55 protein-coding genes and 4 tRNA genes (1 of these 59 cut by a window edge) are annotated in these 57,671 nt (G+C 35.4%); 32 read left to right on the top strand and 27 right to left on the bottom strand.

Going from position 1 to position 57,671, the window contains the following annotated elements; translation table 11 throughout:
- Nucleotides 1-285 precede the first annotated feature (285 nt).
- Complete coding sequence (locus A9G12_RS05675) at nt 286-714, bottom strand: universal stress protein (protein ID WP_065564892.1); 429 nt, start codon at nt 712-714, stop codon at nt 286-288.
- A 248-nt stretch (nt 715-962) separates the two neighbouring features.
- On the opposite strand from A9G12_RS05675, the gene A9G12_RS05670 reads away from it, so the two are divergent.
- Both A9G12_RS05670 and A9G12_RS05665 read left to right on the top strand, forming a co-directional pair.
- Nucleotides 963-1,373 (top strand): GNAT family N-acetyltransferase, encoded by a 411-nt coding sequence (locus tag A9G12_RS05670; RefSeq protein ID WP_065564891.1) that lies wholly within the window; start codon nt 963-965, stop codon nt 1,371-1,373.
- On the top strand, nt 1,370-1,951 hold the full coding sequence (locus tag A9G12_RS05665) for a Maf family protein (RefSeq protein WP_065564890.1): 582 nt from the start codon (nt 1,370-1,372) through the stop codon (nt 1,949-1,951). The genes A9G12_RS05670 and A9G12_RS05665 overlap by 4 nt, the downstream gene beginning before the upstream one ends.
- A 17-nt stretch (nt 1,952-1,968) precedes the next feature.
- On the opposite strand, the gene A9G12_RS05660 is transcribed toward A9G12_RS05665, so the two are convergent.
- The 10 genes from A9G12_RS05660 to A9G12_RS05615 form a co-directional block, all read right to left on the bottom strand.
- Nucleotides 1,969-2,634 (bottom strand): ABC transporter ATP-binding protein, encoded by a 666-nt coding sequence (locus tag A9G12_RS05660; RefSeq protein ID WP_065564889.1) that lies wholly within the window; start codon nt 2,632-2,634, stop codon nt 1,969-1,971.
- The gene (locus A9G12_RS05655) at nt 2,634-3,845 is read right to left on the bottom strand and encodes an ABC transporter permease (RefSeq protein ID WP_065564888.1); all 1,212 of its coding nucleotides are present in this window, start codon (nt 3,843-3,845) and stop codon (nt 2,634-2,636) included. Before A9G12_RS05655 ends, A9G12_RS05660 begins: the two co-directional genes overlap by 1 nt.
- Nucleotides 3,846-3,864: 19 nt before the next feature.
- A complete protein-coding gene (locus A9G12_RS05650; protein ID WP_065564887.1) occupies nt 3,865-4,344 on the bottom strand; it encodes a DUF4418 family protein in 480 nt (159 codons plus the stop codon).
- Nucleotides 4,345-4,366: 22 nt separating this feature from the next.
- Nucleotides 4,367-5,026 carry an ABC transporter ATP-binding protein gene (locus A9G12_RS05645; RefSeq protein WP_065564886.1) on the bottom strand — a complete coding sequence of 220 codons (660 nt, stop codon included), beginning with the start codon at nt 5,024-5,026 and terminating at the stop codon, nt 4,367-4,369.
- 10 nt (nt 5,027-5,036) lie between these two features.
- Nucleotides 5,037-6,182: an ABC transporter permease gene (locus A9G12_RS05640; RefSeq protein WP_065564885.1), complete on the bottom strand. Its 1,146-nt coding sequence runs from the start codon at nt 6,180-6,182 to the stop codon at nt 5,037-5,039.
- 14 nt (nt 6,183-6,196) lie between these two features.
- A complete protein-coding gene (locus tag A9G12_RS05635; RefSeq protein ID WP_065564884.1) occupies nt 6,197-7,483 on the bottom strand; it encodes an ABC transporter permease in 1,287 nt (428 codons plus the stop codon).
- 23 nt (nt 7,484-7,506) lie between these two features.
- Entirely contained in the window at nt 7,507-8,757 is a 1,251-nt protein-coding gene (locus A9G12_RS05630) for a Fe-S-containing protein (protein WP_065564883.1), read from the bottom strand.
- Nucleotides 8,758-8,839: 82 nt separating this feature from the next.
- On the bottom strand, nt 8,840-9,406 hold the full coding sequence (locus A9G12_RS05625) for an iron transporter (protein ID WP_065564882.1): 567 nt from the start codon (nt 9,404-9,406) through the stop codon (nt 8,840-8,842).
- 132 nt (nt 9,407-9,538) lie between these two features.
- Nucleotides 9,539-10,735, bottom strand: coding sequence for an FTR1 family iron permease (locus tag A9G12_RS05620; RefSeq protein ID WP_218056583.1), 1,197 nt, complete (start codon nt 10,733-10,735; stop codon nt 9,539-9,541).
- An 11-nt stretch (nt 10,736-10,746) separates the two neighbouring features.
- Nucleotides 10,747-11,385, bottom strand: coding sequence for a nitroreductase family protein (locus tag A9G12_RS05615; protein ID WP_065564881.1), 639 nt, complete (start codon nt 11,383-11,385; stop codon nt 10,747-10,749).
- 250 nt (nt 11,386-11,635) lie between these two features.
- Between A9G12_RS05615 and A9G12_RS05610 the strand changes: the two genes are divergently transcribed.
- The 9 genes from A9G12_RS05610 to A9G12_RS05570 all read left to right on the top strand — a co-directional run bounded on the left by A9G12_RS05610 (nt 11,636) and on the right by A9G12_RS05570 (nt 18,982).
- Nucleotides 11,636-12,043: a hypothetical protein gene (locus A9G12_RS05610; RefSeq protein ID WP_141674110.1), complete on the top strand. Its 408-nt coding sequence runs from the start codon at nt 11,636-11,638 to the stop codon at nt 12,041-12,043.
- 77 nt (nt 12,044-12,120) lie between these two features.
- Entirely contained in the window at nt 12,121-13,047 is a 927-nt protein-coding gene (locus A9G12_RS05605) for a TIGR01212 family radical SAM protein (protein ID WP_065565011.1), read from the top strand.
- Between the two features lie 9 nt (nt 13,048-13,056).
- The gene (locus A9G12_RS05600; protein ID WP_065564879.1) at nt 13,057-13,446 is read left to right on the top strand and encodes a nuclear transport factor 2 family protein; all 390 of its coding nucleotides are present in this window, start codon (nt 13,057-13,059) and stop codon (nt 13,444-13,446) included.
- Between the two features lie 247 nt (nt 13,447-13,693).
- Nucleotides 13,694-14,818, top strand: a complete 1,125-nt coding sequence (locus A9G12_RS05595) for a glycosyltransferase family 4 protein (RefSeq protein WP_065564878.1) — start codon at nt 13,694-13,696, stop codon at nt 14,816-14,818.
- Nucleotides 14,811-15,614 (top strand): lipopolysaccharide core heptose(I) kinase RfaP, encoded by an 804-nt coding sequence (gene rfaP / locus A9G12_RS05590; protein ID WP_065564877.1) that lies wholly within the window; start codon nt 14,811-14,813, stop codon nt 15,612-15,614. Before A9G12_RS05595 ends, rfaP begins: the two co-directional genes overlap by 8 nt.
- Nucleotides 15,615-15,629: 15 nt before the next feature.
- Complete coding sequence (locus tag A9G12_RS05585) at nt 15,630-17,258, top strand: DUF2813 domain-containing protein (RefSeq protein ID WP_065564876.1); 1,629 nt, start codon at nt 15,630-15,632, stop codon at nt 17,256-17,258.
- A gap of 138 nt (nt 17,259-17,396) precedes the next feature.
- Nucleotides 17,397-17,846, top strand: coding sequence for a hypothetical protein (locus A9G12_RS05580; RefSeq protein ID WP_065564875.1), 450 nt, complete (start codon nt 17,397-17,399; stop codon nt 17,844-17,846).
- 123 nt (nt 17,847-17,969) lie between these two features.
- Entirely contained in the window at nt 17,970-18,335 is a 366-nt protein-coding gene (locus tag A9G12_RS05575; RefSeq protein ID WP_065564874.1) for a hypothetical protein, read from the top strand.
- 23 nt (nt 18,336-18,358) lie between these two features.
- Nucleotides 18,359-18,982: a GyrI-like domain-containing protein gene (locus tag A9G12_RS05570; RefSeq protein ID WP_065564873.1), complete on the top strand. Its 624-nt coding sequence runs from the start codon at nt 18,359-18,361 to the stop codon at nt 18,980-18,982.
- Nucleotides 18,983-19,130: 148 nt separating this feature from the next.
- Here the strand turns inward: A9G12_RS05570 and ettA are convergent, their stop codons facing one another.
- Nucleotides 19,131-20,798, bottom strand: a complete 1,668-nt coding sequence (gene ettA / locus A9G12_RS05565; protein WP_065564872.1) for an energy-dependent translational throttle protein EttA — start codon at nt 20,796-20,798, stop codon at nt 19,131-19,133.
- A gap of 334 nt (nt 20,799-21,132) precedes the next feature.
- On the bottom strand, nt 21,133-21,777 hold the full coding sequence (gene nfsB, locus A9G12_RS05560) for an oxygen-insensitive NAD(P)H nitroreductase (RefSeq protein ID WP_065564871.1): 645 nt from the start codon (nt 21,775-21,777) through the stop codon (nt 21,133-21,135).
- Nucleotides 21,778-22,097: 320 nt separating this feature from the next.
- On the opposite strand from nfsB, the gene A9G12_RS05555 reads away from it, so the two are divergent.
- The 8 genes from A9G12_RS05555 to A9G12_RS05520 all read left to right on the top strand — a co-directional run bounded on the left by A9G12_RS05555 (nt 22,098) and on the right by A9G12_RS05520 (nt 31,423).
- Nucleotides 22,098-23,180 (top strand): Gfo/Idh/MocA family protein, encoded by a 1,083-nt coding sequence (locus A9G12_RS05555; RefSeq protein WP_065564870.1) that lies wholly within the window; start codon nt 22,098-22,100, stop codon nt 23,178-23,180.
- Between the two features lie 9 nt (nt 23,181-23,189).
- Nucleotides 23,190-24,071: a sugar phosphate isomerase/epimerase family protein gene (locus A9G12_RS05550; RefSeq protein ID WP_065564869.1), complete on the top strand. Its 882-nt coding sequence runs from the start codon at nt 23,190-23,192 to the stop codon at nt 24,069-24,071.
- 23 nt (nt 24,072-24,094) lie between these two features.
- Entirely contained in the window at nt 24,095-25,402 is a 1,308-nt protein-coding gene (locus A9G12_RS05545; protein ID WP_065564868.1) for an MFS transporter, read from the top strand.
- A gap of 458 nt (nt 25,403-25,860) precedes the next feature.
- The gene (gene leuA / locus A9G12_RS05540; protein ID WP_065564867.1) at nt 25,861-27,408 is read left to right on the top strand and encodes a 2-isopropylmalate synthase; all 1,548 of its coding nucleotides are present in this window, start codon (nt 25,861-25,863) and stop codon (nt 27,406-27,408) included.
- A gap of 60 nt (nt 27,409-27,468) precedes the next feature.
- Nucleotides 27,469-28,548 carry a 3-isopropylmalate dehydrogenase gene (gene leuB, locus A9G12_RS05535; RefSeq protein ID WP_065564866.1) on the top strand — a complete coding sequence of 360 codons (1,080 nt, stop codon included), beginning with the start codon at nt 27,469-27,471 and terminating at the stop codon, nt 28,546-28,548.
- A 50-nt stretch (nt 28,549-28,598) separates the two neighbouring features.
- Nucleotides 28,599-29,999, top strand: coding sequence for a 3-isopropylmalate dehydratase large subunit (leuC, locus tag A9G12_RS05530; RefSeq protein ID WP_065564865.1), 1,401 nt, complete (start codon nt 28,599-28,601; stop codon nt 29,997-29,999).
- An 11-nt stretch (nt 30,000-30,010) separates the two neighbouring features.
- On the top strand, nt 30,011-30,613 hold the full coding sequence (gene leuD / locus A9G12_RS05525) for a 3-isopropylmalate dehydratase small subunit (RefSeq protein ID WP_065556569.1): 603 nt from the start codon (nt 30,011-30,013) through the stop codon (nt 30,611-30,613).
- A gap of 45 nt (nt 30,614-30,658) precedes the next feature.
- Nucleotides 30,659-31,423: a class I SAM-dependent methyltransferase gene (locus A9G12_RS05520; protein ID WP_065564864.1), complete on the top strand. Its 765-nt coding sequence runs from the start codon at nt 30,659-30,661 to the stop codon at nt 31,421-31,423.
- A gap of 41 nt (nt 31,424-31,464) precedes the next feature.
- Here A9G12_RS05520 and A9G12_RS05515 read toward each other — a convergent pair whose 3' ends face one another.
- The 5 genes from A9G12_RS05515 to yccX all read right to left on the bottom strand — a co-directional run bounded on the left by A9G12_RS05515 (nt 31,465) and on the right by yccX (nt 35,117).
- On the bottom strand, nt 31,465-32,880 hold the full coding sequence (locus A9G12_RS05515) for an RNA polymerase factor sigma-54 (protein ID WP_065565010.1): 1,416 nt from the start codon (nt 32,878-32,880) through the stop codon (nt 31,465-31,467).
- The gene (gene lptB, locus A9G12_RS05510) at nt 32,880-33,605 is read right to left on the bottom strand and encodes an LPS export ABC transporter ATP-binding protein (RefSeq protein ID WP_065556567.1); all 726 of its coding nucleotides are present in this window, start codon (nt 33,603-33,605) and stop codon (nt 32,880-32,882) included. The genes A9G12_RS05515 and lptB overlap by 1 nt, the downstream gene beginning before the upstream one ends.
- Nucleotide 33,606: 1 nt before the next feature.
- Nucleotides 33,607-34,164, bottom strand: coding sequence for a lipopolysaccharide transport periplasmic protein LptA (gene lptA, locus A9G12_RS05505; protein WP_081299672.1), 558 nt, complete (start codon nt 34,162-34,164; stop codon nt 33,607-33,609).
- A gap of 3 nt (nt 34,165-34,167) precedes the next feature.
- Complete coding sequence (lptC, locus tag A9G12_RS05500; protein ID WP_065564863.1) at nt 34,168-34,734, bottom strand: LPS export ABC transporter periplasmic protein LptC; 567 nt, start codon at nt 34,732-34,734, stop codon at nt 34,168-34,170.
- A gap of 104 nt (nt 34,735-34,838) precedes the next feature.
- Nucleotides 34,839-35,117: an acylphosphatase gene (yccX, locus tag A9G12_RS05495; protein ID WP_065564862.1), complete on the bottom strand. Its 279-nt coding sequence runs from the start codon at nt 35,115-35,117 to the stop codon at nt 34,839-34,841.
- A gap of 163 nt (nt 35,118-35,280) precedes the next feature.
- Between yccX and A9G12_RS05490 the strand changes: the two genes are divergently transcribed.
- A complete protein-coding gene (locus tag A9G12_RS05490; RefSeq protein WP_065564861.1) occupies nt 35,281-35,874 on the top strand; it encodes a CHAP domain-containing protein in 594 nt (197 codons plus the stop codon).
- Between the two features lie 11 nt (nt 35,875-35,885).
- On the opposite strand, the gene A9G12_RS05485 is transcribed toward A9G12_RS05490, so the two are convergent.
- The 4 genes from A9G12_RS05485 to manD all read right to left on the bottom strand — a co-directional run bounded on the left by A9G12_RS05485 (nt 35,886) and on the right by manD (nt 40,829).
- Entirely contained in the window at nt 35,886-36,569 is a 684-nt protein-coding gene (locus tag A9G12_RS05485) for a GntR family transcriptional regulator (RefSeq protein WP_065564860.1), read from the bottom strand.
- Between the two features lie 186 nt (nt 36,570-36,755).
- Complete coding sequence (locus A9G12_RS05480; protein WP_065564859.1) at nt 36,756-38,237, bottom strand: mannitol dehydrogenase family protein; 1,482 nt, start codon at nt 38,235-38,237, stop codon at nt 36,756-36,758.
- Nucleotides 38,238-38,244: 7 nt separating this feature from the next.
- Nucleotides 38,245-39,579 carry an MFS transporter gene (locus tag A9G12_RS05475; protein WP_065564858.1) on the bottom strand — a complete coding sequence of 445 codons (1,335 nt, stop codon included), beginning with the start codon at nt 39,577-39,579 and terminating at the stop codon, nt 38,245-38,247.
- A gap of 35 nt (nt 39,580-39,614) precedes the next feature.
- On the bottom strand, nt 39,615-40,829 hold the full coding sequence (manD, locus tag A9G12_RS05470) for a D-mannonate dehydratase ManD (protein ID WP_065564857.1): 1,215 nt from the start codon (nt 40,827-40,829) through the stop codon (nt 39,615-39,617).
- Between the two features lie 287 nt (nt 40,830-41,116).
- On the opposite strand from manD, the gene A9G12_RS05465 reads away from it, so the two are divergent.
- Both A9G12_RS05465 and pabB read left to right on the top strand, forming a co-directional pair.
- Nucleotides 41,117-41,692 carry an anthranilate synthase component II gene (locus tag A9G12_RS05465; RefSeq protein WP_065565008.1) on the top strand — a complete coding sequence of 192 codons (576 nt, stop codon included), beginning with the start codon at nt 41,117-41,119 and terminating at the stop codon, nt 41,690-41,692.
- A 1-nt stretch (nt 41,693) separates the two neighbouring features.
- Entirely contained in the window at nt 41,694-43,439 is a 1,746-nt protein-coding gene (gene pabB / locus A9G12_RS05460) for an aminodeoxychorismate synthase component I (RefSeq protein ID WP_065564856.1), read from the top strand.
- Between the two features lie 44 nt (nt 43,440-43,483).
- On the opposite strand, the gene A9G12_RS05455 is transcribed toward pabB, so the two are convergent.
- Genes A9G12_RS05455 through A9G12_RS05445 form a run of 3 tightly spaced genes read right to left on the bottom strand, consistent with a single transcriptional unit; the run spans nt 43,484 to nt 46,972 of the window.
- Nucleotides 43,484-44,074, bottom strand: a complete 591-nt coding sequence (locus A9G12_RS05455) for an ABC-type transport auxiliary lipoprotein family protein (protein WP_065564855.1) — start codon at nt 44,072-44,074, stop codon at nt 43,484-43,486.
- Nucleotides 44,075-44,077: 3 nt separating this feature from the next.
- On the bottom strand, nt 44,078-45,712 hold the full coding sequence (pqiB, locus tag A9G12_RS05450; RefSeq protein WP_065564854.1) for an intermembrane transport protein PqiB: 1,635 nt from the start codon (nt 45,710-45,712) through the stop codon (nt 44,078-44,080).
- 15 nt (nt 45,713-45,727) lie between these two features.
- Nucleotides 45,728-46,972, bottom strand: a complete 1,245-nt coding sequence (locus A9G12_RS05445; RefSeq protein WP_065564853.1) for a PqiA/YebS family transporter subunit — start codon at nt 46,970-46,972, stop codon at nt 45,728-45,730.
- Between the two features lie 500 nt (nt 46,973-47,472).
- On the opposite strand from A9G12_RS05445, the gene recA reads away from it, so the two are divergent.
- From recA to rarD, 10 genes are all read left to right on the top strand, one after another.
- Complete coding sequence (gene recA, locus A9G12_RS05440) at nt 47,473-48,525, top strand: recombinase RecA (protein WP_065564852.1); 1,053 nt, start codon at nt 47,473-47,475, stop codon at nt 48,523-48,525.
- A gap of 2 nt (nt 48,526-48,527) precedes the next feature.
- Nucleotides 48,528-49,028, top strand: coding sequence for a regulatory protein RecX (locus A9G12_RS05435; protein ID WP_065564851.1), 501 nt, complete (start codon nt 48,528-48,530; stop codon nt 49,026-49,028).
- Nucleotides 49,029-49,231: 203 nt separating this feature from the next.
- Complete coding sequence (gene alaS / locus A9G12_RS05430) at nt 49,232-51,865, top strand: alanine--tRNA ligase (RefSeq protein ID WP_065564850.1); 2,634 nt, start codon at nt 49,232-49,234, stop codon at nt 51,863-51,865.
- A gap of 129 nt (nt 51,866-51,994) precedes the next feature.
- A complete protein-coding gene (gene csrA, locus A9G12_RS05425) occupies nt 51,995-52,195 on the top strand; it encodes a carbon storage regulator CsrA (RefSeq protein ID WP_065564849.1) in 201 nt (66 codons plus the stop codon).
- Between the two features lie 123 nt (nt 52,196-52,318).
- A tRNA-Ser gene (locus tag A9G12_RS05420) sits at nt 52,319-52,411 on the top strand.
- Nucleotides 52,412-52,427: 16 nt separating this feature from the next.
- Nucleotides 52,428-52,504, top strand: a tRNA-Arg gene (locus A9G12_RS05415).
- Nucleotides 52,505-52,524: 20 nt separating this feature from the next.
- Nucleotides 52,525-52,601 (top strand) — tRNA-Arg (locus tag A9G12_RS05410).
- A 21-nt stretch (nt 52,602-52,622) separates the two neighbouring features.
- Nucleotides 52,623-52,699: transfer RNA gene (locus A9G12_RS05405), tRNA-Arg, on the top strand.
- A 152-nt stretch (nt 52,700-52,851) separates the two neighbouring features.
- Nucleotides 52,852-54,144 (top strand): serine--tRNA ligase, encoded by a 1,293-nt coding sequence (gene serS / locus A9G12_RS05400; protein WP_065564848.1) that lies wholly within the window; start codon nt 52,852-52,854, stop codon nt 54,142-54,144.
- A 73-nt stretch (nt 54,145-54,217) separates the two neighbouring features.
- Nucleotides 54,218-55,114: an EamA family transporter RarD gene (gene rarD / locus A9G12_RS05395; RefSeq protein WP_065564847.1), complete on the top strand. Its 897-nt coding sequence runs from the start codon at nt 54,218-54,220 to the stop codon at nt 55,112-55,114.
- Between the two features lie 48 nt (nt 55,115-55,162).
- Here the strand turns inward: rarD and pflA are convergent, their stop codons facing one another.
- Both pflA and pflB read right to left on the bottom strand, forming a co-directional pair.
- Nucleotides 55,163-55,957 carry a pyruvate formate lyase 1-activating protein gene (gene pflA / locus A9G12_RS05390; RefSeq protein WP_081299680.1) on the bottom strand — a complete coding sequence of 265 codons (795 nt, stop codon included), beginning with the start codon at nt 55,955-55,957 and terminating at the stop codon, nt 55,163-55,165.
- 271 nt (nt 55,958-56,228) lie between these two features.
- Nucleotides 56,229-57,671 carry the 3' portion of a formate C-acetyltransferase gene (gene pflB / locus A9G12_RS05385; protein WP_065564846.1) on the bottom strand. Its footprint extends 840 nt past the window's final position, so only the last 1,443 of its 2,283 coding nucleotides appear in the window; the start codon falls outside the window, past its right edge; it ends in the stop codon at nt 56,229-56,231.

The following is a 57,671-nucleotide window of genomic DNA, read 5'->3' as shown; positions in this document are numbered from 1 at the left end:
GAAAATTTTGACTGATTTCTAAACCGCCTATACGGCGGTGAACATAATGCGAATCGGCTAACCTCTGAAAAAGGATTTCTAAACCGCCTATACGGCGGTGAACCTAGATTCGTATATACTATAAACGTTGTTTGGCAAAAGGCAAACAGAGATTTTTGATTGGCAAACCCTTTTTTTAACACTATCAATAATTAATTGATTTTATTAGACTTTAAAACCAAGCATAAAAAAGGGTTAAGATGACCGTGTTTGGTTTACAACAAATCACGGTCTTGGCATTGGAATCTAGCGTACGACTAAAACTGAGGTTTTAGCACCACGCACTACTCCTGCAGCATTTGAGCCTAAAAGATGGGTTGAAATATTCGGACGACGCGAACCGATAATAATGAGATCTGGTTCAATCTCGTTGGCTATAGTAAGAATTTCATCGCGTGGATTACCAAAGGCAATAGCAAAGGATAATTTTTCACGCGGTAAGTTAACTGAATCAACGAGTTTATGTAGCCATTGTTCAGTTTGTACCGTAGCTTGATCTTTAAATTCATCAAATCCAAATGAATAAGCATTAACAATGGCAGAAGCAACTGGTAACGTATGGAAAAAAACCACTTCTGCATTCGACAATTTGGCCAGACATTCTAAGTGGGGAATAACTTTTTTAGTTAACTCTTCTTCTAAAATATCGACAGGAACTAAAATCTTCTTATACATAATGACCCCCTAGTTAAATTGAAACCCTACCTTTTGGATAAACCAAAAAAGCAATAACTATTACTATCATACGGATTTTTGTGCAATTATCTAATGCTTTTTCTATATAAATAAATTAAACCACTGCTTTTGCTGATAAAAGTTACAATATAGGAATTATTGCAACATAAGATCCTTTTGATTATCATTGGATTATCAATCCTTATCGTTTTCTGAGCTAAAATTGCAAGTTAGCATGGAGCCAAAAGATGCAAAAAATCGTTTATCGTAGTGATCATAAACCTAGTTTAAGCCAAGCCATCAGTTTGTATAGCAACTGTAGTTTAGGCGCACGCCGTCCGATTACTGACAGCAAACGTTTTCAAGCTATGTTAGATAATGCTAACTTAATGATTACCGCTTGGGATGATCAGCAACTTATTGGCATTGCCCGTTGTTTGACTGACTTTGTGTATATCACTTATTTAGCTGATTTGGCGGTGGATGAGCGTTACCAACATCAAGGTATTGGTAAACAGTTAATTAGAGAGATTCAAAAACACACCGCAAGCAATTGTAAAATAACCTTATTAGCTGCACCGCAAGCGGTCGATTATTACCCACTTCTTGGTTTTCAAGCACATCCTTCTGCTTGGACTTTAAATGAGTTATTACAATGAAAATTATTTTAGCTTCAACATCACTATCACGTAAAAAAATACTGCACAAATTAGCCATTCCATTCGAATGCGTTGCTCCCGTTTGTGATGAAACCCCTTTATCTGGTGAAAGTGCCGAACAATTGGTGCTACGTCTATCTAAAATAAAAGCACAATCATTAGTTGAATGTTACCCAAATAGTTTGATTATTGGCTCAGATCAAGTGGGCGTGTTGGACGATAAAATCGTAGGTAAACCGCATACTGTTGCCAATGCTCGCAAACAGTTACAAAACAGTAGTGGTAAGGCTTTTTATTTCTATACTGGCATGACGGTAATTAATACCAATACAACACAATCCGTTACTCTGTGTGAACCCTTTAAAGTAACCTTTCGGCAGCTAACCGATGCTGAAATTGATGCTTACATCGCGAAAGAACAGCCCTTACAGTGTGCCGGTAGTTTTAAATGTGATGAGTTAGGTATTACTTTATTTGACAAACTAGAAGGCGATGACATTAACTCACTGGTGGGTTTGCCATTGCTAAAACTGAATAAAATCATGATACAAATGGGCTGTAATCCTCTACTGATGTAGATAGTGGCACGTTCTGCTTAAGTTAACAGTTTGCCTGCTGACATTTTCAGCACTTTTTGGCTATAACTAGCAACATCGTTGTCATGCGTTACAATCAGTAAGGCAGTGCCTTGCTGGTTGATCTCGGTTAACAGTTGCATAATTTCTGCTGAACTTTCATCATCGAGATCGCTAGTTGGTTCATCAGCAATAATAAGTTGCGGTTTACAAATGAGCGCCCGTAAAATGGCAACACGGCGCATTTCACCACCTGACATATTAGCTGGGAAAGCCTCTTGCAAATAACTTATGTTGGCTTTTTCTAATAAACTTTGGGCATAACTCAAGCAAGTTTGCGGTTCACGTTTAGTCAAATAAAAGGGTAAGCGAATATTATCAATAGCATTTAAGTTAGGTAATAAACTGCTGCCTTGTGGAATATAACCAATATGTTGATTACGAAATGCCGAAACTTGTTGATCATTAAGTTCAAACAAGTTGGTATCATTAATAATAATTTTACCTTGGGTTGGTGTAAGCAATCCGGCAATCATATTAAGTAAGGTGGTTTTACCACTGCCTGACTTACCCATTATGCAAACAAAATCATCACTTGCCAGGGTAAAACTAACATTATTGACCGCAGCAAAAGTTTGTTGACCTCGAGTATAGTCTTTGCGTAAATTTTTTATGTCCAGTAACATTATTCACCTTCTCTAAGTGTGCTATAAGTATCAAATTTGGTCATCGATAGCGCCGAATAGATACTTGAAAGTGGGCCAATAACTAGAGTAAGTACAAAGACCACAACCGCATAAAATATAGCATCAAATAATGAAATATTGACGCACGGTAAGCCAATTGATTGGCAAATTAGCAAACTAAAGGCATACAGCAAGATTGCCGCAATTAAGATCCCAGCTATACCACCTAAGGCGCTAATAATCAGTGATTCACGCAATAACATTTTAACTAAAGTAAGTCGTGAGGCACCAAGTATGCGTAGTAAGCTAATTTCGCGTTTGCGTTCATTAAGCATGGAAGAGAAAATAATAAAGATCACAATAATGGCCAACACCCAAAAAATGGCCGACAAGCTATAGACAATGGTTGAAAAACTATTTAACCATTTAGAGATATTGCTTATCATGCCTTTAGTCATAACAAAGTCTATATTATAGTCCATAGCATATTTAGGCATTATTTGATTAACAATATCTTTAGGTTGATAGTCAGTATTTACTTTAATAAACACCGAAGAAACATAATTGGCGAAGTGATCAACATCACCTTCAACCAATTTAGCCTCTTGCATTAAGGTTCTTGCCGCTTGTAAGGTCATAAAAACAGAGGTATCGAAACCCATTCCGGTGCTATCCATTTTAGCGGCAATTTTAAATGAATGGTTGAAGAACTTAATTTCATCACCCACTTGCGATGAGATTTTAGCACCTACTACCACTTCATTATCGGTAAGTGGCGTTGACAGTTGCGATTGTAACCATGGCTTAATCACAAAATCGCTGTGCTGATCAAAGCCAATTAATTGAACTTTAGTACTGCAACAGCCAGCATTTAATGAAGCAATAAATAGTTGCGGAGAAATAGCATCAATGCCTTGAATATCTTTGATTTTATCAATTAAGTCAACTTTAAGGTAAAAACTACTTGGCTCTCCACGCAATAATGCAACTTCGAGATTTTTTTCATAACCGTGGGGAACAATAAGAATATCAGCACCCAAACGATCTGCCATGCCGGAAATCCCTAAACTCAAATTCTTCATCAATACGCTACCACCAAATAAGGTGGCCGAAAATAGCATGATGATAATAATCAAACAACAACTACGGAATGGGCGACGCTGCACATTTCGCCAAGCTAAGTTTGCAATAGTGATAGTTTTTTCCTGCATTTTTAAACCTTGTTACCTACTATCTAAAATTAAGTTTTTTAGAGGCTTTGTTCAAATAAAGGGTATTAATAATTGCCACCACCAATAATAAAGCCGATAACAAAATTAATGCTGGTTTAGTACCCATATTACATAGCATCATAGCTCCCGGGCAAACACCAATTAAAATAGTTGGAATGGCTGTGGTAAAAAATGAAATACAAGCAAGCGCCATGCTTAATCCCATGCGTACAAACACCGTACGTGAAAATAATATCAATAACCCAATAGCTATCACTACAATACCAATACCGACTTCGGCTCTGGCTGTCCAAAAACATTTCATAATGGTACCAGAGGGACTATGTGCCATTTCATGATTCATCATATTGTTGGCCATATCAGTCGGCATAGAAGCAACTTCTGGCGGTGGGCAGACTGGCACTATATACAAAGGCACTAAAATCAGTAACGCCCCGATAATAATAAAAAGTAATGATGAAATTAGACGATTTTTCATAAATTTAAAGCCCTCGTATTGGTTAATTGGTTATAAATTGAGCTACTTTACCATGTTCTAAGACGACGGTATTTTGGGCATGCCTAGAAACTTCTGGTGAGTGAGTCACCACAATAATAGTACTACCTTCTTCATGAAGTTGATGCAATAAATTCATGACCATTTCTTCATTAGTTTCATCTAAATTACCGGTTGGCTCATCCGCGAGGATTAACTTAGGATAATTTATCAGAGCTCTGGCAATACATACACGTTGCTGTTCACCACCAGAAAGCTGGCGCGGTAAATGTTTGGCTCGCGCAGCTAAACCAACTCGCTCCAATGCTTGCATCGCCTCTTTTTCATCCACCATACTGTGATAGTATTGCGCGACCATTACGTTTTCTAAAGCTGTTAAATAAGAAACCAGATGAAACTGTTGGAAAATTAAGCCAATTTTATCGCGACGGATTTCTGTTAGTTCTGATAAAGAAAGTTGGGTGATATCTTGCCCATCAAGGATGACCGATCCTAATGATGGTTTATCCATACAACCAATGATATTCATTAAGGTACTTTTACCACTTCCCGATGGTCCCATAATGGACAACCATTTACCTTCTTCAACAGTTAAATTCACTTCAGAAAGTGCATGCAGAGAACCATAAATTTTAGAGACATTTTTTACTTCAAGTATATTCATTTGTCATATCCTATTCACCGCGCAAGACTAACGCTGGTTCTACTTCAACCGCCCGTTTGACTGGAATTAAACAAGCAATAACTGTTACTATAGCTGAAACAACAATCGTAATTGGGATTAAATAAAATTCAATACTAATTGAACGGCCAAAAACATTGGTACTAATCACTTGCGCAAATACTATTCCACAAAAAGCACCAACAGTCCCACCAATAATGCCTAACACTAATCCTTCAGCTAAAAACTCTTTAGCAATACTTTTATTATTTGCGCCGATAGCTTTTTTAAGACCAATTTCTTTACGACGTTCCATAACTACCGTCATCATGGTAGTAGCGACACAAATCATTGTTAACACTAGTACCACCAAAGTAACTAAATAGAGCAGTGATGATAGCTTGCCTAATACCGATGTTTCAGATTGGGTAACCCATTTAATCAAATGCGGTTCAATAGTGGTCAATTGGTTACTGATTGTGTCAATATATTGTTTTAATTCTGCTTCTGAGGCTGTAATACTCACTTCCACTACTTCGGCTTGATCCTTTTCTTCCAGTAATTGTTCTAAATCATGCAGGTTAATAAAAATAAAGTTATCTTCTGCACGACCGGTTTTGACAATCCCAGTGATGGTCATCTCTTCTTCAAAGCGTGAATCTTGTTTAGATTTACCTGAAATGGTCACTTTACTACCAATATTTAACATCGCAAAACTAGCAATATCAGTACCGATCATAATTTCATGAGGATTTTGTGGCAGTGAACCATCAATTTGCCAGAATGGACTGGTTTTAATTACCTGATTAAAATCGGTACCCACAATGGTGTATGGGTGCTGATTACTACGAATAGTATCATAACGAAATGGTGTAACCCCTAACACTTTATCGCGCGGTAATAGACTAACCGCCTTTTGTACTTCTGCCATATCCATAGTTGGTTGATTATTAGTTGGCATAAATAACAGATTGGCGCCGTAAGAACGGAATTCCTGCCCCATTTGCCGCGGAATATCATAACAAAGCGTAACCATACCAAGTAATACTGTGGCACCAATGGCTACACCAAGTAAGGCTACAGCGATACGCGAACGCCGGCGGATCAGTGAACTAAGTACCGTTTTAATAATAAATCGTTGATTTTTATTTATGATCATATTTGCCTTCCCTGTTAGCGACCATGCAACACTTCAGTAGGGCGTAAAAACATCATCATCCGTAGTGCTGGCAAACTTCCTAACAGCGTAATTGTAACTACCATAATAATTACCAATGGAATAATTACCATTTTGGGTTGGATAAATGAACCAAATACTGTATGCCCAATAATCTGAGCAAAACCCAAACCAAGGAAATAACCAAAAATTCCTCCCACAAAGGCGATCACTAATATTTCAGTTAATATTAATAATGCGACGGAGGTATTGGTTGCCCCTAACGCTTTTAATAAACCAATTTCGGTACTACGTTCAATAACATTAGCGGTAACTAAATTCGAAATGGCCAACGCCGAACAGATTAGCGAAAGAATAGTTAATAACAACATTAACAATTGCGTTTTTTGTAAGATAGAACCCTCTGATTCAGCCACTTGCATAATCGCTTTTACATGTACATCTGGCATAAGTTCTTCTAACTGATAAGCAATCGAACTAATGTAAGCAGTACAATACCATGTGTCCCACTCGGTTCTGGATAAACTATTTGGATCTTGAGCCGCTTTACGCGCTAAGTCATTTTCAGGCGTGGTTAAGGCACTGACTTCAACCCTTTCCACCAACCCTGGTTTATCTGCTAATTGCTGTGCTACTGGCAAAGCAACAAATAATTGTAAGTCTTCAGCGCCACCACTATGAAAAATATTATTTACCTTTAAGGTGATAGGACTATGAGTTTGTGGTGAAGTTAAGGTAATACTGTCGCCCAACTGTAAATGCCACTGTTTAGCAACTGTCTCACCGACCATTACACCTTGTAAATTGTCATCGGTCATGGTATTGCCCTCAATGGTCCACCATGACTTCATCGCCAACATACCGGTATCCACTTCATCACCAGTTGGAATGTTTAAATGTTTATTAAACCAAGTACCTACTACCGTAATTGGTTTGTCATTAAAAGTGGCTTGAGTAGTAAGATAAGGCGCAAAATCCACAATATTGTATGCCCAGAATATCATCTTAATTTTGACCAGATCATCTTCTTTAATAAACTGCATCGCTTGTTGTTTGTCATTATTATCCAGCTGATACATTTCATTTACCAAAGCAGTACCTTTGGGCACAATGTTTAAATTCGCCCCGTAGGCTTTTAACTCTTGATTAACCTTGTCACCTACATCAAACATGACATTTAACATGGCTGTAGCTAATGACACCCCTAACGCGACCGTAACAGCAATTAAAAATAGCTTCTTTTTTTGCCGTATTAACACGCTTAGTAACATTCTACGAAACATAATATCTCACTTTGATTACATGATTATTTGAAACGATTTTTTTCAGCTTCAAGATGAGCAGGCCTGATCACCATATTGCCGTCAATAATTTCAAATTTAAGCGGTACCGGATTGCAACCACCAGGAAAGCCGATAGTGGCAATATTCATCACGACATCACACAAAATACAAACTACTTGATTACCCCGTTGATAATAACCTGTAGCACCACAGATATCGCAAGCATCAAGACCAACACCATAAGCATTTTCGCTCTTTTTAATAATAATAAACCGAACTACTGTGCCATCTGATGCTTCAAAGCCATAACGGTGTAAATTACCATCATTAATCTTCTCTAACGGGATCACAATTAAGCCATCAGCATTGGGCGTAATCGGTTCTGCAGGAGTAAGCTCCACTCCTTTTTCAAATATATAGCGTGCGCGCGTTACCGTATAAGCAGTAATTGCCACACCAGCTAAAACCATTAATGATGCCCTTCTATCACTACGTAATTGTGCTTTCATTTTACGGATTTGGGCAGGATTACTACCGACTAATGAGGTAGTTTTCGATTTAATATATAAGACTATTGCCAAAAACAGCACAATCACCATAAAAATAAAGATGAAGAAGTTAACATGCCCAAGCACAAAAATAACTAAATCCATCATCCACGCTTGTGGTGAAATAAATCGCCTGACAATTAAAATCTGCAGAATATTAATGGCATTTTCAATAGTGAAAATAGCCAATGAAAGTGTAGCGATACAACAAACAAACTTATCGGATAAGCGCGCACAGATCCAATAAATAAACAGACCGATCAATAAGATGACCACTAATGCAAATAAATAACCCACCCATTTAAACAGGAAGTCATTATTAAAAATTGAGTCCATACCCACCGCAAATTCGAATGGATACAGCATTAAATTCGGTAAACACTGAGCAACTACCAAGCCAAAACTGACGGTAGCCAATAAAATAAACACTGCCTTCCAAAAGGTATTAGGAAAAGTTTTTAGCATCCAAATGCTAATTAATAAAGGAATGGCAATAATTGTCCAAGGGATGATCACTCCAAGGTCATAAAATTCACGCACCGCAAAACCAGTATTGCGTTTTAAAATTGCATAAACTAGTGCTGCTATAAAGCCTAATATCAAACCCGTTAGTGCTATTTTTTTGTTATTCGATGCACTTAACTTGCTAATTACTGCACCTAATAATGCAACAATAATAATAGGTATAAAAGTATTGTCAGTAATTTTGATAAGATATTGAAGCATAATGATTGACCAGTTGTTGCAATATATTATTGGCGAGTTAATCCTCGCCAATATTTATAATTTAAGATTTTAAATCTTATGATTACCAAGCACGTGGAACATAATTAAAGTCCCAAGAAACAGTAATTGGTTTAGTCCAGAAACGACCTTCTACGCCTGTTTCTTTATCAACATGCAATAAATAGCCTTGTTTTTCTGGGTTTTCAATGGTAAAGGTAACTTTATATTTACCGGCACCATCAAGCTTAATATTGTTACCATAGTGAGGACCATCAGATGCATTCATTGGCATGAAGTTACCTTCGATGGCTTTCTTACTACCTTCTTTTAGAATATGATATTTAACTGTTAAATAAGGTACGAACTCACCAACACCATAACCTAAATTATTGCCGTCAGCAGCTGAAATATCTGCTTCAATATGCATATCTGATTTTGATGCAGGTAAACCGCCCATGCCAGCTGGTTCCATATCAACAGGTTGGAAGTAAACCGCACCAATGTGTAATGGACCTACAGTTACTTCATCACCAATCGGGAATTCTTCAAAACCTTTTTCTTCCCCAGGTGCCGGAGCAGGAGCAGCATAAGCAAATGAAGATAATGCTAATATTGATGAAATCCCTGCTGTTAATACTAATTTTTTCATTGAAAACTCCTTTACTTTTTTAGTTAACTATTTAAGACTTTTTTATAATTACTACTTTTTTACTAGTAAATTAGTTTTTAGATGTTAACTGTAAAAAATCAGGCAACATCTTAACTAAATTTAAACTATTTTTTAACTACTTTTTTTACCATGTTTTACTTTTAAATACACCACCGAAATTACCACAATTAGCACCATAAACAATTGCGGAATTAAAGTTTCAACTGTTGGGTAAATACCTAAAATATCAACTGAATGTACAAAATCAACTGGGGTAACCGGAATAATATCTGCTTCTTGTAACTCTTTAACACCACCACCAGCAAAGGCAATCGCCATAATATACATTAATGCACTGGTACCAATAAAGAATGGTTTAATTGGTAATTTCATAGTACCAAAACGGATCAGAATAAAAATTATCGCCAATACCACACAGCCTATACCTAAGCCATACCACACCATATCCATATGCTCTTTAGCCTCAGCCAGCATTGCTTGATAGAATAAGATGGTTTCAGCACCTTCACGGAACACGGCTAAAAAGGCAGCAAAACCTAAAGCAAAACTACTTCCTGATGACACTGCGCTTTGCACTTTGCCTTCGACATAGTTTTTCCATGCCTCAGCCTCGGCTTTGGAAAACATCCAGTTACTAACAAAAAACAGTACCACAGTGGCAAGCAACATTGCCCCACCTTCCAACATTTCTTGATTAGCGCCACTGATATCGAAAAGAGTATGTAGTGCAATCGCCATTAAAACACTAGCAAATATTGCCACTAAGGAACTCAAATAAACCATTTTTACCATTGGCATATTGCCTGAACGCACTAAGTATGCCGAAATTGCCGCAATAACTAAAATAGCTTCTAAACCTTCCCGGAAAATAATGATGAATGAAGCTAATAACACACTCCAACCACTTTCCTTTTTACCATCTAATTCGTTAGCATCTTCATGCAGCATTTTTAAAATAGTATCGATTTCAGCACGAACTACTTTATTTGGTGCGCCTTGAGTCATTAGGCGTTTTATTTTGGCAAATTGGTATTCGGTATCTGTACCACGTTTACCCGAAATATAGGACATTACTGCCCGTTCAACACCATGTTTTTCATAAAAACCAAAATAAGCATAATTAACTTTTTCTTTTGCTTTATCACTGTCTTTCATGAAGTAGATATCATAGGATTCATTTAAGATCGCATCCATTTCATCAATTACTGAATTCCAGCTGTCGTATTTTTTTGTCTCTGCATAGCTAGATGAGGTAAATGCCATTAAACTGGCAATTAACAAAAATGCTATAGTTAAAAATCGTTTCACAACTTTACCTCTCACTTACCTAGTAAAATTAAGCCAATTGGCTGACTGTTTTCAGGTAATTTCAGCTCTTGGGCGATTATTTCAGGTTTAATTGAATGGATATACCTAACACTTAATTTTGAAGCTGCGGCAACCAGATAAATATTTTGACTCATGGCACCAACTGCTATTTGGCTAAAATTATTCGCTTGATCTGGAGGAAGATCGGCTAATGCCTTAGTATCGGGAACAAAGATTAATGAATAAGCAGCGCGTTTAGTAAACGCCTGCATAGCAATATCACCACGAATATCTTTATCGCTGATTTCACGTAAATAATGGCCTTCCCATTCATAAATATAGACACCCTTTTCACCAGCCACATAAATACGGACATAAGGTGACCTGCCGTTAGCCATTGGAATAGTCCAACCCGTTTTACCGCGATTTAGTCCACTAGCAGCCCATAGTACATTGGAAAGCTCATCATCAGAAATTTTACCAACAGGAAAGCCTCCACCAGGTGTGGATGCGCGTTTTTTCAAACTTTCGAATAAACTCATTCCATCTTTAGTTTGCGGTGTCGGTAACGAAATATCGGCATAACAAAAAGAAATTGCAAAAAGTGAAACAAAACAAATAACAACTAATTTCCGTATAATGCACAGCATAGTTTACCTCTGACATTTTTGTAAGAATGAGCTTATCTTATTGCTAATGATCGCAATTATCAATATCAAATAATAATAATTATCATTTGTTGCGCAATAAGGAAGCAGAGCTATTTCTATTCCTCAGAAATTTAATCAATATAAATAGTTTGTTAGCTAATAAATCAATGTTAACTTTTTTTAGATGATGGACATAATTAATTTTTAATGGTTATAATCTATCCAAATTTACCCGAAACAATATTTTCACATGATGAATATTATTCGACTGACTGTTTTGTTAATTATTTTTCCTTTTTCACTCTTTGCTTCTGCATCTTATGTGGATAGTTGTCTATTAACAGGAACGTTATTAGAGGATCCTGTTATCATGATTAAATCAATGAATCGTGTCGATAATAATGGGGAGATTATGGCTAATTCAGCATATGAAGTGAGTGATTTTGAATTGAAAATTTGGATTACTGACACAAAAATAGCAGGACGAGCAGACAGTGGTTGTCAATTGCCCGACAATAAACCATATGAGCTATTAATTACCTTAGCCAACGCTTATGACTTAACTGAAGCGAAAAAAGGTGACCAGATTAAATTATTACATATTATTAAAAATACCAGCCATACGCCAACCACTGAAAAATATATTTTACAAAAATAGGCTTCCTGTAAAATGCGTTGCTTGAAGCAAATCAACACCCTGGCGTACAATACCCTAAATTCTTTTACTGGTTTATTATGCAACTTCATTTAGTCGTCAATACTTTTGGTGCAGATCTACAACGCCGTTATGGCGAAAAAATTTATAAACTGACCTTACATGGTGGTTTTAGTTGCCCCAATCGTGATGGCACCATTGGTGTGGGTGGTTGCACATTTTGTAATGTTGCGTCTATTATAGATGAGTCCATACAAGTTAAATCGATTGCAGATCAGCTGACTTCGCAATCCCAGCAAATGAAAAAATCTAAACGTTATCTTGCCTACTTTCAAGCTTATACCAGTACCTATGCCGAAGTTGAAATCCTTAAAAATATGTATGAAGAGGCATTAAACAGTGCCGATATAGTCGGACTATGTGTTGGCACGCGTCCGGATTGTGTACCCAATGAAGCCCTTGATCTATTAGCATCTTATCAAGAAAAAGGGTATGAAGTGTGGCTAGAACTCGGTTTACAAACTGCACTTGATAAAACATTGCATGCGATTAACCGCGGACACACCTTTATTGATTATCAGCAAACGGTACAAAAAGCTCGTCAGCTGGGGATTAAAGTTTGCACACATTTAATTATTGGTCTGCCGAAAGAATCCAAGCAAGATAATCTGTTTACATTAGAACAAGTATTAAATTGTGGTGTGGATGGTTTAAAACTGCATCCGTTGCATATTGTCGAAGGTAGCATTATGGCCAAAGCGTGGCGTGCTGGCCGTCTTGATGTATTGTCATTAGATGAGTATGTGGATATTGCGGGTGATATTATTCGCCAAACCCCCGCCAATATTTTATATCATCGCATTTCGGCCAATGCCAGAAAACCGACCTTATTAGCGCCTGATTGGTGTGAAAACCATTGGCAATCCATGAATGCAGTCGATCACAACTTACGCCAATTTGGTGTACAAGGTAGCGCCATCGGCGATAATTATTGTTTTAAAGCATAGGAGAATTTAATGGATAATATTCAGATAGTTAAACACGCACTAAGTGATTTACTGACATCGGATCTTGATATTAATGAATTAATCGTAAAATATTTTTCAACTGATTATCAACAAACCGTAGATGGTAAAACCCTAGGCTTTAATGAGTTTGTTGCTCATATGCAATTATTACGTAGTGTGGTCAAACAATTTGCTGTCACCATAGATGCAATAAGTCAATCAGGGGATCAGGTTCACAGCCATCATTTTGTTAAAGTCACAAAAACAGACAATAGTGTCAGCGAATTTGAGGTTTTTGCTTTATTTAAAATCGCTAATCAAAAAATCGTCACTTGCAATGAGTTAACGCGCCAATTACAGGGTAATAGTGAAGACAAAGATCTTGGCGCCAGACATTGATTATGGCCAAATATAATTAAGGTTATAAACAATTATCTTAATAATTATAGACAATTTATTAATTACCAATAATTAAAACAGCATTATAACGGCATAGACTCCGCAACAGTTTTTACACCATTGCTGTTATCTGATCTACAAACATTTATTGATGGTGAGCGTTCACTTGGTTCACTCCTAAAATCAAACTTTGCGCAACAATAACGACTAAGTATATAATATCCCTTTATTACTTGAGGCAATCTGCATGCAACTGGCTTTTTGTATTTATAAATATTTTCCTTTTGGTGGTTTGCAACGCGATTTTTTGCAAATTGCTAATGCTTGCCATGCTCATGGTCATAAGATTCGCGTTTATGTGATGAATTGGCAAGGCACCAAGCCTTCGCAAATGGATATTATTTTAGTGCCGAAAAAAGGACTATCTAATCATAGTCGAAATGAATTCTATTACCATTGGGTTAAAGCTCACTTACAAGCTAATCCGGTTGACTGCGTAGTGGGTTTTAACAAAATGCCAGAATTGGATGTGTATTTTGCTGGTGATACTTGTTTTGCCGAAAAAGTCTCACATAAGAGTTTTTTATATAAATTAACCAAACGTTGCAAGCACTATTTAGCCTTTGAAGATGCGGTATTTAATCCACAACATCACACGCAAATTATGGTATTAACTAAGCAACAAATTTCTGATTTTGAACACTTTTATCACACTCCAAAAAATCGATTTAATCTATTGCCACCAGGTATTGCAATGGATCGCAAATTTAATCCGGAATCATTAATTAAACGCCAACAATTCAGGCAAGCGAATCAAATCAAAGCGGACGCTTTTGTTATGCTGCAAATCGGTTCCGACTTTAAACGTAAAGGGGTTGATCGCTCATTAACTGCCATTGCCGCTTTACCAAGCGAATTAAAGCAGAAAGTCATTTATCTGGTCGTGGGGCAAGATAAACCCGAAACTTATCAAAAACTAGCTAAACAGCTCGGCATTGCTCATCAAGTGCGTTTTTATTCTGGTCGCAATGATATCCCTGATTTTTTATTTGCTGCTGATTTATTATTACATCCCGCCCGACAAGAAGCTGCAGGCATGGTATTAATTGAAGGATTAGTAGCGGGAGTACCGGTGATTGTGTCGGGAATTTCCGGATATGCTTATCATATTGATGATGCTAAAGCGGGTATAGTATTAACTGAACCTTATTCGCAATCAGAGTTAAATCAAGTACTACAAAATGCTATGACCAATAGCGAACAGTATCAAATTTGGCATGAAAATGCCATTCACTATGGCAATAGTGCCGATTTATACCATTTAGCTGATCGTGCAGCTGACATTATTTTAGGTTGTCGTCCTTATGAATGAAATAGAACTTAAATCACCTTTTGACCAACTATGGCAAAATAAAGATCCTTTTTCTGAGGTTGAACTAATATCCGGTGACGTCTATCGTGAGGTAAAACAGCGCAAAACCTTAAATTTCCACCTTGAAGGCGAATCTTATTTTATTAAGATCCATCGCGGCACTACCATCAAAGAGATCGTTAAAAATCTGATTTCATTGCGCCTGCCGGTGTTAGATGCGAAACAAGAGTGGCAAGCGATTCATCGCCTAGAACAAGCTGGTATTAATACTATGGATGGGCGCGCATTCGGTCGTAAAGGGTTGAATCCACTGACTCGACATTCCTTTATTATTACCAAAGATCTAAATCCGACTATTAGTTTAGAAGATTTTACTAAACCATGGTTAACCAATCCTCCTAGTTATCACCTGAAACGTTCACTGATTGTCTATCTTGCTAAAATGACCGCTAACATGCATGGCGCTGGAGTAAACCACCGTGATTGTTATCTGTGTCACTTCTTATTGGATATTCCTCTGTTTGAAAACAAGCAACAGATAAAACTATCAGTTATTGATTTACATCGCGCGCAAACGCGTGCTAAAGTGCCAACACGTTGGCGTGATAAAGACTTAATTGGTCTGTATTTTTCATCAACTAAAATAGGATTAACTAATCGCGATATTTGGTTATTCTTAAAAAACTATTTCAATAAGCCATTAAAAGACATTTTGCGTGACGAACATAAATTAATCAGCAGCACGCAACAAAAAGCGGAGCGAATTGCGCAACGGACTCAAAAGTATCAGCTTTAACCATAAGGAAATGCCATGTTTATTGAACAAATAGAGATTATAGGCTTTAGAGGTATAAACCAATTATCATTACAACTTAATGCTAAAGCTAGTGTACTTATTGGTGAAAATCGTTGGGGGCGTTCAAGTTTAATCAGTGCCTTAAAACTGTTATCGCTGGATAATAAATTTTATCAATTTGTTGAAACCGATTTTTATCATGACCAGTTCCAAAATTATGGCAATAAAATCAGCATTAAAATCACTTATTGTGAAGCTAACCCCAATGAGCTCAGTAACCAAGCGTATCAACCATTATTAGCCGTAGCTTATCCGCTTGGAGCTGATAAATTACGCCGAATTAGTTATCAAATTACCGCTGCAAACCAGAATGGCAATATCATTACTCAGCATCAGTTAGTCGATGATCTTGGTAACGCTTGTGCCATTGAAAATCATAAATTGTTAATTGCCAATTTAATCAACCTAAATCCGGTAATGACACTTAAAAATTCGATTAATCCTGAAAATACACCCAACACCAATCAACCCTTATCCGAATACTATATCGAGCAGCTTTCCAATCAATTAAAAGAAAATTCAGCTCAGTTAAGCCAAAATGAACTGCACCGCGGATTGCAAGCAGCTCAAGCATTGTTAGAATATTACTTTGTTGATCATGAACACCGCTTTCACTACAAACAAATTGCCAAAAAAAATAGTCCTCGAAGTGAAGATTGGGATTCCTTAGAAAGGATTAATAATGTACTCGATAAACTCGATAATGATTATTTACGCACTGCTTTATTAGGTATTTTTGGCTCGATTGTTAGTGCCAAAGGTGATAATCCATTATCACAGAGTTCAGTGCCAATTTTAATTTTAGAAGAACCCGAAAGCCAGCTTCATCCGATTATCTTATCGGTCGGTTTTCGTTTGCTTAAACATTTTCCAACCCAAAAAATTATTACTTCAAATTCGAGTGATCTCGTCTCACTATTCCCATTAGACAGTATTTATCGTTTAATTCGATTGCAGGATCAAATCGTGGCCAAATATATTGCCCCGCACTCACTCAGTACTGGTGATAGCCGACGCATTTTGTTCCATGTACTTTATCGCCGACCACTGGCGCTGTTTGCCCGTTGTTGGCTATTGGTTGAAGGGGAAACGGAAGTATGGCTACTGCGCGAACTGGCTGAGCAAAGTGGTTACCACTTAAGTTCTGAAGGCATACAACTACTGGAGTTTGCCCAATGTGGTTTAAAACCGCTGATAAAATATGCCAATAAGATGGGGATTCATTGGTATGTGATTACCGATGGTGATATGGCTGGCAAAAAATATGCCGAAACCGTGCAAGCACTTTGCCCTGAAAATAATAATCCTGATAATTACTTAACCGTGTTACCAGCTCGTGACATTGAAAACTTTTTGTTTAAACATGGATTCAGCCATGTATATAAATTAGTGGCTTATAATACTGTGCAGCATATTGATATGTCAGTACCTAAAATTATTCAAAAAGCTATTCACAAAAGCTCAAAACCAGATTTGGCGATTGCGGTATGTGACGATGCTAAATCACGAGGCATAAACGCGATTCCGCGTTTACTAACAGACACTTTTGCCAAAATTGTTAAAATCTCCAAAGATTTGTATTAATGAAAGCGTGTTCATGAGTGATCGTAAAGCAATTAAATTAATAAAAAAATCAAACAACCACCTTTTGGTGGTTTTTTGATTGTCCAAATTAGCTAAATAACATACTATTACTTAAAATCATATATCAAAGGATATAGCATGAAGAAGATAGCATTAATTGGTTTAGTTAGCCTTGCTTTATATGGCTGTGGTAATGATAAAGTGACAAAAGAGTATCTCGTAGGTGATTGGGAGTGTAAGGGTATTCGTTTCAAATCAATTATGGAAGATGGTAAATTTTCTGATTATATGGATGATGGTAATATTGATTATAAATGGTCACTAAAATTAGTTAATAATCAATTGAATATGTTTAATACAAAATCTAACAAATGGGAAGATATAAATAAATTTATCGATACATATACAGGTGAAGTAGTTTTTGAAGATCTGGATGGAGCTAAAATGCAATTTAAGGGAACTGTAGAGAAGATTTCAGAGGATGAATTTAATATGGAATATGAAATGATCGTAAACCAAAATGATATCAAACATAATTATTTAGATATGAAGGTAAAAGCGAAAAAAACTTGCACTCGTATAAACTAGCTGTTGCCTGATTTATATACTAAAGTATAGGAATTTTTATAAAATCACCTTTTGGTGGTTTTTTATTGCTTCCCTTTAATTAATTTCTTACTATTACCTAAAAGCATATAAAAAGGAAATGGCATGAAAAAGGTTTTATTTTGTATATTGATGGTACCGTTTTTCGTTTTTGCTGATTATAAACTAAAAACCAAAGATAAATCAGCTGAAATAAAGATTAATGCAGCTGTAATGGCTACCACTTATTGCCATGAACGTCATACTTTGGGGAGATTTTTATTTGAGTTGAATAAAAAAGGAGATCCGAAAAATTTTATACCCAAAATTAGGGAGCAATTGGGTGATGAATTAACTGATTCTATTCTAAATTATGCGAAAAATGAAAAAAAACCTGTGAAACAAAATCAATTTTTAAATGAACGCTACGCGGAATGTGTAGATCAAACGATAGCTACAGTTACAAGCGAACTACAAAAATCAGAAAATTAAATTGTATATAGGATTAGTTGTATGTGAAAATTTTATTTTTTGAATTAATGGGGGCTTTAACTGGCTCTGGTGACGACAAAGGGTGTTTTATGGATGAAATTAATATGCATGAAGGATTAGATTATAAGATAAAGGAAGGGATACCAACAATCGGTAATATGCCAACGCAAAAAGTTGTTTCTATTAATGTCGTTGGAGATCCAAATACAGAAACTAGCAAACTTATGAAGCCGTTATATACAGCCGCATATGGAGTGAGGAAAATATACAAAGCAAACGGGAGTGTTTTTAAAGTAGATAAACTAAGAGGTCGTTGGCCACAGATTAACATGACAAAAAATAAAAGTGATTGGATCGGGACTTATGCACTACCGTTACCAAATGATGTTGCTAAGCTACCTGATAGCGATCAAGATATAAATAATTTAAGACTAGAAGAATGGGAATATGGAAAAGTTGCCTATATTCTGCATGTTGGATCTTATACAAATGAAGACAAAACAATAAAAATTTTATTGGACTATATCACTTCAAATGGAATGAAAATAATTAAAAATAGTCACGAGGAAATATATTTATCAGATCCGACAAAAACTGATAAAGACAAATTAAAGACAATTATTTTGTACCGTATTGACCCAGTGTAAATTTCATATTGGCTATTTATTTTTTATTGCATCACATAACAACCCGCCTAAGCGGGTTTTTTAGTACTCTTAAAAAATAATCACATGATATTAATAAAAACAATATGGGTATCCGCCGAATAATATCGGCGGCAATTGATGAAGATAACTATTTGGTGATTCGTTTATATTTAGCGCGTTTTGGCTCTAAGGCTTCGGCACCAAGCGTACGTTTTTTCCATTCTTCATATTCGGTGAAATTACCTTCAAAGAATTCAACATGCCCTTCATCTTGGTAATCTAAAATATGAGTCGCTATACGGTCAAGGAACCAGCGGTCATGTGAAATCACTAACGCACAGCCCGGAAACTCTAACAAGGCGTTTTCTAGTGCACGTAAGGTTTCAACATCTAAATCATTAGTTGGTTCGTCGAGTAACAATACGTTGCCACCAACTTGTAATAATTTAGCTAAATGCACCCGTCCACGTTCACCGCCAGACAGTTCACCCACACGTTTTTGTTGATCGACACCTTTAAAGTTAAAGCGTCCAACATAAGCTCGGCTTGGGATTTCAAAATTACCGATACGCATAATATCTTGACCATTGGAGATTTCGTCCCAAACAGTCTTGCTATCATCCATACTGTCACGGAACTGATCAACTGACGCTAATTGTACGGTATCACCTAAAATAATCGTGCCTGAATCGGGTTGCTCTTTACCGGATAACATTCTAAATAAGGTCGATTTACCGGCACCATTGGGACCAATAATCCCAACAATTGCGCCTTTGGGAATACTAAACGAAAGATTGTCAATCAGTACTCGGTCACCATAGGATTTAGTGAGGTTACTCACTTCAATCACTTTATCACCCAAACGTTGCCCTGGTGGAATAAACAGTTCGTTAGTTTCATTACGTTTTTGGTAATCGTTGCTATTTAACTCTTCAAAACGCGCTAAACGAGCTTTGCTCTTCGCTTGGCGACCTTTCGGATTTTGACGCACCCATTCGAGTTCTTTTTCAATCGATTTACGCCGTGCAGATTCGGTTGCCGCTTCTTGTGCTAAACGCTGATCTTTTTGCTCTAACCAAGATGAATAGTTACCTTCCCAAGGAATACCTTCACCACGGTCAAGTTCTAAAATCCAACCCGCGACATTATCTAAAAAGTAACGGTCATGGGTTACGGCGACAACGGTGCCTTCATAATCATGTAAAAAACGTTCCAACCATGCTACCGATTCTGCATCTAAATGGTTAGTCGGTTCATCGATCAATAACATATCTGGTTTTTCAAGCAATAATTGACAAATTGCTACACGACGGCGTTCACCACCAGAGAGTGTTTCAATTTTGGCATCCCAATCTGGTAAACGTAATGCATCCGCGGCCCGTTCCAGTTGATTGTCTAAGTTATGGGCATCTTGCGCTTGAATAATGGCTTCAAGTTCAGCTTGCTCTTTGGCTAACTTATCAAAATCAGCATCAGGATCGGCATAAGCAGCATAAACCTCATCTAAACGCGCAAGTGCTTGTTTTGCACCACCTACCGCTTGTTCAACCGCTTCACGCACAGTCTGTTTAGGATCAAGTTTAGGTTCTTGAGGTAAATAACCAATTTTAATATCAGGCTGTGGTCGAGCTTCACCTTCAATCTCAGTGTCCACACCTGCCATTATGCGTAATAAAGTGGATTTACCTGCACCATTTAAACCCAGCACCCCAATCTTGGCACCGGGGAAAAAACTCAAAGAAATATCTTTTAAAATATAGCGTTTAGGAGGAACAATCTTCCCAACTCTATTCATGGTATAAACATATTGCGCCATAAAAACCTTACTCGTTTTTTTGTTAACCAATAGCAAATCAGTAATGATTTGCTATATTTATTGATGGGCTATATTGTAGCGATTCTGAGAGATGGGTCTAGGGTTATTTGAAATAATATCACGATAATGTGATAACTAAGGGTTGCTTTAAAGAATAAATATGCGGATCATGCAGATTTGCCATATAAACTTATACAAAGTCAAAATCATTTAACCCATAAAGTAACAGTTTTATAAAGTGTGAAGATTAAGGTTAGCAACTAAACTTCTGAATATAACCTGAATGTTAAAACTATACTTAAAAAGGTTAATTGCTAACTATGGTTCGGTAATATTATAAAAAAGTAAAAATCTGTTCTTTAGGAAGGCGTGATTTTGGTCGGTGCGCATTACCATCATTTTCTGCTCGATAACCTAATGTCGCTACCACGATACTTTTTAGCCCCTTTTGTTTAAGACCTAAAATCTCATCCATTTTCGCTGAGTCATAACCTTCAACCGCAGTAGAATCAACACCAATTGCCGCAGCGGCAAACAATAATTGCCCTAATGCTATGTAGGCTTGTTTACTTTCCCAACAAAGTTGCGCTTCAGGCGTTGAACTATTGAGCTTGACAAAATAACGTCTACCTTCATCTTGGGCTTTTTTAAGATCTACCGAAGGTAAGCGACCATCTTTATCTTCCTGATTAAGGAGATTAACTAAATGGGCATCATCTAAAGAGGTTTTAACACAAAAGACGATAGTATGGGAAGAATCCGCAACTCGTGGGTGATTAAACTCAGCAATTGCCGGTAAGATCTTATTTTTGGCTGTTTCATTATCAATCACAAAAAAATGCCAAGGCTGTGAATTAACTGATGAGGGACTATTTCTTAACACGGTTAACAGTTGTTCGATTTTATCAGCTGGAATTTTTTTAGTTTTATCATAATGCTTGGTGGTATAACGTTGCTGTGAAATTTCGACAATATTCATGATTATGTCTCCGTTAATAGTAGATGTTCATTATAATTCGAAAAATGCATCACTCAACTTATTATTACAATAAGAAGCAATAATTAATATTTTAATAACATCTTAAAATAAGATTAACTCTATAAATACATTCAATTAAATATTACACAACAATACTTAGCTTTTAACTAAAATTGTTATCTATTAAAAAATTATTTGGTTAATTTTTAAAAATGTGACCGGTATCAAATAATTTAAAATTAAATTAATCAATAATAAGCACCTAAATTAAAGGTAATATTATTTTGAAAAGTTACTGGTAACAATGGGGTTGTATAACTATGGGAAAATTAAAAACAGCACTTGTAGGTTGTGGCAAAGTAGGACATTTTCATGCTAAGGCCTTTGTGAATTTAGCACAATCAAAATTCACGGCAGTATGTGATTATAACTTAGAACGAGCGCAAGATTTTGCAAAACAATATGGCGTTAAAGCTTACGATAATGTTGAACAAATGGTCGCGAACGAAGGGATTGAGATGTTAAGTGTTTGTACTCCTCACCCAATTCATGCATCCGTTGCAATAGCTGCCTCAAAAATGGGATGTCATGTGCTTATTGAAAAACCTTTAGCTTCTAACTTGGCTGATTGTAGGTCAATTTTAGCAGCTGCCAAAGAAGGAAATGCCAAAATAGGAACTGTTTGTCAACGTCGTTTTTATAGACCCTGCTTACGAATTAAAAAAGCAATTGATGAAGGTAAAATTGGACGTCCTATCATCGGAACAGTGACAATGCTTGGGTGGAGAGATAAAGCCTATTATGAAAGTGACCCTTGGCGTGGAACTTGGCAAGGTGAAGGTGGAGGCGTTTTAGTTAATCAAGCTCCACATCAACTCGATCTACTGTTGTGGTATATGGGTGAAGTTGAAGAAGTTTATGGGGTATGGCGTAATTTAAATCATCCTTATATTGAAGTTGAAGATACTGCTGTAGCTATTATCAAATTTAAAAATGGTGGTATTGGTAATGTATTAGTTAGTAATTCACAAAATCCAGCCTTATTTGGTAAGGTGCATGTTCATGGTGATAACGGTGCTTCTGTAGGTGTACAAACTGATGGTGGAGCAATGTTTATTGCCGGAGTTTCATCTATTACTGAACCACCATACAATGATTTATGGACCGTAACTGGAGAACAAGAACAGCTAGATATCTGGAAAAAAGAAGATTGTGATTTTTTTAACAGTGTTGATTCTATGTATTATTACCACCAATTACAAATTGAAGATTTTTTGAATTCAGTTATTCATAATACCCCTCCCCTCATCGATGGGAATGCCGGATTAAAAACAGTTGAACTTATTGAGGCAATTTATCGAAGTACTCATGACAATAAAGTTATCAAATTTCCATTAGATTAGGAGTTTATTGTGCAAATTGGATATAACCAAGCAAATGGAATGAATTGTTCGACTCTAGCCAATGATTTAATCCTATGCGAAAAATATGGTTTTGATTTTATTGAATTAAGATTAGATATGTTACATGATTATCTACAAGATCATAGCATTAATGAGTTAAAACAGTTTTTCCAACAAAGCAAAATTAAACCTCATGCATTAAATGCACTCTATACTATTGCTAATCTTTTTGATGGTAGCAATAGTGTTCAAGAACAGGAATTAATCAAAGAATTTCTTTGGGGGTGTGAGGTAGCCAAAGCAATTGGTTCAGAATATTTTATTATCGTCCCTCCTTTACAACGAAATCCTGATGGAGGTCCTTTTATAGGTTCTTGGCAAGATAATTTCAAAAATTGTGTAAGGATCTTAACTCATTTGTCTGACTTGGCTATGCCTCATGGTATTAAACTGTGTTTTGAATTAGTAGGATTTGACCGTAGTTCAGTTAGAACCGTTGAACAAGCATGGAATATTGTTAAAACAGTAAATAGGGATAATGTGGGCTTAGTTTTTGACTCATTTAACCTATATTTATATCACCGTTTAAATGACTTTTCAGTCATGCAACAAGTGCCAGTCAATAAAGTCTTCGCTGTACATATTAATAATGGTGACGACGCTCCGGATGAACAATTATCTCAATCTTTAAGACGCTTTTGTGACATGGGGGTAGTTAATCTAGGTAATTTCTTAACTACTTTAAAAGAAATGGGATATAACGGCATAGTTTCGATTGAAACTTTCAGACCTGAATATTGGGAAAAATCCCCTGAATGGGTTATTTCTCAAGCATATAAAACAACTAAACAAATTATGACTCAATATGAGTGTTTACCTGACAAGCATTAAATAAACTTAAACAAGGAAAAAAAATGAAAGCAACAAAATCTCGATATTTTGTATTAGTGTTGTTGTTTATTGTGACAGCAATTAACTACATGGATAGAGCAAATTTATCAGTAGCAGGCACTAGTATCCAAAGTGAATTTTCATTATCACCATCACAATTAGGGCTATTATTTTCAATGTTTACTTGGGCTTATGTTATAAGTCAGATACCTGTAGGTTATGTTCTTGATCGCATCGGAGTTCGTAAACTATATGGGTACGCTATTGTATTATGGAGTATTTTCACCCTATTAATGGGATTAGCCTCACATCATTTATTTACCACAGCCATAGCTTCATTTGTATTTTTATTGTTATGTCGTGCATTGATAGGTGTAGCTGAAGCACCTTCTTTTCCAGCTAATACTAAAATTATTTCTACATGGTTCCCTAGCCAAGAACGTGCAAGTGCTACCGCACTCTATGCTTGTGCTCAATATATTGGGCTTGCTGGTTTAACCCCTGTTCTTGCTTTTGTAGTTGCTAATTACGGTTGGGAAATGTCATTTTATGTATGTGGTATCGTTGGTATTATTTTTGGTATTTACTGGTTAATACGTTACAGAGACCCATTAGACAGTTCAAAAACCAATCAACTTGAAATTGAATACATCAAACAAGGTGGTGGACTTGGTCAAGGCAAAAAACAACAAGAAAAAGTTGAATGGAAAGAAATTAGCTATGTATTAAAACAACGTAATTTTTTAGGATTGTGTATTGCACAATTCGCATTAAATTCAACACTTTATTTCTTTTTAACTTGGTTTATTGTTTATTTAGAAAAAGGATTGCATTTATCTATTTCTAAAGCTGGTATTGGTGCAATGTTCCCTTATATTATGGCAATGATTGGACTTTTATGTAGTGGTTTTGTCAGTGATGCATTAATGAAAAAAGGTAAAAGTAGAACTTTTGCTCGTAAATTACCATCAATTTTAGGTCTTGGTTTTGCCGGAATTATGTGTTTAGCGAACTTCTTTGAAGATTATCCTGCGATTGCAATAGGGATACTATCTATCGCTTTCTTTGCTAATGCATTTGCTAATATTGGTTGGGTATTATTAAGCGATATTGTACCAGCAAAAGTTATGGGAACAGTTGGTGGATTTTTCAATATTGCTGGAAATTGTGCTGGTATTGTAACACCTATAATCATGGGTATTATTTTACAATATACCAATAGTTTCGCGTATGCCATGTGCTACATTTCAGCCATTTCGTTGATTGGAGCACTTTCACATATCTTTATTATTAAAAAATTAGAAACCATTAAACTTCCAGAAACAAATTAAATAACAATGAACTAATTTTTTAATAATTATTTAATGGAGATGGAGAGTTATTGATAATTTATGGTGATTTTATTCTCTTAGTGATTAGAGGGGATAAATCATCATAATAAACTTACTTCCCTCCATTGAAACTGGTTTAATAATTACCTTCTTGAATGATATTGGATTAATCAGTATTTATTCTTTAAATAATCATTGACACAACTAATATCATTTGGTAAAAATATCATCAAATTGTTTTATAATTATTCGAATCCGAGAATTTCATGTTGATTAAATTATTTACTCTCCGCCTCAGTCTTCTCCTCGCATCTTTTTGCGCGGATAGCTTGTATGTGGAGTAAAGTGATAATTTATAAAACAACTCGACAAATTAACAAGAACCCGCGCTAAAGTGCGGGTTTTTTGTTTTTGCTACATGAAATACCGTGAAAGCGCCAATATAAAAAGGAATAACAATGAGCGATCAAGTCATAATTTTTGACACCACGTTACGTGATGGCGAACAGGCATTGCAGGCAAGTTTGAGTGTCAAAGAAAAGTTACAAATAGCTTTAGCATTAGAAAGAATGCGCGTTGATGTTATGGAAGTCGGTTTTCCAATTTCTTCTCCGGGTGATTTTGAGTCAGTACAAACCATTGCCAAAACCGTAAAAGATAGTCGGGTTTGTGCGCTGTCCCGTTGTATCGATAAAGATATTGATGTTGCCGCTGAAGCATTAAAGGTTGCCGATCAATTCCGTATCCATACTTTTATGGCCACTTCTAATTTACATGTTAAAGATAAATTGAAAATGACATTTGAGGATGTGGTTGAGAGAGCAATTCATTGTGTTAAACGGGCGCGTAATTATACCGATGATGTTGAATTCTCTTGCGAAGATGCTGGTCGTACTCCAATCGATCATTTATGTCAAATAGTAGAAGCGGCAATCAAAGCTGGCGCTACCACAATCAATATTCCTGATACTGTCGGTTATACTGTTCCTTATCAATTTGGTGGTATTATCCGTACTTTATTTGAACGAGTGCCAAATATTGATAAAGCCATTATTTCGGTGCATTGTCATGATGACTTAGGAATGTCAGTAGCAAATTCAATTAGTGCCATCCAAGAAGGCGCAAGACAAGTTGAAGGCGCAATGAACGGATTGGGTGAACGCGCAGGCAATACTGCTTTAGAAGAAGTGATCATGGCCATCAAAGTCCGCCAAAATATTTTAAATGTCCACACCAATATTAATCATCAAGAAATTTACCGTACCAGCCAAATTGTTAGCCAAATTACCAATATGCCAATTCCAGCTAATAAAGCGGTTATTGGTAGTAATGCCTTTGCTCACTCATCGGGTATTCACCAAGATGGAGTATTAAAAAACCGCGAAACATACGAAATCATGACGCCAGAATCAATTGGCTTAAATCAAATTCAATTAAATTTAACTTCACGTTCTGGGCGAGCGGCGGTTAAACATCGTTTAGAAGAGTTAGGTTATCATGACAACGATTATAATTTAGATCAAGTGTATGAAGCATTTTTAGAATTAGCTGATAAAAAAGGGCAAGTGTTTGATTATGATTTAGAAGCGCTAATTTTTATCAATCAATTAAAAGATGAAAAAGATCACTATGTTTTAGATTATTTTAATGTGCAGTCGGGATCTACTGTGGTATCAACCGCCTCAGTGAGCTTATTAATTGGCGATCAAAAGTTCTCGGATGCCGCAACCGGCAACGGACCAGTTGATGCGGTTTATCAAGCCATAAATCGTATTACTGGTGAGCCAATCGCCATTGTAAAATATCAATTAGCGGCTAAAGGACAAGGTGAAAATGCTTTAGGACAAGTGGATATTGTTGCTGAATATAAAGGCCGTAAATTCCATGGTGTTGGCTTAGCCACAGATATTGTCCACTCATCGGCTCTAGCTTTGATTAATGTCTTAAATAATGTGTATAGAGCGAATTTGGTCTCTCAAGAAAAGCAAAAATTACATCATGAATAATAGTGTTGCATTAATTTAATAATACAATACTTAAAATAATTAAATTGTTAAGGAATGAATATGTCACAAAATTATCATATTGCAGTACTTCCCGGTGATGGCATCGGTCCTGAGGTGATGAAACAAGCCTATAAAGTACTGGAAGTTATCCGCCAAAAATATAATCTTGCTATCACCACCAGTGAATATGATGTCGGTGGGGCTGCTATAGATATTCATGGTTGCCCATTACCCAAAGAAACATTGGAAGGTTGTGAGAAAGCCGATGCTATTTTATTTGGTTCGGTCGGTGGCCCTAAATGGACTAATTTACCACCCGATCAACAACCAGAACGCGGTGCATTATTACCATTACGCAAACACTTTAAATTGTTTGCTAATATGCGCCCTGCCCGCTTATATCAAGGTTTAGAAGATCTGTGCCCATTACGTGCAGATATTGCCGCACGCGGATTTGACATTTTGTGTATGCGTGAATTAACCGGCGGCATTTATTTTGGTTTACCTAAAGGTCGTGAAGGTAGTGGTGCTCAAGAACGTGCTTTTGATACTGAAGTGTATTACCGTTTTGAAATCGAACGTATTGCCAAAATGGGATTTGAAGCCGCGCGTTTACGTCGCAAAAAAGTCACCTCAATTGATAAAGCTAACGTGTTACAAACTTCAATATTATGGCGTGAAGTAGTAACAGAAGTAGCAAAAAACTATCCAGATGTTACTCTTGAGCATATGTATATTGATAATGCCACCATGCAGTTAGTTAAAGATCCTTCGCAATTCGACGTTGTTTTATGTTCTAATCTATTTGGTGATATCCTATCTGATGAGTGTGCCATGATTACCGGTTCAATGGGCATGTTGCCATCGGCTAGTTTAAATGAGCAAGGGTTTGGTTTATATGAACCAGCTGGTGGTAGTGCGCCTGATATTGCCGGTAAAAATATAGCTAACCCTGCCGCACAGATTTTGTCATTAGCATTATTAGTGCGTTATAGTCTAAAGCGCGATGATATTGCCTCTGCAATTGAAACAGCGGTAAATAAAGCATTAGAAAAGGGTTATCGTACTATCGATCTTGCCCAAAATGGAAAATCAATTTCAACTGATGAAATGGGTGATATTATTTGTAAATTAATTTAGTAGTGTTGATAGTCTTGACCATTTAGTAAAAAAATAGAAAGGAACCTGCAATGTCAAAAACACTGTATCAAAAATTATATGATGCGCATGTCGTTTATGAAGCACCTAACGAAACGCCCATTTTATATATTGATCGCCATTTAGTTCATGAAGTGACGTCGCCACAAGCTTTTGATGGTTTGCGAGCCATGAATCGCCGAGTGCGTCAACCCAATAAAACATTTGCAACCATGGATCATAATACTTCAACTAAAAGTAATGATTTAAGCGCTTGTAGCGAAATGGCACGTATTCAATTAACTGAACTAGCTAAAAACGCGAAAGAATTTGGGGTGTCATTATATGGTTTACAAAGCCCATTACGAGGTATTGTTCATGTGGTTGGGCCAGAGCAAGGCATGACTTTACCAGGCATGACCATTGTCTGCGGTGATTCACATACCGCTACCCATGGTGCTTTTGGTGCTTTAGCGTTTGGTATCGGTACTTCTGAAGTTGAACATGTACTTGCGACCCAAACTTTGAAACAAGGCCGTGCCAAAACTATGAAAATTGAAGTCATAGGAGAAGTAGCAGACGGCATTACTGCTAAAGATATTATTTTGGCCATTATTGGCAAAACGACCAGTGCTGGTGGTACTGGATATGTGGTTGAATTTTGTGGTGAGGCAATTCGTTCATTATCAATGGAAGGCCGAATGACCCTATGCAATATGGCAATCGAAATGGGAGCTAAAGCGGGTATCATTGCACCTGACGAAGTCACCTTCGAATATTTAAAAGATCGTCAATTTTCACCAAAAGGTAAAGATTTTGAAGATGCAGTAGCCTACTGGAAGACTTTGAAAACTGATGAAGGAGCCCATTTTGATGCAGTAGTTACTTTGCAAGGTAAAGATATTGCCCCACAAGTAACTTGGGGTACCAATCCAGGGCAAGTAACTGCAATTGATTCTGCTGTACCAAATCCTAATGATTTTACTGATATAATTCAACAACATTCTGCCGAACGTGCATTAACTTATATGGGGTTGAGTGCTGGTACCAAAATGACTGATATTAAAATCAATAAGGTATTTATAGGTTCTTGTACTAACTCAAGAATTGAAGATTTACGTGCTGCGGCTAGAGTAGCTAAAGGGCGTAAAGTAGCCGAAGGTGTACAAGCTTTAGTTGTTCCTGGATCAGGGCCAGTAAGATTACAAGCTGAAGCGGAAGGTTTAGATAAAATTTTTACTGATGCAGGTTTTGAATGGCGATTGCCGGGCTGCTCTATGTGTTTGGCTATGAATGATGATAAATTGGCACCAGGCGATCGCTGTGCATCAACTAGTAACCGAAATTTTGAAGGTCGGCAAGGTCGTGATGCCAGAACCCATTTAGTGAGTCCTGCCATGGCTGCCGCGGCGGCTATTACTGGTCATTTTACTGATATTCGCAAACCATTTTAAGGAGACAAGTCATGGCTAAATTTACAAAACACACCGGATTAGTCGTTCCTTTAGATGCGGCTAATGTTGATACCGATGCCATTATTCCTAAACAATTTTTGCAAAAAGTCACACGGACTGGTTTTGGTAAGCATGCGTTTCATGAATGGCGTTTTCTGGATGATGCAGGTGAAAAACCTAATCCTGAATTTGTGCTAAATAAACCTCGTTATAAAGGGGCTAGCATTTTATTAGCGCGTGAAAATTTTGGTTGTGGTTCATCACGTGAACATGCACCTTGGGCTTTAACTGATTATGGTTTTAAAACCATTATTGGTTCCAGCTTCGCCGATATTTTTTATAATAATTCTTTCAATAATCAATTGTTATTAGTTAACTTATCGGAAGAAGATGTGGATGAGCTTTTTAAGATAGTTGAAGCTAATGAAGGCATCGAATTTACTATTGATCTGGAAAATGAAGTCGTTATTGCCGGAGATAAGCAATATTCATTTAAAATTGATTCGTTCAAACGTCATTGTTTATTGAATGGTTTAGATAATATTGGGTTAACCTTACAGCATGAAGATGCCATTAGTGCTTTTGAACAGAAAATTCCCAAGTTTTTAGCTTAATTTTAATTTAGGGTGCTTAACTGCACCCAACCACAGGATATATGAATGACCTCACATCACGATAATGTTAAACAGCAATTTGGTGAACAAGCTAATGCTTATTTAACCAGTAAAGTCCACGCGCAAGGCCCCGATCTGGAATATTTATCCAAGTTACTAGCCGATTATCCTAATGCTGAGTTATTGGATATGGGGTGTGGTGCTGGACACGTTAGTTTTATTGCTGCTAACTATGTTAAAAGTGTCACTGCCTATGACCTTGCTGATGAAATGTTGTCAGTTGTTGCCAAAACAGCTCAAGAACGCGGATTACTAAATATAAACACTAAGCAAGGTTATGCTGAACAGCAGCCTTTTGCTGATAATCAATTTGATATTGTTGCTAGCCGTTATTCTGCTCATCATTGGCATGATGTTGGGCAAAGTTTACGCGAACTACATCGAGTCTGCAAAACAAACGGCAAATTAATTATTATGGATGTGGTTTCACCGGGGCATCCCGTTTTAGATATTTGGTTACAAACTGTTGAAGCATTAAGAGATACTTCACATGTGCGTGATTATACTCCGGGAGAATGGTTGACCTTTTTAAGCGAAGCGGGTTTTACTATCGATAATCTGGAACGTCACCGATTAACTCTCTCTTTCGATACCTGGGTTAAACGCATGCGAACACCAGATGTTTTAGTCGAAGCAATTAAGGCGTATCAACTAACAGCCGCAAAAGATACTAAAACCTATTTTGAATTACAGCCAGATGGTTCTTTTACCACTGATATGATGATTATTGAAACACGGAAAGTAGTCTAATCATATTGATGATATTGCAACTCAATAAGACTCTCTTATTGCTACAGTTGTTTTCGTTGGTTAGACGGTGGTATGGCTAATGCTTCCCGGTATTTAGCAACGGTTCTACGAGCAATTATAATACCTTGATCTTCAAGCATTGATACAAGTTTACTATCGCTTAATGGTTTTTTGCTATCTTCAGCTGCAATGTATTTTTTAATCAAAGCACGAATAGCAGTAGATGAGGCTTCACCACCAGAATCAGTATTAACATGGCTGGAAAAGAAGAATTTTAATTCAAATATGCCACTAGGGCATTGTAAATATTTTTGCGTAGTTACTCGGGAAATGGTTGATTCATGCATTTCAATTGCACTAGCCACATCAGACAAGATCATGGGTTTCATCTGTTCAGTGCCATATTCAAAAAAGTCTTGTTGATGTTCAACAATAAATTGGCTTACCTTAAGTAAGGTTTCATTACGATTTTCAATACTTCTAATAAACCAATTTGCATCCTGCAAATGTGAACGAATATATTGGCTATCACTTTCATTAGCTAACTTTTCCATAGCGGCATATTGCTGATTAATGCGTAAGTTGGGCACGGTATCACTATTTAATTCAACCACCCATTTACCCTCTTTTTTTTTCACTAATACATCAGGAATAACATAATCGGGAGGTGTGGTATTGACTGAATCACCCGGGTAAGGCTGCAAATTTTGGATAAAATCAATCGACTCCTTAAGCTGTTCGTCATTGGTATTTAATAATTTTTTTAATGTTCTGTAATCACGATTAGCTAATAAGTCTAAGTAGTTATCAATAATTTGTTTAACTAATGCGGGAGGATTTAAATGCTGAATCTGAATAGATAAACACTCTTGTAAGGTTCTGGCACCAACACCAATTGGATCAAAATGCCAAATCCGTTTTAAAACGGTTTCAACTTCCTCTAATTCAATTTCATCATTACCTTGCTCTTCAAGTATTTCTTCAGTAGAAACCGTCAAATAACCTCGTTCATCGATTGCTTGGATAATCGATATTGCAATAGCTCTATCAGTATCACTAAATGGAGTTAAATCAAGTTGCCATTTTAAATAATCAAATAAGGTTTCGTGAGTTTCACCTTGATAAATAGGTAATTCATCATTGCGATAATCCGAATTAGTCCCTGACGGCGTACCGGCGGTGTAAATATCATCTAATGAAGCATCTAATGGAATATCATCCGGGATTTCTTGGCTATCGAGAGCTTCACGTGTATCCACATTTTCATTTTCTTCAATTTGCTCAATATTAATTTCATCATATTGTTCAGCAACTTCAAGTAATGGATTGTCTTCGAGTGCAGTTTGAATTTCTTGTTGCAATTCCATCGTTGACAACTGTAACAATCGAATCGCCTGCTGTAATTGCGGCGTCATCGATAGTTGTTGAGAAACATTCAGTTGTAAACTTGGTTTTATCATAGTCTGAATTCATTACCTAGGTATACGCGTTTTACATATTCATTACTTAAGATACTATTTGGCGTACCTTCCGCAATCAAGTGACCTTTATTAACAATATAAGCTCGTTCACAAACGTCCAATGTTTCCCGCACATTATGGTCAGTAATTAATACGCCTAATCCACGATCACGCAGATGTTTAATAATATTTTTAATATCAATAACGGAAATCGGGTCAACACCAGCAAACGGTTCATCCAGTAAAATAAATTTAGGATTAGCCGCTAATGCGCGAGCAATTTCAACTCTACGCCTTTCACCACCAGATAAAGACTGACCAATATTGTCACGGATGTGGGTAATGTGGAACTCTTCAAGTAACTCTTCAGCACGATCGAGCTTCTCATTTTTATCAATATCATTGCGTGTTTCAAGGATGGCCATAATATTATCAATGACTGAGAGTTTCCTGAAAATAGAAGCTTCTTGGGGTAAATACCCAATGCCTTTTTTAGCCCGCTCATGTAATGGTAAAATACTAATATCATGATCATCCAGATATATTTTACCTGCATTTAGGGTAACAATCCCCACAACCATATAAAAAGTTGTAGTTTTACCGGCACCATTAGGCCCTAATAAACCAACAATTTCACCAGAATTGACAGTTAAACTAACATCTTCAACCACTCGGCGTTTTTTATATACTTTGGCTAAATTTTCCGCTTTTAAAATTGACATATTATTTGTTCATCTCTTTAACTTGACTTGGGATGATGGTACTTTTTACTCGTCCATTTTTGCCTGGTTGTGCAACAATTTGTTGTTTATTGACATCATAGGTTATTTGTTCACTACTAATGTGGTTATCTTGCTGAAATAACTCTGCTTTCCCAAGTAAAATAACATTATTTTGTTTCACATTATAAATAACTTGTAGTGAATGGCCGGTAACAACTTTGTTTTTTTCTGGTAATATTTGTTTAAAATTAACCGGTTTGCCATAGGCGGTAATTTTTTGTTTAGCCGTATCTTGAATTTCTGTAATTACTACTTTATCCGCATTAATAGTTAATCCTTCTTGCACTATATGCACATTACCTGTAAAAGTAATAATATTTTTATCAATATCAATTTGTTGATTATCTGCATCAACAGTAATAGGTTTATCATTAACTAATGTATTAGATGATTTTACTTGTTCAGCTGCCGGTTCAGTTATAGGTTCATCTGCAGCACAAACAAACGATATAGATAACAATAAAATTAGTGGGGAAAAAACCTGCTTAAGTAAACTCATGTTTTATTTAGCCTCTGTATTATAATATGTTTTGATATTTTCAAGTATATTAGCAGTTTTTGCCCGCATATCACTCGCTAAACCCACTCCCGTTGAATAAAAGCCTGTACCTTTAATCATGACTGGATCTTTTGAGGTTACGTACTGCGTAGTTAAATCCACTACGGCATTATCTGTCTTAACTTGTTGCAATTGGGCATTAGGCGTCAAATTGTCTAGTTGCACATCTTGATAAAGGTAGATAATTTTATTATCAGTTAATGTCGCTCTTTTTGCTTGAATATGCCATGTAGCTGCATTTTCTTTATCATAAAAGGTAAAGTTAGGTAAATCAAATTCTGTATTATTAGAATCATCAAAATGTCTAACATTGTTTGATTCAATTTTATATAACATTTCACCTGATAAATCATAGACATCAGTTATCATATCATCACTTTGATAAACTGGACTATCAGATAAATTTGCAGTAGGTTGCATTGTAGGATCATTATCAGCTTGCCGATAGCTATAATAAGCTGCAATCGCAACGACGAGAAGTAAGATACAGATTAAATTTTTTTTATTCATAGCATAAGTTAATCATACCAGCACAGTAAAGTAAGTTAAATAAGGTAAAACGTTAACAGAGACAGCCCAATATCACATAATATTTTACTGTATTTTTTATAAAATTAATATCTGACATTGAAAGAAGTTAAATCCATTTGTACAGATGACTGATCAATATTGATATTACTTATACGTGCCGAAACAGGTCCTCCTTGCTCTAGCCATTGGATCAATTTGGATATTTGTACATTATCACCTTGAGCTACTACTTCGACATCACCATTATCTAAATTTTTAACATATCCGACTAAACCAAGCTTTTGAGCTTGCTGATGAGTAAAAAAACGAAATCCTACGCCTTGAACTCGCCCACTAACACGAATTTTAATTTGTTTTATCATACCGTAATCCAACTCTTATCTATTTTTAGGTATCTATCATAAAATGATATAGTTGTTGATATTTTAGATAGACCAATAAATAATATTTATGCTAATTTTAACTCGATTTTATAATTTATTTGAATTAATGAATTAAATATTAGTTAATATCTATGGAAAAAGTATGTTATTAAAATATAAAAAAAGTTTATTACTTCTTTTAGTTTTATTTGTGGGTGGTTGTTTTTCCTTTTATCAACTTGCTTATCCCAATCTTTTTGTTGATAAAAATAAAATAGGTAAAGTTATTGATCAATTTAATGGCGTTAATGTGTACTATAATGGCAGTACGGGTAATGTTAGTGGCCGCAATATCACCCCTGATGGCTATAATTTAGGCCAAAAATATCAATGCGTTGAATTTGTAAAGCGTTATTATTATGAGCGTTTTAATCATAAAATGCCTGATAGTTATGGGCATGCAAAAGATTTTTTTGATGCATCCATTGCCGATGGACAAATCAATCCCAAACGTAATTTGCTACAATTTACCAATGGTTCGTCAACCAAACCCCAAGTTGAAGATATTATTGTGCTTGGTTGGTCTAGATATGGTCACGTAGCCATTATCAGTAAAGTTAGTGATAACGAAATTGAAATCGTTCAACAAAATCCCGGCGCTAATGTAAATAGTCGAGCAACCTACTCGCTAAGTTTTAACAATGGTTTATGGAAAATTGACAACTATCGTGTTTTAGGCTATTTACGTAAAATTTGATTATATACAATCTAATCAACAAACCACTCTGTTTTTTGTTGTGAAACGATCTTTATCGTGTCCAGTATCGTCGATAAATGTTCATGTTGAGCTTTTGCTGCTAGTTCTGGATCATGATTTTTGAGGGCAATAAAAATATTTTCATGTTGTTTGACTAATTCATCCGGTGGCGAAATATGTTCTAACGAAAGGAATCTTACTCGATCCATCATTGCTTTAATATTTTCAACAGTTTCCCATGCCATTTGGCAATCAATCACATTTATTAAAATCTGATGAAATTCATCATCTTTTTCAAGAAAAAGTTGAAAATCCTTACGTTTGTTTGCTTCTTTTTGTTCATCAAGATTTTTTTGTAATAATAAGATATCCGATTGTTTAATTTCAATGGCTACTCGCTTTATAATGGCGCATTCAACAGCTTCGCGAATAAACTGGCCATCTATAACTTTTTTTACCGAAATTTTAGTTACAAATGTACCTCTTTGAGGAAGAATTTGCACTAATCCGGCTTCTGCTAGCTTAATAAAAGCTTCCCGAACAGGTTGCCTTGATACGCTAAATTGACCAGAAATTTCTTTTTCAGATAATAAAATACCAGGCAATATCTGACAGGTAATAATTGCTTTTCTTAATGTTCGATAGATTTGTTGATTAACGGGTTCAGAAATATTTAATTCAATAGATTTAAACATATACCATTCTTTTGTAACAAATTAAATTAAAGAGAATAGTAGGTGATTTTTAAAGATAAGAAAAGTTATTTTAGTAAATAATCATAAATTTAAAAATAACTTTTATACTAAATAAAATAACTTTAATAGAAGTGTAATAGCGAGTTATGCTATTACACTTTATTTTTATTAATTATGTTAGTTTTGTTAGAAATTATTTGCTAATTGTTGCACCGTTTGTTTTGCTCCTAAATCTCTCAGGGAGAAGTATGCTTTGGTAACTTTATCAATAAAACACTGATTATTTGCTAAATCATCACCAAAAACATGAGTTAATGAGAGTAAAGCTAGAACTCGTTCTTCATTATCTGAACTAGTCGTAACAAGTTGTTTTAATTTTTCTACTGATGGATCACTAACCTCAATAGCATTGCCTGCATCATCTGTTCCACTAACATAACGTATCCAACCTGCCACACCTAACGCTAAACAATCAAATGGCGTGTTATTAGCTAGATGAAAACGAATAGAATCAAGCATTCTCTGGGGTAGTTTTAGGGTGCCATCCATGGCAATTTGCCAGGTTCGATGTTTTAAACCTGTATTCCGATAACGATCAAGCAATGAATCTGCATAGGCTTGTAAATTAACCCCTTCAACTCGTAAGGTCGTTGCTTGTTCTTGTAGCATTAAATGCCTTGCAGCCTTAATATAATTAGGATCTTGCATACACTCATCAATATGCAAATACCCTGCTAAATAACCTAAATAAGCCAAAAATGAGTGACTACCATTTAACATACGTAATTTCATCTCTTCATAAGGCAATACATCATTAACCAATTCTGCACCAGCTTTTTGCCAATCAGGACGACCAGCAACAAAGTTATCCTCAATAACCCATTGTCTAAATGGTTCACCAGCCACACCAGCTGGGTCTTCAATGCCGCCTAATTGCTTTTGAATTTTCTCCATTGTCTCAGACGTAACAGCTGGTACAATTCGATCAACCATCGTGGATGGGAATGTAACATTGTTATCTATCCAATCCGCTAAATTTGGGTCACGTTGTTTAGCTAATGCTAACACAACATTACGCGTCACATGTCCGTTTTCCGGCATATTATCACACGACATCACTGTAAAAGGTTTTAACCCTTTTTCTTTACGTAGGCGCAGCGCTTCAACAATGACACCCGGTACCGATTTTGGTTTAGTTGGATTGTTAATATCATACTGAATAAGTTTATTATTAGTGTCAATTGAAGCGGTCGATGGCAAATAACAATAACCCTTTTCCGTCACTGTAATCGACACGATCGCAATTTCAGGACGCGTCATTATGGCTAATATTTTGTCAATACCGTCAATATCAGCATGTAATGCTTCTTTGGCAACACCAACAACTCTAGTACTCCAGTTATCATAAGCCATTTCACAGACACTAAATAAAAAATTTTGCTGTTTTAGAGCCTCAATTTGCTTTTCACCACCGATTAAATTAACTTCACAATAGCCCCAGTCACTATTATGTTCAGCTGTTAAAATATCAGTAAAAACAGCCTGATGCGCACGATGAAAGGCACCAAAACCGAGGTGAACAATTTTGGTTTTAAGGTTGCTTCGATCATAGGTTGGTACAACTACCTTTTTAGGTAGTTGTGATAAAGTTTTATTTGATAGTTTCATAATATTATTACTTACTAATCCATTGTTGATATTCTTTCTTAATTTTATTTGGTGCTGTTTCAGGTAACAATGCAATACCAATAATAGATAAAATACCTAAAACTCCAACATAAAGGGCTAAACCAGTATAATGTCCATTATACATTTGCAATATTTTTACCGCACAAAGTCCTAAAATTCCACTACCTATCAAAGATCCAACCTGCCAAATTAATGCTATACCGCTACAACGAATCGCGGTTGGAAATAACTCAGGGAAAAATGAAGCTTGAGGGGCATAACACATTGCATGCCCAAAAGGTAACACCACAATCATGGCGATTTGAATTAATAGATAATTTTGGGTATTTATCATAAGGAAGAACGGAACAATGAAAATCACTTGAATAAGTGCGCCTATAATATAAACCCTTTTTCTTCCCCATTTATCTGATAATGCTCCCATAAGAGGAATTGCAAAAATCTCAAGAACCACCGCAACGATTATTGCATCAAGTACATAATTTTTATTTAAATTATTTACATTAACATAAGCTAGAACAATAACGGTGAACATGGCAAATGAACAAGCTTCAATAAGTTTTGCCCCAACGCCTTTGATTACAATACCTGGATAATTTTTCATGACATCCTTCAAAGGCATTGAAGATTCAATCGCTTTAGTCTGCCTAATTTCTTCAAATACCGGTGATTCATCAATGCGCAAACGAATAAAAAGACCAATTATGACTAAAAGCAAACTCAATAAAAATGGTATTCTCCAACCAAAATTTAGCATTTGTTCGCTAGAAAGTATTGAAGTTAATAAAGCAAATAGAGCCGAAGGCAACAAGAAACCTAATGGTGCACCAATTTGAACCCAACTTGAAAAAAATCCACGTTTTTTAGGTGGCGAATATTCGGCTGTCATAAGTACAGCACCTGCTTGCTCTCCACCGACACCAAAACCTTGTAATACACGAATTAAAATAAGAATTAATGGGGCCCACCATCCAATAGATTCATATGTCGGTAATAAACCTATTGCAAATGTGCCTAATCCAACAATTAAAATTGTAATAACCAGTGCTTTTTTTCGTCCTACTTTATCTCCCATATGACCAAAGACAATACCACCAATTGGTCTCGCAAAAAATCCAACTGCGTAAGTGGCAAAAGCGGCAAGGGTACTAATAAAAGGATCATCACTAGGAAAGAACAATTGACCAAAAAATAATACGGCTGCAGTACCATACGCAAAAAAATCATAATATTCCGCAGCAGTACCAATTGATGAAGCAACAGCTACGCGTTTTATTACCTGACGCTTTTCTTTTTCTTGAATAACTTCTGACGTTAACATATACATTCCTTTAATTAATTTATTTTATATAAAATTTACCAATTCCATAATGTGCCGTCTTCTAGACGGGCAATCGGTAAGTAAGCTGGGTTGTATGGGTATTTTTCAGCTAGTTTTTCGTCAAAATCGATACCTAATCCAGGTTTATCACTTGGATGCATATAACCATCTTCGAAAGTCCAATTTGGTGAAAAGACTTCTAACATTTGTTCTGAATAGCCCATAAACTCTTGGACGCCAAAATTAGGTACCCACATGTCAAAATGTAGTGCTGCGGCATGACAAATTGGTGATAAATCCGATGGTCCATGCGAACCAGTTCTTACTTGATAAAGTGCTGCAAAATCGGCAATACGACGCATATGCGTAATGCCACCAGCATGAGTAATAGTAGTTCTAATATAATCAATAAGTTGTTCTTGGATAAGTTGCTTACAGTCCCAAATACTATTGAATACTTCACCAACAGCAATTGGAGTAACAGTATGTTGACGAATAAGACGGAAACACTCTTGGTTTTCAGCTGGAGTCGGATCTTCCATCCAAAATAGGCGATAATCTTCAATACTTTTGCCAAACCGTGCTGCTTCTATTGGTGTTAAACGGTGATGCATGTCGTGAAGTAAATGTTCATTAAAACCAAATTTATTACGCACTGCTTCAAATAATTTTGGGGTAAAATCAAGATATTTTTCAGTTGCCCAGAATTGTTCTTCAGGATAATTACCACGCGTTGCTGGTTCATAAGCCAAATTTTTACCTTTGCTTTGACCATAGGTGGTCTTCATCCCCGGAATACCACATTGCACGCGAATAGCTTTAAACCCCATTTCCTTATGTTTGGCATAATCGTCTAAAGCTTCATCAATGCTTGCGCCTGTGGTATGGCAATACACCATAACACCTGTTCGTGATGCACCACCTAATAACTGATATAGTGGCATATTGGCAAGTTTGCCTTTAATATCCCAAAGTGCCATATCAATTGCTGAAATTGCTGACATAGTTATGGGACCACGACGCCAATAAGCACCTTTATAAAAATATTGGAAAATATCTTCGATTTGTTGAGGATCGCGACCTATGAGTTGTGGACAAAGATGATCTTTAAGGTAAGATGCCACTGATAATTCGCGGCCATTAAGTGTAGCGTCTCCAACACCATAAACACCCTCATTAGTAGTAATTTTTAACGTGACAAAATTTCTTCCCGGACTACATACAAAAACTTCTGCTTTTACAATTTTCATTTAATACCTCTTATTATTATTTTGGAGTGGCATAAACATAAAATATTAAATACTACCATACAAGTATAGTTGTATATTTTTGTGATAGTCATCACAGAAAGAAATTAATTTTGTAAAGATGTTTCAGGAGAAGCTAACGTTTAAGTAAAAATATAATAAATAATTTAATTAATTCGGATTTTTCTTTTAAAAAAAACAATTTATATAATAGAATTTGATGGCTTCAATTTCGGTTGGGCTTGCAGCTGTGATTAATTACCGCCTTAAAATTCATAATGGATAATATCTTGATATTACTAATTGATAATTATGATTCTTTTACTTTTAATATTTATGACTATCTTCGTCGAGCTAACGCTAATGTCATGGTCATCAAAAATGACGAAATGACAATTGATGAACTCAAACAGTTAGCTTTCTCTAAAATCATAATTTCTCCAGGACCTGGAACACCAGACAGTGCGGGTATATCACTTGCTGTTATTGCAAAATTTGCCAATAGCTGCTCAATACTTGGTATTTGTTTAGGTCATCAAGTAATCGCGCAATATTATGGATATAAGGTAGCTAAAGCACCCATGCCAATGCATGGTAAAATTGACGCAATTGTGCATGATAATAAAGGATTATTTACTGGTATTAAAAATCCCCTTAATGTCGTACGTTATCACTCTTTAGTTGCCTATGATGATTTTTCGGTAAATACCTCACCAATGGTTATTACGGCAAAAAATAAACAAGGATTGATTATGGGATTACGTCATAAAACATTACCTATTGAGTCAGTGCAATTTCATCCTGAAGCAATTAAAACGGAATGTGGATTACAAATCATTAGTAATTTTGTTTATGGATACCGTTAATATGAAAATTTACCTTGATTTTGAAGGTCAACATAAATATTTTTCTAATCCAATTAAAGTATTTAAAACCAATGACGTTAATTCGCTTAAACAACAGTTAGATGAGATCGAAACGTTCATCAAACAAGGTTATTATGCAGTTGGCTACCTTGCTTATGAAAGCGCAATGGGATTAAATAAGTCAAACCAAACTAAAAATGTCGACCATGATGATCACAAATTACCATTGTTATTATTTGGTATTTTTCAAAATTATTTAACCGTTAAACCTGCACCAATAATTAATTACACCCCACCGTCATTTGACTTAACTAGCGATACCTCTGTTGATGAGTATAATCATAAAATCGCCTATCTTCGCTCGCAAATTGAATCAGGCAATACTTACCAAACTAATTATACCATTCGCTTCACCGCTCCTTTTGATAGCAATCCTTTTGATTATTATAGGTTTTTACAACAAAATAATCAGGCCGATTACTGTGCTTATCTACACTTTGATGATTATTATATTTTATCTATTTCCCCTGAACTTTTTTTTAAATTAAATGGCGAGATAATCACGACAAAACCGATGAAAGGGACAACAGCACGAGGTTTGAATAATCAACAAGATAAACAGCAACTCGAGCTTTTATTCTCTGAGAAAAATCAAGCTGAAAATATGATGATTGTAGATTTGCTTCGTAACGATTTAAGTCAGATATCAAAATCAGGTACAATTAGTGTGCCACAGCTTTTTACTGCTGAAAAATATCCTACCGTTTGGCAACTAACTTCCACAATACAAGGTCAACTTAAACCAAACTTAAGTTTATATCAAATTTTCCAAGCCTTATTTCCTTGTGGTTCGATAACTGGAGCCCCGAAAACCAGTACCATGCAAATTATTGCGGCAACAGAAAACACACCGCGTGGCGTTTATTGTGGAACAATTGGTTATATTGAACCGTTTATGCACAAAGTGATATTCAATATTCCGATTCGTACATTAACCATTCATAATCAACAGATGAGTTATGGGGTTGGCGGTGGAATAACTTGGGATTCGACATCTGAAAATGAATATAGCGAAATTATGGCTAAAACGGCTATTTTACATCGGACTTATTCAATACCAGATAATCTGATTGAATCAATTTTGCTAGAAGAAGGACAACTATTTTTACTTGAGGAACATTTAGCTAGATTACAAGATTCGGCTCAATTTTTCGATTTTCAATGTAATATTGCCACTATTAAATTACAACTTATAAAGTCTATTAATTCTTATCACAAAGGAAGTTATAAAGTTAGAATTTTACTAAAAAAAGACGGTTATTACGACATTAGCTATGAGACATTAACTAGTCCTATGAACATTACTCAAATCGCTTTTGCGCCACAATGTGTAAATAATCATGATGTATTTTTGTATCATAAAACTTCAAATCGCCAACACTTCCCCCTATTAACTGCTGGTAAAGAATATATTAACTTCAATCAAAACAATGAAATAACCGAATTTGTCAATGGTAATATTGCTTTGCTAATTGATCATCAATGGGTTACACCAGCGATCACCTCTGGTTTACTAGCCGGAACGATGCGTCAGTTTTATTTAGATCATCATCAATTACAAGTAAGAAAGATACGCAAAGACGAAGTATTGCTTGCTGAAAAAATAGCTTTTATCAATAGTGTACGCAAATGGGTTGAAATTGATAATAACGTTTTTAGCCTCTTTAAACAGAGGCTAACCGAATAATTTTCATGCATTCCGTCTATAGTATAGACGGAATAGTTATATGATTAATGTTTTATTGAGTTAGCAAAATCTTGTTCTTCATCTTGCCAACCTTTTGATAAGGCTTTAACTAATGCATCATATCCATTATCAGTTAATGGCACCTGTCGTGCAAACGCTTTTGTTTTAATATTGTTTTTACTATCGGTTACCACCCAACGCCCTTCTATAATAGCGTCACCAGTATAACTACCATGGAAGCCATCAATAAATAGTTTGACAGTCAAACTTGGGGTTGTAATTTGGTTACTTGATACCAAATAATTCGGTAAAAGTGCGGTTAAATCTTGTTCCAGTCGATCTTTAAGTTGCTGCGAAAGTGAGGCAACCCATAAATTATTAGTTGCCGTTGCATATTTAATATTTTCAGTTTGCAAAACAATGCCTGATTTATTTAAAAAACTAGCTACATCAATTGATTCTATCCACATAAACTGATTGGTACTTCTCATGGTTTGCGATACCTGATTCTGATTGGATAGATTATTAGCTAACTGATAATAACTTTTATTTACTTTATTTGATGAACATCCTATTAATAAAGTAAATAATGTAACGCACAATACTATTTGAAATTTTGGTATTATTTTAATCATTCTTTATTTACCTTTTGCTTTAGGTTCAGGATCTTTTTTTATCGGTGCAGAAAATATTAATGCATTACTTTTATCATTTAGAGTATTAAGTAAAGGTGTAAGCTCATCCATCATTTGTTGAACTTTTTGTAAACTTTCTTTCATTTGATTATTCAAATCCGAGCCTGGTTGGAATCCTTTCATAGTTTCATTTAAAGTACGTAGTGACTTTTGTAAATCCTTTGGCATAGTTTGCATTTCTTTACTTGCTATAATCTTATTCAAAGAATTCATTAATTTTTCACTTGAAGCTAGTGATTTATTCAATTGCCCCATAGTATTATTAAGAGGTAAGTTATTGAAGTTATCAAGTAATTGCAAAATCTTAGCTTGTATTTGTGCAAATCCTGTGGATGCTGTTTCTATAGTGTCATAACCATATTGTTTAGCGTGTGACGGATCATATTTACCTTTAAACTCCGGATAAAAATCTAAATCAACATAAAGCGCTCCGGTAAACATATTAGAGGTTTTTAATGAAGCTCTTAAGCCATTTTTTTGTTCTTGCATAATTAAAGTTGCAATATCAACTTTTTCATCAACTAATTCTGATAATCTGTCAGGTTCAATCCTAATTAAAACTGGAACTTTCTGATTCAAAATAGATGTTTTTTCTAACATTTCCGCAGTATAGAATGGAACTTTACTCACTGTTCCAAGCCTTATGCCATGATATTCAACTGGAGTACCTTCAGCCAATCCGGATATAGAATCAGATAAAAAAATTAAAAATTCTTTATAATCAGTATATTGTGAATCTTGAATAGACTTTTTATCTTCATACAATTTATATACTGCATATTGCTCAGCTGGTGCACCTAATTTCGATCCTTCAGGTAAATCAAAACTAATACCTCCAGATAGTAATACATCTAAAGAAGGTACATCTAGACTCGCTCCGCGTGAAGATAAAGTTAAATTTATGCCACCTTCTTTCCAAAAACGAACATTTTGAGTGACTAAAGCATCAAATGGTTGGGTAATAAAAATTTGGTATTTCATTTGACGTGAATCAACATCAAATTCAGATTTTTCAACATTACCAACTCGATAACCATGATACATGACTGTTGCTCCTCTTGGAACAACACCACTTTGATCACTTTCTAAATTTAACCTAATGCCTTTAATACTAGGATCAGATATAGGTGGAGTATCAGACAATATAAAAGGATTATTTTTGAAATTATGGTTATCGCTACCTGAGGCTAACTCGATGTATACACCTGATAAAATAGTACCTAATCCAGTCACACCATCACGGCCTATTTCTGGTTTTACTACCCAAAAAATTGAATCATTACGAAGTAAGGGCTCCATATCATTATAAATACGCCCTTTAATTACGACTTGTTTATAATCACTAGATAGAGTAACTTCATCCACAATACCAACATCAACACTACGATTTTTTATTACTGTTTTACCTGCAACAATACCGTTAGCATCCTTTGCTAATAAGGTAAAAGGCATTCCCCTATCAGCAAAGTGAGAATAAATAATCCAAAGTCCAACTATTGCTGTGACGATTGGTATAATCCAGATTGCTGAAATGGCTCTTATTTTAATCATTTTTGCGATTTTACTTGATGTTACCATACTATCCCTATTAGTTTATTTTCTAATTTTGGGTTTATCCCAAATTAAGCGTGGATCAAATTTTTGTGATGCAATCATAGTAACAATAACAACAGTGGCAAAAAATACGACCCCAATATCAGGGTAAACCCCCATCATTTGTTGATTTCTTACTAAAGAACAAACGACTGAAACCACAAAAATATCAATCATTGACCATTTACCGATAAATTCAACTACAATATATAGTTTTTTCATTCTTAAACAATTATGTGTATTTTTACGTCTTGCTGCTAACGCAAAATAACAAAGCCAACTTAAGGAAATTATTTTTAAAATAGGAATAACAACACTTGCCGAAAAAATTACCAATGCAACGGGTATATCCCCAGACTGCCACATATAAATAACACCATCCATAATTGTTGAAGTTGAGGGTGAACCAAACACAACTGTTATCATGATTCCAAATACATTAGCTGGAATATAGATAATTAATGACGTCACTAGTAAAGCAATAGTCCATTGTATTTGACTTCTCTGCCTCATTTCACTTTTTTGTTTACACCTAGGACACTTTACATAATCAGCAGGTAAAATTGCATGGCAACATTCACATAGTTTCAAATTTTGACATATACCAGTTCTGCCTGCCACTAAGCTATTTCCAGAAAAATTATTTTTATGAATTTCATTCCAGATGGCTTCGGGTGAAAAAATAATTAAAGCTTTAATATAAAAAAATACAAATAAGCAAAATGCCCAAAAGGTACTAGTAATGCCGATATTGCCATAGCTCATTAATTTCACAAAACTAACCAAAATACCAGTCAAAAATATTTCTGGCATACACCAGTGTTGAAATCGTTCATAAACAATTAGCAGATCGCGTTTACGATACTTAGATAAAGATAATTTAGAACAAAGAATAACTATTATTGATAAATTAAATATTGGGAAAAATAATACAAATAAAATAAATAAGGCAGAAATGTAACTATATTTATCGTAAAACAAAATTTCTGGAATATCTAATATACTTACTCCATTAAAATTACCGACTAACCTGATATCAATAAAAATAAATTTACAAGCTACAATAATCATTATTAATGAGCAAATTGCATAAATAAATGCTTTGGGTTTCATATCAATGTTATTTTTTCCAAGCGCAGTATTACAACGTGGACAAACAGCTTTATGCCCTAAGTCAATATTGGTTAACTCTACAACTAAATCACATTGCGAACATAATACATAATGGTTTTTATTGATGTTCATTATTTTCCTTGATGCAAAACTTATTTTAGTTATAAAAAGTTTTAGTTTAGTCTAATGTATCAATAGCTTTTTATAGTTAAAAATCTTGCTGTTTATCATAACAAATGGCATTTTTTTAGGAAAGTATTACCTAGCTAATACCATGGTATTTTACCCTTATCAAAATGGAATAATACCTTACTTTAATTGCTGTGCTAATATTGACAAGCTAGCCATATAGCTTATATAAATATTATAATTAATCAATTGGTTAATATTGATTATGGTTTTAGTAAAAAAATAATTCATACTAATTTAACCTTGAATTTTAATGTTTAGCCACTATTTAACAGTTTGATTTATTGTGCTAATCAATGAAATAGATGGTATAAATTAATTAAAAATTACGAATCACTTCCCATAATTCTCAGAATTATCAACCAATATAAAAAAAACTTGATACTGTATAACAATACAGTATAATGTACAGCTATTATCCTAACACATTGGAATTTTATTATATGAACGAAAACAAACAACGTGCACTTTCGGCCGCATTGAGCCAGATTGAAAAACAATTTGGTAAAGGTTCAATTATGCGTTTAGGTGATACCCAAACGCTTGATGTTGATGCAGTTTCTACAGGTTCTTTGGGGTTAGATATTGCATTGGGTATCGGTGGCTTACCAATGGGCCGAATTGTTGAAATTTTCGGACCTGAATCATCCGGTAAAACTACACTAACTCTATCAGTTATTGCCCAAGCACAAAAAGAAGGGAAAACTTGTGCATTTATTGATGCTGAACATGCATTAGATCCTATTTATGCGGCTAAGTTAGGCGTAAAAGTTGATGACTTATTGGTTTCGCAACCTGATACCGGTGAACAAGCGCTAGAAATTTGTGATGCTTTAGTTCGCTCTGGAGCTGTTGATGTGATTATTGTCGATTCCGTTGCAGCACTAACACCAAAAGCCGAGATAGAAGGCGAAATGGGTGATTCTCATATGGGACTACAAGCCCGACTAATGTCACAAGCTTTACGTAAACTTACTGCTAATATTAAAAATGCTAACTGTTTAGTTGTCTTTATCAACCAAATTCGTATGAAGATAGGGGTAATGTTTGGTAATCCGGAAACTACAACTGGTGGTAATGCTCTTAAATTCTATGCCTCAGTGCGTTTAGACATCCGTAGAACAGGTGCCGTAAAAGAAGGTGAAGATGTTATTGGTAGTGATACTCGGGTGAAAGTAGTTAAAAATAAAGTTGCAGCACCATTCAGACAAGCTGAATTTCAAATTCTTTATGGTTGCGGTATCTCAAAAGAAGGCGAATTGATTGATTTAGGTGTTAAACACAAATTAGTCGATAAAGCCGGAGCTTGGTATAGCTATAATGGCGAAAAAGTTGGTCAAGGTAAAGCCAACGCGATTAAATATTTACAAGAACACTCTGAAGTAGCTAAAGAACTTGAAACAAAATTACGTGATTTACTATTAAATAGTCCAGCTGTTTTTACTGCTGATGAGGAAGATACATCATCAGAATCGGACGAAAATGATAGTTTTTAAGTATGGATGAAACACTTAACCAAGTTATCCTAAATAAAGCTGTGCAACTACTTGCACAGCGTGATCATTCATCGTATGAATTAACTCAAAAAATAACTTTATTTTTCAGCAAAAAAATAAAGTGTTCTGAAGATGAATATCCTGATCAATTAAACCAACTTAAACTCAAAATACATCAAGTCATCGAGTATTGTATAAGTAAAAATTGGGTAAATGATGCCGAATTTATTGAAAAATATATTATCATGCGCGCCAATAAAGGTTATGGTAAATATAAAATCTCTGCAGAATTAAAAAAACGAGGTTTAGCAAACAATTTAACTCATACATTATTACAACAGTCGAGTATAAATTGGTCAAATATAGCTTCTAGGCAATTAATAAAAAAATTTAAACAATTTGATCCTAAAAATAAACAACAACAGTTAAAAGGAATGCAATTTTTAATTACTAGAGGTTATACACAAGATGATATAAAAACTGTCTACTATTTATTGACTTAACTCTATATACTATTTAGAATACGGACAATATAAAACTATATCCTTTTACGAATAAAGCTCACTAATTCATTTTATTTTTTCCTTTATTCACTTGTAATACTAGCTTGATTCACTGCCGTATAAGATAATATTTACTTTTCAACTTAAGTTGTAACAGGTATATTACTATGTTTAAAAATTTATCATTTTATTTGGAAGCATAAATGAAAAGCACTGCAGAAATTCGTCAAAACTTTCTTGACTTTTTCCATAGCAAAGGACACGAAATTGTTGCGAGTAGTTCTCTCGTTCCACATAACGATCCAACGCTATTATTTACTAATGCGGGAATGAATCAGTTTAAAGATGTATTTCTTGGTATTGATAAACGCTCTTATACTAGGGCTACAACTTCACAACGTTGTGTCCGCGCAGGTGGTAAACATAATGATCTAGATAATGTTGGCTACACGGCTCGACATCATACTTTTTTTGAAATGCTAGGCAATTTTAGTTTTGGTGATTACTTTAAACATGATGCGATTCATTTTGCTTGGGAATTACTTACAAGTAAACAATGGTTTAATCTCCCAAAAGATAAACTTACGGTAACTGTATATGAATCCGATGACGAAGCATATACTATTTGGGAAAAAGAAATTGGTATTCCAAAAGAACGTATAGTACGCATTGGCGATAATAAAGGAGCGCCATACGCATCGGATAATTTTTGGCAAATGGGTGATACCGGACCGTGTGGCCCTTGTACAGAAATTTTCTATGACCATGGCGATCATATTTGGGGTGGACCTCCAGGTAGTGCTGAAGAAGATGGCGATCGATTTATAGAAATTTGGAACATCGTGTTTATGCAATTTAATCGTCATCCAGATGGTACTATGGAGCCATTACCTAAACCATCGGTTGATACCGGCATGGGACTTGAACGAATTGCTGCAGTGCTACAACATGTTAATTCTAATTATGAAATAGATTTATTTAAGAAGTTAATAAAAGATGCTGCAGATATTATTAATACTAACGATTTAGAAAGTAAATCATTACGAGTGATTGCTGATCATATTCGTTCTTGTGCATTTTTAATTTCTGATGGCGTATTACCTTCCAACGAAGGTCGGGGTTACGTACTACGCCGTATTATCAGAAGAGCAGTACGTCATGGGCATATGCTTGGTGCTAAAGGTATCTTTTTTTACAAGCTGGTTAAACCATTAATTGAGGTAATGGATAGCGCAGCAATTGAATTAAATAATAACCGTAAGTTGGTTGAAGACACTCTTAAAATTGAAGAAGAACAATTTTTAAAAACGTTAGAACGTGGGTTATCTTTATTAGATCAAGAACTAACTAAGCTAACAGGTAAAGTTTTACCTGGTGATGTAGCGTTTAAACTATACGATACTTATGGATTCCCTCTAGACTTAACTGCTGATGTATGCCGTGAAAAAAATATTATTATTGATGAAGCTGGCTTTGACAAATGCATGGAGGAACAACGCAAACGTGCACGTGAATCCAGTTCATTTAACGTCGATTATAGTAATGTTATCAAATTAGATGATAAAACCGAATTCTTAGGTTATCAAACAACAGAATTATCAGCTAAAGTAATAGCAATATTTAAAAATGGTCAAAAAATTGATAATATTCATGCTGGTGACAACGCTATTATTATTTTAGATAAAACGCCATTTTATGGTGAATCAGGTGGACAAGTTGGTGACACAGGTCTATTAACAGCAGCAGATTTTGAGTTTGATGTTACGGATAGCAAAAAATATGGCAAAAGCATTGGTCACTTAGGACAGATAATTAAAGGGTCTTTAAAAGTTGGTGATATTGTAACCGCTGCAATTAATGTCGAGTTACGCGAACGCATTCGCCGTAATCATTCGGCAACGCACTTATTACAAGCTGCTTTACAGCACATTTTAGGTAATCATGTTCATCAAAAAGGTTCATTGGTAAATGAAAGCTATCTTCGTTTTGACTTTTCACATACTCAAGCTATTACACCAGAACAGATTATAGAAATAGAAAATCTTGTTAACCAACAAATACGTCGTAATCTTGCTGTTGACATTGAACTTATGCCAATAGATGAAGCTAAAAACAAAGGAGCAATGGCGTTATTTGGCGAGAAATATGAAGATATTGTTCGTGTACTAACTATGGGCGATTTTTCAATCGAATTGTGTGGTGGTACCCATGTAGATAGAACTGGCGATATCGGTTTATTCAAAATCACTTCTGAATCAAGTATTGCTTCAGGAATACGTCGTATCGAGGCTACAACTGGACAAAATGCAATGGAATATATTCATCATGAGTCCAATTTATTAAATCAAGTAGAAACATTGATTAAAAGTGATAAAACAACAGTACTAGCTCGTATTGAGCAACTACTTGAACAAACTAAATTGTTAGAAAAAACAATCGAGCAATTAAAAGCACAACAAGCTAGTCAACAAAGTGCACAGTTGCTCAATCAATGCGAAAAAATTAATAATAATAATATACTAATTGCTAAACTTGATAACGTCGAAGCTAAATTATTACGAACGATGATTGATGATCTTAAAAATCAATTAAAAACTGGCGTCATTATTTTAGCTGCTGTCAATGATGGCAAAATCAATTTAGCAGCTGGTGTAACAAATGATTTAATTCATCTTGTTAAAGCTGGCGAATTAGTTTCTCAATTAGCGTTAAAAATAGGTGGTAAAGGCGGTGGGCGGCCTGATTTTGCCCAAGCAGGTGGAATGGATCTTTCGGCGTTACCAGAAGCGTTATCTTCTGTGAAAAAGGAAATCAGTAATAAATTACAAGCAAGTTAGCCAGATATGCTTATTTATCTTATAAGCGTACTCTGTAAAATTCCGTCTTTCTATCTTGTTGATGGGGGGCTGACGAAGCTATATCTTAAAATTGTTTGGATATATAAATAACTGAGAGTAGGAGATCTAATGTTAATTTTAACTAGGAGAGTAGGTGAAACACTTATTATTGGTGACGATGTTGTTATTACCATTTTAGGCGTGAAAGGTAATCAAGTCAGAATTGGTATTAATGCACCTAAGGAAGTTTCTATTCATAGGGAAGAGATTTACAACAAAATTCATCAATCACAAGATAAAATTGATGATATGTCTGAGCCTAAAGAGTAATATTGGGCATGAAATAAACAACTAGCACACGTAAGCAAAAAAATGTTTGACTTATTTTTTGTAAAACGTAATATGTGCGCCACACATTATGATTTTGTTGTTCAGATAAGATCATAATTTTTTGGTGAGATGGCCGAGAGGCTGAAGGCGCTCCCCTGCTAAGGGAGTATGCGGTCAAAAGCTGCATCGAGGGTTCGAATCCCTCTCTCACCGCCATTTTATTAATTATCTTGCATCCGTAGCTCAGCTGGATAGAGTACCCGGCTACGAACCGGGCGGTCAGGGGTTCGAATCCCTTCGGATGCACCACTTTTTAATAATATCAGTACGCATCCGTAGCTCAGCTGGATAGAGTACCCGGCTACGAACCGGGCGGTCAGGGGTTCGAATCCCTTCGGATGCACCATTTTTGATAATACCAATACTCGCATCCGTAGCTCAGCTGGATAGAGCACTCGGCTTCGAACCGAGCGGTCAGGGGTTCGAATCCCTTCGGGTGCGCCATTTTGGTTGAATACCAATATAATTCTAGTATACTAAGACAACTCATTTATACATTATCGATCTACTTTTATTTGTACACTTTGTTATTAATGGTAATACGCACAAACTACAAACTAAGTAGATAGATATTTATTTAATTAATGGACTTTTTTATGTTAGACCCTAATTTACTTAGAAATGAACTAGATCTTGTTGCTAAAAAGTTAGCTCGCCGTGGATTTAAATTAGACATTGACACTATTCGTCAATTGGAAGAAAAACGTAAAGTATTACAAGTTGAGACCGAAAATTTACAAGCTGAACGTAATGCTCGTTCTAAAGCTATTGGTGAAGCAAAAGCGCGTGGTGAAGATATTTCCAGTGTCCGTGAAGAAGTTAATAAACTTGGTGAAAAACTTAATAATGCTAAAACAGAACTTGATACTTTATTAAATCAAATTAAAGGAATTGTATCTAACATTCCAAATATTCCAGATGATTCCGTGCCTGATGGTAAAGATGAACATGATAATGTTGAAATATCTCGCTTTGGTACACCAAGAACTTTTGATTTCCCAATTCATGATCATGTAGCATTAGGTGAACATCTTGATGGCCTTGATTTTGCTGCTGGAGTAAAATTAGCTGGTGCCAGATTTGTAGTAATGAAATCTCAAATAGCTCGCTTACATCGTGCCATTACCCAATTTATGTTAGATTTACATACTGAACAACATGGTTATGCTGAAATATATGTGCCTTATTTGGTTAACCATGCCACTCTTTTCGGTACTGGTCAATTACCAAAATTTGCTAGTGACCTATTTCATACTAAACCACTGGATGAAGAAGCTGAAACCAGTAACTATGCACTTATCCCAACAGCTGAAGTACCAGTTACTAATTTAGTAAGAGATGAAATTCTAGATGAAAGTGTTTTACCTTTAAAAATGACAGCTCATACTCCATGTTTTCGTTCTGAAGCGGGTGCTTATGGTAAGGATACTCGTGGCTTAATTCGTATGCATCAGTTTGATAAAGTAGAACTAGTGCAAATAGTTAAACCAGAAGAATCTATGCAAGCATTAGAAGAGTTAACTGCTCATGCAGAGAAAGTATTACAATTACTAGAATTACCTTATCGTAAAATCGTTTTATGTACTGGTGATATGGGATTTGGTTCTCGCAAAACTTATGATCTAGAGGTCTGGATTCCGGCACAAAATACTTATCGAGAAATATCGTCTTGCTCTAATATGTGGGATTTCCAAGCGCGCAGAATGCAGGCTCGTTATCGAAGCAAAGTAGATAACAAAACATATTTAGTACATACATTAAATGGCTCAGGTTTAGCTGTAGGGCGTACCTTAGTTGCAATAATGGAAAATTATCAACAAGCGGATGGACGAATTAAAGTACCATCAGTGTTAGTACCTTATATGAATGGACTAGAATTTATTGGATAAGAATAATTATATCATCCAAATGATAGCGCTATAAATTAGCGCTATTTTTTTATTATTGATAAAGGTGGAATTTATGATTAAAGGGGTGATACTTTCGGTATTAGCATCATGCCTTTTTGGCCTATTATATTATTATCCTATTTTATTGCAGCCACTATCTGTAGTGGACATCTTTTGTTGGCGTTTATTAACTTCTTTTCCCGCCATAGTAATCCTTATTTTAATTGCAAAAAAATGGTCAGCTATCCACTCATTATTTATTCGTATTAAACGACAGCCGTTATTAATACTGGGTCTTTTATTTTCTTCAGTATTGCTAACAATTCAAATGATGATTTTTATTTGGGCACCATTAAATGGACATGGTTTATCAGCCTCACTAGGGTATTTTCTATTGCCATTATCCATGGTACTTTTTGGACAGTTATTCTATAAGGAAAAATTAAGTTCGTTACAAAAAATTGCTGTTGGACTGGCTGTGCTAGGCGTAACAATGGAAATCTACACCACAGGTGCATTTTCATGGGAAACAGCTGTTATAGCTCTCGGTTACCCTATTTATTTTATAACGCGACGTAAATTACAAATAGAAGGCATAGCTGGTACATTTTCAGATTTCTTTTTTATTTTTCTTGGTTGTTTTATTTACTTCTTATTTCATTATGATTTACATAAAGTAATCAATGATCTTAGCCTTTTTCATATTTTTATCCCAATGCTTGGTGTGATTACTGCTATTGCTTTTGCGATGTATTTTGTAGCCAGACGATTACTACCAATGGGATTATTTGGTTTGCTGGGATATGTGGAGCCCGTATTACTGACTATTGTTTCGGTATTATTTCTACACGAATCAGTTTCATCAAAACATATCATTTCTTACGGACTTATTTGGCTAGCTGTATGTGTACTTGCTTTAGAAGGTGGTGTTTTTGTTTTACGTGCACTAAAACGTAAAAGAATGAGATAAATGAAAAATAAAAAGCATAGATATATGTAAGCCTTTTATGAATTTATTCTATTTACTAAAAGTCACATATTGACCATAGCTTTCAATAATAGATTGTATTCTATCTAATGTTTCTCTAGGTGGAGCTTCGACCCCTTCCAACTTATATTTATCACCTAAGGTTTCCCATTTATAGGCACCTAATTTATGGTAAGGTAATAGCTCAACTCTTTCTATATTTTTCATCCCTTGAATAAACTTACCAAGTAGATGTGCTGAATTATCATCGTCCGTCCAACCGGGAACTACAACATAACGAATCCAAGTTCTTTTATTAATTCTTTGTAGATATTTAGCAAATTCAAGTACCCGCTTATTAGGAACTCCAACAAGTTTTTGATGAATTTCATCATTTACTTGTTTTAAGTCTAACATAACTAGATCTGTCATATCCATCAATTCATCCACTATGTGGTCAAGTTGCCTAGCATAACCATTAGTATCTAAACAGGTACTAATACCTTCCTGATGACATGCTTTAAACCATTCAGTAACAAATTCAGCTTGTAAAGTTGCTTCCCCTCCAGAGGCGGTTACTCCTCCCCCATTTGGCATAATGAAGCTTTTATATGAAACAATTTCTTGCATAAGTTCATCAACGGTTACTTCTTTACCTGCTTTTAAGTCCCAAGTATCACGATTATGACAATATAAACAACGCATTAAACAACCTTGAAAAAATACAATAAAACGAATTCCGGGACCATCAACGGTGCCAAATGATTCAAAAGAATGAATGCGCCCTTTAATAGGTTGTTTTGTATTTGCTACTGTTGGAGTTCCTTGAACTTGAGCTGTTGTCATAATAATATTTTGTTGTTCCATACACATTCTCTAATAATTGCTCGTGCAGTTTATCTTACTATTTTAACTCAGATAATATTTAGCTTACACCAATTGCTTTAATAAGAAATACACTTAGTTTTAGTTTAATTATACCGAATAAATACCAATAATATTAGATGAATATCATCAAAAATTATGTCTAAATCATAGCTAATATTAGTTAAATTTTACCTAATAAAAAAATAGCGCCCGTTAAGGACGCTATTTTATATTTTTCAATGAAGTAAATTTACATTGATTGAGTGAAAGTACGTGTAATTACATCTTTTTGTTGTTCTTTAGTTAATGAATTGAAACGCACTGCATATCCAGAAACACGAATAGTTAATTGAGGATATTTTTCAGGATGATCCATTGCATCTAATAATGTTTCACGGTTTAGTACGTTAACATTTAGATGTTGACCGCCTTCTACAGTTGCTTCATGGTGGAAATAACCATCCATTAAACCAGCAAGATTACGTTTACGAGCACCATCATCTTTACCTAACGCATTTGGTACGATTGAGAAAGTATATGAAATACCGTCTTTAGCATAAGCAAATGGTAATTTAGCAACTGAAGTTAATGAAGCAACGGCACCTTTTTGGTCACGACCATGCATTGGGTTAGCTCCAGGTCCAAATGGCGCACCGGCACGACGTCCATCCGGAGTATTACCAGTTTTCTTACCATATACAACATTTGAAGTAATAGTTAATACTGATTGGGTAGGAATTGCATTACGATAAGTTTTAAGTTTTTGAATTTTCTTCATGAAACGTTCAACTAAATCAACAGCAATATCATCTACACGTGGATCATTATTACCAAATTGTGGATACTCACCTTCAATTTCAAAGTCAGTAGCTAAACCATCTTCATCACGAATAGTTTTCACTTTCGCATATTTGATAGCAGATAAAGAGTCAGCCGCAACAGAAAGACCAGCAATACCACATGCCATTGTACGAATAATATCACGATCATGAAGTGCCATTAATGATGCTTCATAGCTATATTTATCGTGCATATAGTGGATAGCATTTAATGCTGTTACATATTGTTTTGCTAACCAATCCATAAAGTGATCTAAACGAGCGAATACTTTGTCGAAATCAAGATATTCATCAGTAATTGGATCTTCTTTAGGACCAACTTGCATTTTAAGTTTTTCATCTACACCACCATTGATTGCATATAGAAGAGTTTTAGCAAGGTTAGCACGAGCACCAAAGAACTGCATTTGTTTACCAACAATCATTGGGCTTACACAACAAGCAATTGCGTAGTCATCACTATTGAAGTCAGGACGCATTAAATCATCATTTTCATATTGTAAAGATGAGGTATCAATAGATACTTTTGATGCGAACTCTTTAAAGCCACTTGGTAATTGTTCAGACCAAAGAATTGTCATATTTGGTTCTGGTGATGGACCCATTGTGTATAAAGTATTTAAGAAACGGAATGAAGTCTTAGTAACTAATGTACGTCCGTCAACGCCCATACCAGCAATTGATTCTGTAGCCCAAATTGGGTCACCTGAGAATAACTCATCATATTCAGGAGTACGTAAGAAACGCACCATACGTAATTTCATTACAAAATGGTCAATAATTTCTTGAGCATCTTGTTCAGTGATTAAACCAGCAGCTAGATCACGTTGGAAGTAAATATCAAAGAAAGTTGA

This window comes from Gilliamella sp. wkB112 (genome assembly GCF_001690685.1).
GTDB lineage: Bacteria > Pseudomonadota > Gammaproteobacteria > Enterobacterales > Orbaceae > Gilliamella > Gilliamella apicola_J.
Note: the sequence above shows the minus strand (reverse complement) of the source record. Positions and strands in the feature narration are given on the sequence as shown.

Coding starts and splice junctions, on each gene's coding strand:
- A9G12_RS05630 (WP_065564883.1), bottom strand. CDS start 8,757: ATGCTTCAATATCTTATCAAAATTACTGACAATACTTTTATACCTATT.
- lptC (WP_065564863.1), bottom strand. CDS start 34,734: ATGAATAAAAAAAATTTAATCTGTATCTTACTTCTCGTCGTTGCGATT.
- alaS (WP_065564850.1), top strand. CDS start 49,232: ATGAAAAGCACTGCAGAAATTCGTCAAAACTTTCTTGACTTTTTCCAT.
- ettA (WP_065564872.1), bottom strand. CDS start 20,798: ATGGCGCAATATGTTTATACCATGAATAGAGTTGGGAAGATTGTTCCT.
- pabB (WP_065564856.1), top strand. CDS start 41,694: ATGAAAATTTACCTTGATTTTGAAGGTCAACATAAATATTTTTCTAAT.
- A9G12_RS05625 (WP_065564882.1), bottom strand. CDS start 9,406: ATGAAAAAATTAGTATTAACAGCAGGGATTTCATCAATATTAGCATTA.
- A9G12_RS05485 (WP_065564860.1), bottom strand. CDS start 36,569: ATGTTTAAATCTATTGAATTAAATATTTCTGAACCCGTTAATCAACAA.
- leuC (WP_065564865.1), top strand. CDS start 28,599: ATGTCAAAAACACTGTATCAAAAATTATATGATGCGCATGTCGTTTAT.
- A9G12_RS05595 (WP_065564878.1), top strand. CDS start 13,694: ATGCAACTGGCTTTTTGTATTTATAAATATTTTCCTTTTGGTGGTTTG.
- leuA (WP_065564867.1), top strand. CDS start 25,861: ATGAGCGATCAAGTCATAATTTTTGACACCACGTTACGTGATGGCGAA.
- A9G12_RS05670 (WP_065564891.1), top strand. CDS start 963: ATGCAAAAAATCGTTTATCGTAGTGATCATAAACCTAGTTTAAGCCAA.
- A9G12_RS05520 (WP_065564864.1), top strand. CDS start 30,659: ATGACCTCACATCACGATAATGTTAAACAGCAATTTGGTGAACAAGCT.
- rarD (WP_065564847.1), top strand. CDS start 54,218: ATGATTAAAGGGGTGATACTTTCGGTATTAGCATCATGCCTTTTTGGC.
- pqiB (WP_065564854.1), bottom strand. CDS start 45,712: ATGGTAACATCAAGTAAAATCGCAAAAATGATTAAAATAAGAGCCATT.
- yccX (WP_065564862.1), bottom strand. CDS start 35,117: ATGATAAAACAAATTAAAATTCGTGTTAGTGGGCGAGTTCAAGGCGTA.
- pflA (WP_081299680.1), bottom strand. CDS start 55,957: ATGACAACAGCTCAAGTTCAAGGAACTCCAACAGTAGCAAATACAAAA.
- A9G12_RS05475 (WP_065564858.1), bottom strand. CDS start 39,579: ATGTTAACGTCAGAAGTTATTCAAGAAAAAGAAAAGCGTCAGGTAATA.
- nfsB (WP_065564871.1), bottom strand. CDS start 21,777: ATGAATATTGTCGAAATTTCACAGCAACGTTATACCACCAAGCATTAT.
- A9G12_RS05660 (WP_065564889.1), bottom strand. CDS start 2,634: ATGTTACTGGACATAAAAAATTTACGCAAAGACTATACTCGAGGTCAA.
- A9G12_RS05615 (WP_065564881.1), bottom strand. CDS start 11,385: ATGCTGTGCATTATACGGAAATTAGTTGTTATTTGTTTTGTTTCACTT.
- A9G12_RS05675 (WP_065564892.1), bottom strand. CDS start 714: ATGTATAAGAAGATTTTAGTTCCTGTCGATATTTTAGAAGAAGAGTTA.
- A9G12_RS05445 (WP_065564853.1), bottom strand. CDS start 46,972: ATGAACATCAATAAAAACCATTATGTATTATGTTCGCAATGTGATTTA.
- A9G12_RS05610 (WP_141674110.1), top strand. CDS start 11,636: ATGATGAATATTATTCGACTGACTGTTTTGTTAATTATTTTTCCTTTT.
- recA (WP_065564852.1), top strand. CDS start 47,473: ATGAACGAAAACAAACAACGTGCACTTTCGGCCGCATTGAGCCAGATT.
- A9G12_RS05435 (WP_065564851.1), top strand. CDS start 48,528: ATGGATGAAACACTTAACCAAGTTATCCTAAATAAAGCTGTGCAACTA.
- A9G12_RS05640 (WP_065564885.1), bottom strand. CDS start 6,182: ATGATCATAAATAAAAATCAACGATTTATTATTAAAACGGTACTTAGT.
- A9G12_RS05635 (WP_065564884.1), bottom strand. CDS start 7,483: ATGTTTCGTAGAATGTTACTAAGCGTGTTAATACGGCAAAAAAAGAAG.
- rfaP (WP_065564877.1), top strand. CDS start 14,811: ATGAATGAAATAGAACTTAAATCACCTTTTGACCAACTATGGCAAAAT.
- leuB (WP_065564866.1), top strand. CDS start 27,469: ATGTCACAAAATTATCATATTGCAGTACTTCCCGGTGATGGCATCGGT.
- lptB (WP_065556567.1), bottom strand. CDS start 33,605: ATGTCAATTTTAAAAGCGGAAAATTTAGCCAAAGTATATAAAAAACGC.
- A9G12_RS05655 (WP_065564888.1), bottom strand. CDS start 3,845: ATGCAGGAAAAAACTATCACTATTGCAAACTTAGCTTGGCGAAATGTG.
- A9G12_RS05575 (WP_065564874.1), top strand. CDS start 17,970: ATGAAAAAGGTTTTATTTTGTATATTGATGGTACCGTTTTTCGTTTTT.
- lptA (WP_081299672.1), bottom strand. CDS start 34,164: ATGAGTTTACTTAAGCAGGTTTTTTCCCCACTAATTTTATTGTTATCT.
- A9G12_RS05455 (WP_065564855.1), bottom strand. CDS start 44,074: ATGATTAAAATAATACCAAAATTTCAAATAGTATTGTGCGTTACATTA.
- csrA (WP_065564849.1), top strand. CDS start 51,995: ATGTTAATTTTAACTAGGAGAGTAGGTGAAACACTTATTATTGGTGAC.
- leuD (WP_065556569.1), top strand. CDS start 30,011: ATGGCTAAATTTACAAAACACACCGGATTAGTCGTTCCTTTAGATGCG.
- A9G12_RS05585 (WP_065564876.1), top strand. CDS start 15,630: ATGTTTATTGAACAAATAGAGATTATAGGCTTTAGAGGTATAAACCAA.
- A9G12_RS05480 (WP_065564859.1), bottom strand. CDS start 38,237: ATGAAACTATCAAATAAAACTTTATCACAACTACCTAAAAAGGTAGTT.
- A9G12_RS05545 (WP_065564868.1), top strand. CDS start 24,095: ATGAAAGCAACAAAATCTCGATATTTTGTATTAGTGTTGTTGTTTATT.
- A9G12_RS05605 (WP_065565011.1), top strand. CDS start 12,121: ATGCAACTTCATTTAGTCGTCAATACTTTTGGTGCAGATCTACAACGC.
- A9G12_RS05490 (WP_065564861.1), top strand. CDS start 35,281: ATGTTATTAAAATATAAAAAAAGTTTATTACTTCTTTTAGTTTTATTT.
- A9G12_RS05555 (WP_065564870.1), top strand. CDS start 22,098: ATGGGAAAATTAAAAACAGCACTTGTAGGTTGTGGCAAAGTAGGACAT.
- A9G12_RS05645 (WP_065564886.1), bottom strand. CDS start 5,026: ATGAATATACTTGAAGTAAAAAATGTCTCTAAAATTTATGGTTCTCTG.
- A9G12_RS05650 (WP_065564887.1), bottom strand. CDS start 4,344: ATGAAAAATCGTCTAATTTCATCATTACTTTTTATTATTATCGGGGCG.
- A9G12_RS05580 (WP_065564875.1), top strand. CDS start 17,397: ATGAAGAAGATAGCATTAATTGGTTTAGTTAGCCTTGCTTTATATGGC.
- A9G12_RS05600 (WP_065564879.1), top strand. CDS start 13,057: ATGGATAATATTCAGATAGTTAAACACGCACTAAGTGATTTACTGACA.
- manD (WP_065564857.1), bottom strand. CDS start 40,829: ATGAAAATTGTAAAAGCAGAAGTTTTTGTATGTAGTCCGGGAAGAAAT.
- serS (WP_065564848.1), top strand. CDS start 52,852: ATGTTAGACCCTAATTTACTTAGAAATGAACTAGATCTTGTTGCTAAA.
- A9G12_RS05665 (WP_065564890.1), top strand. CDS start 1,370: ATGAAAATTATTTTAGCTTCAACATCACTATCACGTAAAAAAATACTG.